This window comes from Burkholderia mycopellens, from assembly GCF_964265025.1.
Classification (GTDB): Bacteria; Pseudomonadota; Gammaproteobacteria; order Burkholderiales; family Burkholderiaceae; genus Burkholderia.
Genome location: NZ_OZ183803.1, coordinates 3,432,402 through 3,486,477, shown reverse-complemented (window position 1 = coordinate 3,486,477; position 54,076 = coordinate 3,432,402). Strand labels below are relative to the sequence as shown.

The 54,076-nt window shown below is 59.9% G+C and carries 50 protein-coding genes and 1 pseudogene (1 of these 51 running past the window's edge); 29 read left to right on the top strand and 22 right to left on the bottom strand.

Features of this window, described 5'->3' with window-relative positions:
- Window positions 1-1,821: 1,821 nt before the first annotated feature.
- Window positions 1,822-3,003: a DNA-binding protein gene (locus tag ACPTTC_RS34005; RefSeq protein ID WP_423395678.1), complete on the top strand. Its 1,182-nt coding sequence runs from the start codon at window positions 1,822-1,824 to the stop codon at window positions 3,001-3,003.
- Window positions 3,004-3,139: 136 nt separating this feature from the next.
- Here ACPTTC_RS34005 and ACPTTC_RS34000 read toward each other — a convergent pair whose 3' ends face one another.
- From ACPTTC_RS34000 to ACPTTC_RS33990, 3 genes are all read right to left on the bottom strand, one after another.
- Window positions 3,140-4,159 carry a tyrosine-type recombinase/integrase gene (locus ACPTTC_RS34000; protein WP_226197172.1) on the bottom strand — a complete coding sequence of 340 codons (1,020 nt, stop codon included), beginning with the start codon at window positions 4,157-4,159 and terminating at the stop codon, window positions 3,140-3,142.
- Between the two features lie 103 nt (window positions 4,160-4,262).
- Window positions 4,263-4,643, bottom strand: coding sequence for a DUF2471 family protein (locus tag ACPTTC_RS33995; protein WP_423395677.1), 381 nt, complete (start codon window positions 4,641-4,643; stop codon window positions 4,263-4,265).
- A gap of 140 nt (window positions 4,644-4,783) precedes the next feature.
- Window positions 4,784-5,395 (bottom strand): helix-turn-helix domain-containing protein, encoded by a 612-nt coding sequence (locus tag ACPTTC_RS33990; protein ID WP_226197170.1) that lies wholly within the window; start codon window positions 5,393-5,395, stop codon window positions 4,784-4,786.
- 161 nt (window positions 5,396-5,556) lie between these two features.
- Between ACPTTC_RS33990 and ACPTTC_RS33985 the strand changes: the two genes are divergently transcribed.
- Both ACPTTC_RS33985 and tdh read left to right on the top strand, forming a co-directional pair.
- Window positions 5,557-6,756, top strand: coding sequence for a glycine C-acetyltransferase (locus ACPTTC_RS33985; protein WP_175952790.1), 1,200 nt, complete (start codon window positions 5,557-5,559; stop codon window positions 6,754-6,756).
- A 13-nt stretch (window positions 6,757-6,769) separates the two neighbouring features.
- A complete protein-coding gene (tdh, locus tag ACPTTC_RS33980) occupies window positions 6,770-7,798 on the top strand; it encodes an L-threonine 3-dehydrogenase (protein WP_047902093.1) in 1,029 nt (342 codons plus the stop codon).
- A 395-nt stretch (window positions 7,799-8,193) separates the two neighbouring features.
- On the opposite strand, the gene ACPTTC_RS33975 is transcribed toward tdh, so the two are convergent.
- Together ACPTTC_RS33975 and ACPTTC_RS33970 are read right to left on the bottom strand one after the other, a co-directional pair.
- Window positions 8,194-8,610 (bottom strand): hypothetical protein, encoded by a 417-nt coding sequence (locus tag ACPTTC_RS33975; RefSeq protein ID WP_423395676.1) that lies wholly within the window; start codon window positions 8,608-8,610, stop codon window positions 8,194-8,196.
- Window positions 8,607-9,245, bottom strand: coding sequence for a GNAT family N-acetyltransferase (locus ACPTTC_RS33970; protein WP_175952792.1), 639 nt, complete (start codon window positions 9,243-9,245; stop codon window positions 8,607-8,609). Before ACPTTC_RS33970 ends, ACPTTC_RS33975 begins: the two co-directional genes overlap by 4 nt.
- Window positions 9,246-9,427: 182 nt before the next feature.
- On the opposite strand from ACPTTC_RS33970, the gene ACPTTC_RS33965 reads away from it, so the two are divergent.
- Both ACPTTC_RS33965 and ACPTTC_RS33960 read left to right on the top strand, forming a co-directional pair.
- A complete protein-coding gene (locus ACPTTC_RS33965; protein WP_423395675.1) occupies window positions 9,428-10,033 on the top strand; it encodes a TetR/AcrR family transcriptional regulator in 606 nt (201 codons plus the stop codon).
- Between the two features lie 63 nt (window positions 10,034-10,096).
- Entirely contained in the window at window positions 10,097-10,576 is a 480-nt protein-coding gene (locus tag ACPTTC_RS33960; protein WP_175952794.1) for a DUF1348 family protein, read from the top strand.
- A gap of 505 nt (window positions 10,577-11,081) precedes the next feature.
- Here the strand turns inward: ACPTTC_RS33960 and ACPTTC_RS33955 are convergent.
- Window positions 11,082-12,167 (bottom strand): tartrate dehydrogenase, encoded by a 1,086-nt coding sequence (locus ACPTTC_RS33955; protein ID WP_423395674.1) that lies wholly within the window; start codon window positions 12,165-12,167, stop codon window positions 11,082-11,084.
- A 117-nt stretch (window positions 12,168-12,284) separates the two neighbouring features.
- Here ACPTTC_RS33955 and ACPTTC_RS33950 point away from each other — a divergent pair, with 117 nt between their 5' ends.
- Complete coding sequence (locus ACPTTC_RS33950) at window positions 12,285-13,208, top strand: LysR substrate-binding domain-containing protein (protein ID WP_226197165.1); 924 nt, start codon at window positions 12,285-12,287, stop codon at window positions 13,206-13,208.
- 160 nt (window positions 13,209-13,368) lie between these two features.
- On the opposite strand, the gene argC is transcribed toward ACPTTC_RS33950, so the two are convergent.
- Window positions 13,369-14,316 carry an N-acetyl-gamma-glutamyl-phosphate reductase gene (gene argC / locus ACPTTC_RS33945; protein ID WP_423395673.1) on the bottom strand — a complete coding sequence of 316 codons (948 nt, stop codon included), beginning with the start codon at window positions 14,314-14,316 and terminating at the stop codon, window positions 13,369-13,371.
- 120 nt (window positions 14,317-14,436) lie between these two features.
- On the opposite strand from argC, the gene ACPTTC_RS33940 reads away from it, so the two are divergent.
- Complete coding sequence (locus ACPTTC_RS33940) at window positions 14,437-15,321, top strand: LysR family transcriptional regulator (protein ID WP_423395672.1); 885 nt, start codon at window positions 14,437-14,439, stop codon at window positions 15,319-15,321.
- A 70-nt stretch (window positions 15,322-15,391) separates the two neighbouring features.
- Here ACPTTC_RS33940 and ACPTTC_RS33935 read toward each other — a convergent pair whose 3' ends face one another.
- From ACPTTC_RS33935 to ACPTTC_RS33920, 4 genes are read right to left on the bottom strand one after another with little or no spacing between them, the layout of a single operon-like run.
- Window positions 15,392-15,856, bottom strand: a complete 465-nt coding sequence (locus tag ACPTTC_RS33935) for a hypothetical protein (RefSeq protein WP_175965283.1) — start codon at window positions 15,854-15,856, stop codon at window positions 15,392-15,394.
- Between the two features lie 60 nt (window positions 15,857-15,916).
- Window positions 15,917-17,134 carry a patatin-like phospholipase family protein gene (locus tag ACPTTC_RS33930; RefSeq protein ID WP_175952800.1) on the bottom strand — a complete coding sequence of 406 codons (1,218 nt, stop codon included), beginning with the start codon at window positions 17,132-17,134 and terminating at the stop codon, window positions 15,917-15,919.
- Complete coding sequence (locus ACPTTC_RS33925) at window positions 17,131-17,916, bottom strand: 3-hydroxybutyrate dehydrogenase (RefSeq protein ID WP_175952801.1); 786 nt, start codon at window positions 17,914-17,916, stop codon at window positions 17,131-17,133. Before ACPTTC_RS33925 ends, ACPTTC_RS33930 begins: the two co-directional genes overlap by 4 nt.
- 52 nt (window positions 17,917-17,968) lie before the next feature.
- Window positions 17,969-18,709, bottom strand: coding sequence for an acetoacetate decarboxylase (locus tag ACPTTC_RS33920; RefSeq protein WP_059238261.1), 741 nt, complete (start codon window positions 18,707-18,709; stop codon window positions 17,969-17,971).
- A gap of 458 nt (window positions 18,710-19,167) precedes the next feature.
- Between ACPTTC_RS33920 and ACPTTC_RS33915 the strand changes: the two genes are divergently transcribed.
- Window positions 19,168-19,749: an undecaprenyl-diphosphatase gene (locus ACPTTC_RS33915; RefSeq protein WP_423395671.1), complete on the top strand. Its 582-nt coding sequence runs from the start codon at window positions 19,168-19,170 to the stop codon at window positions 19,747-19,749.
- Between the two features lie 26 nt (window positions 19,750-19,775).
- On the opposite strand, the gene ACPTTC_RS33910 is transcribed toward ACPTTC_RS33915, so the two are convergent.
- The 3 genes from ACPTTC_RS33910 to ACPTTC_RS33900 form a co-directional block, all read right to left on the bottom strand.
- The gene (locus tag ACPTTC_RS33910) at window positions 19,776-20,000 is read right to left on the bottom strand and encodes a hypothetical protein (RefSeq protein ID WP_089446765.1); all 225 of its coding nucleotides are present in this window, start codon (window positions 19,998-20,000) and stop codon (window positions 19,776-19,778) included.
- Between the two features lie 173 nt (window positions 20,001-20,173).
- Window positions 20,174-20,995, bottom strand: a complete 822-nt coding sequence (locus ACPTTC_RS33905; RefSeq protein ID WP_423395670.1) for a siderophore-interacting protein — start codon at window positions 20,993-20,995, stop codon at window positions 20,174-20,176.
- Between the two features lie 38 nt (window positions 20,996-21,033).
- Window positions 21,034-21,744, bottom strand: a complete 711-nt coding sequence (locus tag ACPTTC_RS33900; RefSeq protein WP_423395669.1) for a PadR family transcriptional regulator — start codon at window positions 21,742-21,744, stop codon at window positions 21,034-21,036.
- Between the two features lie 278 nt (window positions 21,745-22,022).
- Between ACPTTC_RS33900 and ACPTTC_RS33895 the strand changes: the two genes are divergently transcribed.
- The 3 genes from ACPTTC_RS33895 (at window position 22,023) to ACPTTC_RS33885 (ending at window position 25,954) form a co-directional block, all read left to right on the top strand.
- Complete coding sequence (locus ACPTTC_RS33895; RefSeq protein ID WP_423395668.1) at window positions 22,023-24,680, top strand: AAA family ATPase; 2,658 nt, start codon at window positions 22,023-22,025, stop codon at window positions 24,678-24,680.
- 337 nt (window positions 24,681-25,017) lie between these two features.
- Window positions 25,018-25,335, top strand: coding sequence for a hypothetical protein (locus ACPTTC_RS33890; RefSeq protein ID WP_423395667.1), 318 nt, complete (start codon window positions 25,018-25,020; stop codon window positions 25,333-25,335).
- Window positions 25,313-25,954, top strand: coding sequence for an SEC-C metal-binding domain-containing protein (locus ACPTTC_RS33885; RefSeq protein ID WP_423395666.1), 642 nt, complete (start codon window positions 25,313-25,315; stop codon window positions 25,952-25,954). Before ACPTTC_RS33890 ends, ACPTTC_RS33885 begins: the two co-directional genes overlap by 23 nt.
- 45 nt (window positions 25,955-25,999) lie before the next feature.
- On the opposite strand, the gene ACPTTC_RS33880 is transcribed toward ACPTTC_RS33885, so the two are convergent.
- The 4 genes from ACPTTC_RS33880 to ACPTTC_RS33865 form a co-directional block, all read right to left on the bottom strand.
- Window positions 26,000-26,179 (bottom strand): antitoxin Xre/MbcA/ParS toxin-binding domain-containing protein, encoded by a 180-nt coding sequence (locus ACPTTC_RS33880; protein WP_423395761.1) that lies wholly within the window; start codon window positions 26,177-26,179, stop codon window positions 26,000-26,002.
- Window positions 26,180-26,324: 145 nt separating this feature from the next.
- The gene (locus tag ACPTTC_RS33875) at window positions 26,325-26,900 is read right to left on the bottom strand and encodes a hypothetical protein (RefSeq protein WP_423395665.1); all 576 of its coding nucleotides are present in this window, start codon (window positions 26,898-26,900) and stop codon (window positions 26,325-26,327) included.
- A 109-nt stretch (window positions 26,901-27,009) separates the two neighbouring features.
- Entirely contained in the window at window positions 27,010-27,774 is a 765-nt protein-coding gene (locus tag ACPTTC_RS33870) for a DUF4436 family protein (RefSeq protein WP_423395664.1), read from the bottom strand.
- Between the two features lie 911 nt (window positions 27,775-28,685).
- The gene (locus tag ACPTTC_RS33865; protein ID WP_423395663.1) at window positions 28,686-28,994 is read right to left on the bottom strand and encodes an H-NS family nucleoid-associated regulatory protein; all 309 of its coding nucleotides are present in this window, start codon (window positions 28,992-28,994) and stop codon (window positions 28,686-28,688) included.
- A 1,433-nt stretch (window positions 28,995-30,427) separates the two neighbouring features.
- Here ACPTTC_RS33865 and ACPTTC_RS33860 point away from each other — a divergent pair.
- Together ACPTTC_RS33860 and ACPTTC_RS33855 are read left to right on the top strand one after the other, a co-directional pair.
- Complete coding sequence (locus ACPTTC_RS33860) at window positions 30,428-30,805, top strand: DUF3592 domain-containing protein (protein WP_077020579.1); 378 nt, start codon at window positions 30,428-30,430, stop codon at window positions 30,803-30,805.
- 18 nt (window positions 30,806-30,823) lie between these two features.
- On the top strand, window positions 30,824-31,396 hold the full coding sequence (locus ACPTTC_RS33855; RefSeq protein ID WP_059834023.1) for a hypothetical protein: 573 nt from the start codon (window positions 30,824-30,826) through the stop codon (window positions 31,394-31,396).
- Here the strand turns inward: ACPTTC_RS33855 and tssF are convergent, their stop codons facing one another.
- Window positions 31,397-33,274 carry a type VI secretion system baseplate subunit TssF gene (gene tssF / locus ACPTTC_RS33850; protein ID WP_423395662.1) on the bottom strand — a complete coding sequence of 626 codons (1,878 nt, stop codon included), beginning with the start codon at window positions 33,272-33,274 and terminating at the stop codon, window positions 31,397-31,399.
- Window positions 33,275-33,407: 133 nt separating this feature from the next.
- On the opposite strand from tssF, the gene ACPTTC_RS33845 reads away from it, so the two are divergent.
- Genes ACPTTC_RS33845 through ACPTTC_RS33805 form a run of 9 tightly spaced genes read left to right on the top strand, consistent with a single transcriptional unit; the run spans window position 33,408 to window position 42,287 of the window.
- On the top strand, window positions 33,408-35,522 hold the full coding sequence (locus ACPTTC_RS33845; protein WP_423395661.1) for a type VI secretion system Vgr family protein: 2,115 nt from the start codon (window positions 33,408-33,410) through the stop codon (window positions 35,520-35,522).
- Window positions 35,523-35,531: 9 nt separating this feature from the next.
- Window positions 35,532-36,029 (top strand): DUF6484 domain-containing protein, encoded by a 498-nt coding sequence (locus ACPTTC_RS33840; protein ID WP_175002214.1) that lies wholly within the window; start codon window positions 35,532-35,534, stop codon window positions 36,027-36,029.
- 7 nt (window positions 36,030-36,036) lie between these two features.
- Window positions 36,037-37,062 carry a DUF2169 family type VI secretion system accessory protein gene (locus tag ACPTTC_RS33835; protein WP_175002215.1) on the top strand — a complete coding sequence of 342 codons (1,026 nt, stop codon included), beginning with the start codon at window positions 36,037-36,039 and terminating at the stop codon, window positions 37,060-37,062.
- Window positions 37,052-38,146 carry a hypothetical protein gene (locus ACPTTC_RS33830; RefSeq protein WP_423395660.1) on the top strand — a complete coding sequence of 365 codons (1,095 nt, stop codon included), beginning with the start codon at window positions 37,052-37,054 and terminating at the stop codon, window positions 38,144-38,146. Before ACPTTC_RS33835 ends, ACPTTC_RS33830 begins: the two co-directional genes overlap by 11 nt.
- The gene (locus ACPTTC_RS33825; protein ID WP_175002217.1) at window positions 38,143-38,643 is read left to right on the top strand and encodes a DUF4150 domain-containing protein; all 501 of its coding nucleotides are present in this window, start codon (window positions 38,143-38,145) and stop codon (window positions 38,641-38,643) included. Before ACPTTC_RS33830 ends, ACPTTC_RS33825 begins: the two co-directional genes overlap by 4 nt.
- A 16-nt stretch (window positions 38,644-38,659) precedes the next feature.
- Window positions 38,660-39,235 carry a hypothetical protein gene (locus tag ACPTTC_RS33820; protein ID WP_423395659.1) on the top strand — a complete coding sequence of 192 codons (576 nt, stop codon included), beginning with the start codon at window positions 38,660-38,662 and terminating at the stop codon, window positions 39,233-39,235.
- 8 nt (window positions 39,236-39,243) lie between these two features.
- Window positions 39,244-40,272: a type VI immunity family protein gene (locus tag ACPTTC_RS33815; protein ID WP_423395658.1), complete on the top strand. Its 1,029-nt coding sequence runs from the start codon at window positions 39,244-39,246 to the stop codon at window positions 40,270-40,272.
- Window positions 40,247-41,026 carry a hypothetical protein gene (locus ACPTTC_RS33810; RefSeq protein ID WP_423395657.1) on the top strand — a complete coding sequence of 260 codons (780 nt, stop codon included), beginning with the start codon at window positions 40,247-40,249 and terminating at the stop codon, window positions 41,024-41,026. The genes ACPTTC_RS33815 and ACPTTC_RS33810 overlap by 26 nt, the downstream gene beginning before the upstream one ends.
- Window positions 41,027-41,030: 4 nt before the next feature.
- Complete coding sequence (locus ACPTTC_RS33805; protein ID WP_423395656.1) at window positions 41,031-42,287, top strand: hypothetical protein; 1,257 nt, start codon at window positions 41,031-41,033, stop codon at window positions 42,285-42,287.
- 27 nt (window positions 42,288-42,314) lie between these two features.
- Here ACPTTC_RS33805 and ACPTTC_RS33800 read toward each other — a convergent pair whose 3' ends face one another.
- The gene (locus ACPTTC_RS33800) at window positions 42,315-42,626 is read right to left on the bottom strand and encodes a hypothetical protein (RefSeq protein WP_423395655.1); all 312 of its coding nucleotides are present in this window, start codon (window positions 42,624-42,626) and stop codon (window positions 42,315-42,317) included.
- Window positions 42,627-42,712: 86 nt separating this feature from the next.
- On the opposite strand from ACPTTC_RS33800, the gene ACPTTC_RS33795 reads away from it, so the two are divergent.
- The 4 genes from ACPTTC_RS33795 (at window position 42,713) to ACPTTC_RS33780 (ending at window position 49,347) form a co-directional block, all read left to right on the top strand.
- Window positions 42,713-43,255, top strand: coding sequence for an AAA family ATPase (locus ACPTTC_RS33795; protein ID WP_423395654.1), 543 nt, complete (start codon window positions 42,713-42,715; stop codon window positions 43,253-43,255).
- A 96-nt stretch (window positions 43,256-43,351) separates the two neighbouring features.
- Entirely contained in the window at window positions 43,352-45,439 is a 2,088-nt protein-coding gene (locus tag ACPTTC_RS33790) for a site-specific DNA-methyltransferase (RefSeq protein WP_423395653.1), read from the top strand.
- 19 nt (window positions 45,440-45,458) lie between these two features.
- On the top strand, window positions 45,459-48,518 hold the full coding sequence (locus ACPTTC_RS33785) for a DEAD/DEAH box helicase family protein (protein WP_423395652.1): 3,060 nt from the start codon (window positions 45,459-45,461) through the stop codon (window positions 48,516-48,518).
- A gap of 88 nt (window positions 48,519-48,606) precedes the next feature.
- Complete coding sequence (locus ACPTTC_RS33780; RefSeq protein WP_423395651.1) at window positions 48,607-49,347, top strand: hypothetical protein; 741 nt, start codon at window positions 48,607-48,609, stop codon at window positions 49,345-49,347.
- A 60-nt stretch (window positions 49,348-49,407) separates the two neighbouring features.
- Here ACPTTC_RS33780 and ACPTTC_RS33775 read toward each other — a convergent pair.
- Window positions 49,408-49,877 (bottom strand): annotated as a pseudogene (locus ACPTTC_RS33775) (integrase core domain-containing protein); the annotation flags it as partial.
- A 152-nt stretch (window positions 49,878-50,029) separates the two neighbouring features.
- Window positions 50,030-51,514 (bottom strand): gamma-glutamylcyclotransferase family protein, encoded by a 1,485-nt coding sequence (locus tag ACPTTC_RS33770; RefSeq protein WP_423395650.1) that lies wholly within the window; start codon window positions 51,512-51,514, stop codon window positions 50,030-50,032.
- Between the two features lie 193 nt (window positions 51,515-51,707).
- On the opposite strand from ACPTTC_RS33770, the gene ACPTTC_RS33765 reads away from it, so the two are divergent.
- The 3 genes from ACPTTC_RS33765 to ACPTTC_RS33755 form a co-directional block, all read left to right on the top strand.
- Window positions 51,708-51,905, top strand: coding sequence for a hypothetical protein (locus ACPTTC_RS33765; protein WP_059638346.1), 198 nt, complete (start codon window positions 51,708-51,710; stop codon window positions 51,903-51,905).
- Window positions 51,906-51,927: 22 nt separating this feature from the next.
- Complete coding sequence (locus tag ACPTTC_RS33760) at window positions 51,928-52,542, top strand: hypothetical protein (RefSeq protein WP_423395649.1); 615 nt, start codon at window positions 51,928-51,930, stop codon at window positions 52,540-52,542.
- 75 nt (window positions 52,543-52,617) lie between these two features.
- Window positions 52,618-54,076 carry the 5' portion of a tetratricopeptide repeat protein gene (locus ACPTTC_RS33755; RefSeq protein WP_423395648.1) on the top strand. 476 nt of this gene lie beyond the right edge of the window, so only the first 1,459 of its 1,935 coding nucleotides appear in the window; the start codon lies at window positions 52,618-52,620; its stop codon lies beyond the right edge, outside the window.

Genomic DNA, 54,076 nt, shown 5'->3' with positions numbered 1-54,076 from the left:
ACGTCGGGTCGGAGGAGAAGTTTTCCGGAAGGATAGCGCCTGCGGTGAAGTGCGTCCAGAACGACATGCTCACCATAGCGGGTGAAGCGCGCGTGCAAAACGGCACTCACCCCAGACGCTCCCGAAAACCCTCACCGCTGCGGATTTGCAGCGTTCCGGACTCGTCCAGACGTGCTGCGGGATGCGCCGATTCACAGAATTTCACCTGTGCGCGACACGTGCGAAATGTGCTCCCGTATCGGCTCACCTTTCGATTTGTCGTAATTTTACGACTGCGCGGCTGTGCATTCGGCACAGGGTTGCGATCCCGGGTCACCGCGCTTCTCCGAAAGCCCTCATCGGCCTGTATGCATGTACAGGCCTGACTCGCCGGGAGATCGGGATCGGGTCCGGCGTCCCGAAAGACGCCTGCGAAACCGGCCCGCGCGACCCGATCGGGCCCGCTTTGGCGGCCCGGGCGCGCATTGTACAGTGCACAAACCGTATCGGGTCCCGAAAATACTCACCTTGAGCACAGTGTGTTCATTCGTCCGGATATCGACGAATGCCCGACACGCGGGGGATTCACTACCCAGGACTCCCGAAAACGCTCACCTTACGGAAAAATCGCTGTGCTCCCACAGGCATGCGAGAGGCTCCCGAAAAACCTCACCGTAACTGCCTCGGTATCAAAAATCCCAATGCCTTCCGATACTTATGCACAGAAGGCATTAGGCTGTGCGCCCCCGACATCCCCCGAAAAACCTCACCTTTCGCTGGAAATCCTTCATACGACAACCGCATGGCAGCCCCCGAAAAATCTCACCTGTGCCAAAAAGGGGCACAGCGAAAACCAGATTTCTTCCAGTCCTGGCGGGCTTTTCGGCGAATTCAACCGCACATGGGTCCCGAAAAGCCTCACCTGTGACCATTTTTCGGGCAAACGCCGTTCCCGAAAAGGCTCACCTGTAGCCGGAATCACAGCCTGTGATCCGGGCCCCGAAAAATCTCACCTTAACGGGATCCGGCCAGGAAAACCCGGATTTCCCTCCCGAAAAACCTCACCTTTAGGGCTTCACAGGCCCCCAAGAACGCTTTTGCTGTGCAAAATGGCGTTCGTTTCCCGGAAATCCTCACACCAAACTCCCGTGGAGTCCCGTGAAACCTCACCTTTCACGAAAACTGCCTAAAAGATGGGCAGAATCGGGGCGCGAAGAAGGTCCTGCAAATTCTCACCTCTGTCTGCACAGGCAGAAAACTGTGCTGCTAGGCACCGCGAGGGTTCCGTGGCTGTGAGGCCCCGAAAAGCCTCACCTTTGGGAAATCTCGTGTTTCACTGTGATCCCGAATCCGCTCACGACCTTTCCCGCAACGGCTCACGCAGCTCCCTGAACCCAATCACGTCAGCTCCCGCAGAAGATCACCTTGGCTCCCGTAAAACTTCACCTTGTCGGCCGGAAAGCCTTGCAGCATAAGGCTGTGCCGTGGCGTTAACGTTTTTAACTAAGGGTTCAAGGGTGTTTACTTCTAATACTCTCAAGACATCGGCTGACGAGTTTTCCACAGACACCCCAACCCCTGAACACCGCCCGGCAATCGGATCCGCGTTCATGTGAAACAAATGCCAAAATTCGGGGCCTGCAGGAAAATGCTTGCAACACAAGGACTTGGCTGATTTTCTTCGCTTTGTTTCACGGAAAATTGAGCCGCAGTCGTCCAGATTGGCTCACAGACCCGATTTCTGTGCGCAGCGACGTAAATTCGCAACGTCACGCCGAAACAAGTATCAATAAATACGTATTTCGTTATGATTGCCACATTTCAATCTCTGTGAGCACAGCGATGACCCTGGACGAAATACGCCAAGCCATTCGGGACGAACTGGAATCGCTGCGCGCGAACGGTGCACGGCGACAGGAATTGTCGCTGCACGCGTGCAAGCGATTGTTTTTCGATCTCGGCATCAGGCCCTCGGCTGCCAACGTTCGCGATCTCACCCAGACCGGCAGCGCCAGCGATATTCCGAAAGACATCGACCATTTCTGGGAGCGCATCCGTTCCGCCTCGAAGATCAGGCTCGACGGTGCCGCAATCCCGAAAGCTGTCGAGGAAAAAGCGGGGGCGTTGCTCGGCGCTCTCTATGAAGAAGCGTTGAAAGCCGCGCGGGACAGCCTGGATGGCGATCGCGAGCAGGTTCGCGCCGGCATTGCCGACGCCGAACAGCGGTTGCGCGACGCAATCGTCCGCCAGGAGACGCTCGAAGGCGCGCTCGCACGTGGCGAAGCGAAAAACGAGCAGTTGCAGGCTCGCGTAACCGAACTCGAGGTCCAGCTCGCGTCGCAAACGACGCACGGTTCGGCCAGCGAAGCGACGTTGCTCACCACAGTCGCGCGACTGGAAAAGGAACTGGCTGCAGCCGCCGGCCGCATCGAAGCCGAGCAGGCGCAGAACGCGACGCTGCGTGATCGCATCGATGCGCTGCAGGCCGAACTGCAGCAGCGCACCGAACACTATGCGCAACAAATCAAGGACGCCGTGGCCGAAGCCGAGCGCCGCGTCAAGCCGATGCTGGTCGAGCTGGATTCGTTACGCAGCATGGCGTCGTCTTATCAGAGCGGTTTGCGCGACGTTCAGCGCAAGGAGTTCGACTTCCTGCAGCAACTGAGTTCGGCCAAGGCGCGTGCCGATCGGCTCGAAGAACAGCTGCGCAGCCAGGCCGATGAACTGGAACGTGCAACGCGAGATGTGAGTTCGTTGCGCGCGAGCCGCGGCGTGAATCCGGAAATCGCCGCGCTGATTCGCCGCCTGGCCGATGCCGGGCAACTGGATGCGGAGGCGTTTGCCGCGATCGGTACCTCGCTGGATCAGGAGATTTCGGTGCCGGCCCATTGTCCGCATTGCGATGGCGAGCCGGAGCTGTCACACAGCGAAGAAGGTTTCGAAGTGGCCTGTCCCGAGTGCGAGCACGCCTCGGGCGCATGGCCGTCCCGATTCGAAGCCGTCGCGCGCTTTGCGCACACGTGACGCCAGGATCGGCTGCGCCGCACAGGTGAGACGATCCTGAGAGCCTGAGGTGAGGTTTTTCGGGAGCTGTGAAACGGTGAGGCTGCACCACACAAGGCTGCTCACGGGTCGCTTCGCGTGAGCAGCCGTTTGGCGATCAGTGAGTTTCGTCGCTGTCGGACGCGTCACCATTGTTGTAGGCCAAACCGTCGCGCCAGGTTTTCCATGCGCGATGCAGGCGGTTCGACGAGATCGGCCGCATGAAGCCCAGCCATTTGCCGACCCGTTCGGGCGGCACGTCGTGCTCGAACAGTTCAGCCGCATAGGTATTGCGCAGCGTTTGCGGGCTCGCGCGCGCGGTGCGCGACGACGTGAGCCCAGCGGATTCGACGATCGCGTCGATCGCGCGCAGCATCGTCGCCTTGTGCATCGGCCGCCCGGCATGGGATGCCGGAAACACGAGTTCCCCCGGAATGTCCTGGCGCTTGCGCTCGGTGAGCCAGGCTTCCAGCAGGGCGATCGCGAACGATGCGAGGTGGGCTTCGCGGGCGAAATCCGGATGCGTCGACGCGATCTGCAGCGATGTTCCACTCGTATTGATGCAACTAATCGTGAGCGCTCGAGCTTCGCCGGTTTTAATGCCGGCACCGAGAAACGCGGCGACGAGCGCGCGGTCGCGCCGCTCTTTCCAGTAAGCGGAACCGGATACGCCGATCGGTGAAAACAGGTACGCGAGCAACGCGGCGCGCTCGGCAGGCGTGAGAAAACCGGTCGGTTCGTTGTCGCGCGCCTTGCGCCAGTTCGCTTCGCCATCCTGAGCAATGAACCGGGCCGGGTTGGTCGACGCATATTCGGTGCGCCGGATGTGATCGAGCACGCGCTCGATCAGCCGCAAGTAGCGCATCCGCTGGGTTTTCCGGATCGGCAGCTCGCCGACGAAATTCGCGATGGTTGCGGTATCGACCGTTGCCAGATTCTTCTGGTGTGCGCGCATCCATGTGAGGAACGCGCCCCATTGCGCGCGATAGACGTCGGCCGACGAGCGGCGATAGTCCTGCATGGCGAGCCATGCATCGAATGCGGCTTCCGGCGAGATGATCCAGTCGGATGCGCCACGGTCGAACAGATCTGTTTCTTCCGGGCGTGCGAGGGTGTCGGGCGAGACGGGAAGAGACATGTGACTTACTCCGTTAGTTGCGTATATGGTAGCCCTTTCCGCAACGTCTCGGGCAGCAAGAGGCTGGATGAGGCCGCCATAACGCGGCGGCCCGGGCTGGGAGTCAGTCGCCCCATGCCTTGGACGGGCGGTGAACGTGCTCGTGCGGCGCCGTGCCGTTCGACGCCGTTGACGCGGCTTCATATGCGAGAACCGCGAACGAAAAAACGGCGGGCAGCGCATTCGAGCGCCCGAAGTCGATCGGATCGTCCGTTTCGGGAAACGTCATGTCCAACTGCCGTTCGAACAATTGACGCATGCCGGCCTCGTGCCGGCTGGCAAAGCCGAGATCGGCGAGTGCCTCGGCCTCGATGGCGTGCAGCAGGCGCCACGTCAGCGGGACGCGCTGGTGGATGTAGCGCCCGGCGATATGCCGGACGATCTGCTCGAGGTCGTGCGCGGCAGCCTTGAAGCTGAGCGCGGCCAAATTTTGTTCTTCTGTCATTGCAGGCTCCTGTCGACCGGGCGGGCGCCTCGGTGCGCCGGCTCCAGCCCATGCATGGCGGAATGTCCGTATACTGTACAAACATACAGTGTTTTCCGCAACTGGCCTGCAATTGGCCGTTTGGCCAGCTATTCGCGCCGTCAGCGATGTATCACGATCAGCAGTGCCCGCGCTTCGGCCTTGCCGGGATTGCGGATTGCGTGCGGCTCATCGGCTGGATAGCGCGCGGTGTCGCCCACCTTCAGGCGCCGGCTGGCTGCGGCGGCTTCGATTTCCATCGCGCCCTGCAGCACGGTCAGGTGCTCGCGCGTGCCGGGCTCGTGTGCGTTCGATATCAATGCGCCGCCGCCCGGCAGTGTCAGCTCGTACCACTCGAACTTGCCGGCGAGGTCGATCGGGCCCCACACGCGCAACTGGTAGCGGCCGTCATGGCCGGCGAGCGTCGGGATGTCGTGCGGGCCGTCTACGCGAATGGTTTCGGGCGCCTTCGGCTGCGAGAACAGCTCGTCGAGCGTGATGCCGAGCGCGTTCGTCAGCCGCCACGCAACGGCGATCGTCGGGTTGGCCTTGTCGCGTTCGATCTCGGAGAGCATCGATTTCGATACGCCGGCCGCGCGCGACAGGTCGTCTAGCGTCAGCTTGCGTTCGTTGCGCAGCCGCTGGATCTGCTCGCCGACACGCGGCGGCGTGGCGGCCGGCGGTGGCGGTGCGGCGCTGGCAGGCGTGCGCCGCGAACCGGAGGAACTTGCCATTTGGATTCCGTTCGCTTAGAGTTGTTCGGTATTTCGAATTCTAGTTCGGAATATCGGATAAATGCGGTCAACCGAACGACCGACTATAACAGTAGCAGGCCGTTGCGCCGCCGCCACGAGTGGCGCGTTGCGGAATGCGAAACCCTGTCAGGAGCTTTGCGATGCGTGATGCCTTTCTCGCCCAGGTGCGCGGGACGCTGGACCAGATCCGCGCGGACGGTTTTTACAAGACCGAGCGCGAGATCGCGAGTCCCCAGGCGGCGGACGTGCGGCTCGCCGGTGGCGCCGGCGTGCTCAATTTCTGCGCGAACAACTATCTGGGTCTGGCGAACGATTCGCGCCTGATCGACGCGGCGAAGGCCGGCCTCGATCAGGACGGCTTCGGCATGGCATCGGTGCGCTTCATCTGCGGCACGCAAACCGTCCACAAGCAACTGGAAAGCGCGCTGGCCGCGTTTCTCGGCACCGAGGACAGTATCCTCTATTCGAGCTGCTTCGACGCGAACGGCGGCCTGTTCGAGACGCTGCTCGACGAGAACGACGCGGTGATCAGCGACGAGCTGAACCACGCGAGCATCATCGACGGCGTTCGCCTCTGCAAGGCGAAGCGCTTCCGCTACAAAAACAACGACCTGTCCGACCTCGAGGCGAAGCTCAAGGAAGCCGACGCAGCGGGCGCGCGCCACAAGCTGATCGCGACCGACGGCGTATTCTCGATGGACGGCATCATCGCCGACCTCAAAGGCATCTGCGATCTCGCCGATCGTTACGGCGCGATCGTGATGGTCGACGATTCGCACGCGGTCGGCTTCATCGGCACGCACGGCCGCGGCACGCCCGAGCACTGCGGCGTCGAAGGCCGCGTGGACATCATCACGGGCACGCTCGGCAAGGCGCTCGGCGGCGCATCGGGCGGCTATGTCGCCGCGCGTCGCGAGGTCATCGAACTGCTGCGCCAGCGCTCGCGTCCGTATCTGTTCTCGAACACGCTTACGCCGAGCATCGCCGCGGCATCGCTGAAGGTGCTCGAACTGCTCGGCAGCGACGAAGGTGCGAAGCTGCGCGAGCGCGTGCGCGAAAACGGCGCGCGGTTCCGCAAGCAGATGACCGAAGCCGGCTTCACGCTCGTGCCGGGCGCGCATCCGATCATCCCGGTGATGCTCGGCGACGCGCAACTCGCGACGAACATGGCCGACAAGCTGCTCGACGAAGGCGTCTACGTGATCGGCTTCTCGTTCCCCGTCGTACCGCGTGGTCGCGCGCGCATCCGTACGCAGATGAGCGCCGCGCATACGCCCGAGCAGATCGACCGGACGGTCGCCGCGTTCGTGCGCGTGGGCAAGTCGCTCGGCATCATCTGACGGAGGCGCGACCATGAAAGCACTGGCAAAGCTCGAACGCGGCCCCGGCCTTACGCTCACGCGCGTGAAGCGCCCCGAAGTCGGTCACAACGACGTGCTGATCAAGATCCGCCGCACGGCGATCTGCGGCACCGACATCCATATCTGGAAGTGGGACGACTGGGCGCAGAAGACGATTCCCGTGCCGATGCACGTCGGTCACGAATATGTCGGCGAGATCGTCGAGATGGGGCAGGAAGTGCGCGGCTTCGCGATCGGCGATCGCGTGTCCGGCGAAGGCCACATCACGTGCGGTTTCTGCCGCAACTGCCGCGCGGGGCGCCGCCATCTGTGCCGCAACACGGTCGGCGTCGGCGTGAACCGCGAAGGCGCGTTCGCCGAGTATCTGGCGATTCCTGCGTTCAACGCGTTCAAGATTCCGCCGGAGATCTCCGACGATCTCGCCTCGATCTTCGATCCGTTCGGCAACGCGACGCACACGGCGCTGTCGTTCAACCTCGTCGGCGAGGATGTCCTGATCACCGGTGCGGGCCCGATCGGCATCATGGCCGTCGCGATCGCGAAGCACGTCGGCGCGCGCAACGTCGTCATCACCGACATCAACGACTACCGGCTGGAACTCGCGCGCAAGATGGGCGCGACGCGTGCGGTCAACGTCGCGCGCGAGTCGCTGCGCGACGTGATGGCCGACCTGCACATGACCGAAGGCTTCGACGTCGGCCTCGAAATGTCGGGCGTGCCGAGCGCGTTCACGAGCATGCTCGAGGCGATGAACCACGGCGGCAAGGTCGCGCTGCTCGGCATTCCGCCCGCGCAGACGGCGATCGACTGGAACCAGGTGATCTTCAAGGGGCTCGAGATCAAGGGCATCTACGGTCGCGAGATGTTCGAGACCTGGTACAAGATGGTCGCGATGCTGCAGAGCGGCCTCGACCTGTCGCCGATCATCACGCATCGCTTTGCGGCCGACGATTACGAGAAAGGCTTCGCCGCGATGCTGTCCGGTGAAAGCGGCAAGGTGATTCTCGACTGGACAGCCTGAGTGCCGAAGGGGCGGCGCGGCGTGTTTGCCGCCTGCCCCGTTTTGGTTTTACGTCTGCATCCTCGAGTCGAAACACGTGAATCCGGGCTCAAGGTGAGACTATTCGGGAGCTGTGTTTGTGCGCCGAAACGCGACACGATCGCACCTCGGTGACCTGCAATCGCACGTTCACGTCACCTGTCGGCAGTCGCCCGGCTTTCCGACAGCACGCCGTTCGGCACCTGCTCCCTCTCTTCAGGACACTTCCTCCCTGGCTTGCCGCGTGACCGTCCGCGACGCGCGCCATGCGATGCCGTGCCGAGCCGCGCCATCAAGCGTGAGCCTTCACGCCTCGTTGCGACTCACTCATGCGAGAAGCGATCGACATCGATAGACATCGATCGGTGCGCAGGCCGCTACTTGATCCGTTCACCATTCAACCCTCGCGGGTCGAGTTGAAGACTCAACACGACGAGCCAGCGCTTCGGGCACTGCGGCGCGATGTCGGCCGGATCGCCCTGCGCGCCGGGAGCGGTGACGAACCCGTGCTGCGCCGCGTATTGATACGCGCGCAACGCATCCGCTTGCAGCCAGAAGCTGACGAGCGCGCACGTTACGAAGCGGAACAGCAATACCGTCGCGGCATCCGGCGCGAAGCCGGCCATGACCAGCAGGCTTTCGAACGCGAACGCCAGCGCCTGGGCGACCGCGATCGTGAGAATCGTCAGCTTCAAGACACCGCGCAGCCGCCGCGCCGCGCGCAAGCGTGCTTGCCGCACGTCAAGCCGGGTTTGATCGTCGCCGCCATCGCGCTTCGGCACCTCTTGTTTCATGATGCCGCACCCACATGCCGCGCAACGTCGAACTGTGTCGTATCGCCGGCAACGATGCGCTCGTTCGCGACGCTGACGGATTTGCACAGGATCGCGCTGTCGTAGTTATGTCCCGGAAAGCGCATCACGTCGAGTGGCTGAAATCCCTCGCGACGATAGAAGTCGATGAGCCGGACTGCCGCGTACGGCGCGTCGAGTGCGAGATGCGTCGCGCCGCGCGCGGCGGCCCGACGTTGCGCGAACGCGAGCAGCGAACGGCCGATGCCGCGATCCTGCCAGACGGGATCGACGGCCAGTTGGCCGAGTGTCGCGACGTGCCGGCTGCGGTACGGATCGCAGCGGGAATCCGGATCGTGCGAACGCATCGTCATCGTCGCGACCAGGTGTGCATTGCCGAGCGCGACGAAGCACTCGCCGGTGAGCACGTGTTCGCGTGTCACCGAGGCCGGCTGATCGACGCACGGGCAGTTGAAGCCCAATGCGCCGAGCGGCGCAAACGCGCGATGCAGCAGCGCGGTCAACGTGTCGTACGAATCGTTGCGCGGGTCAAAGCGCCGCACGACGACGCGGCCGTCGAGCCGCTTCGCATAAGCCGCATAGGCGCGCGCGGGGCGCGCGGATTCCGGTCGCTGCATGATGTCCTTTCGCCCAGACAGGGTGACCGAAGTGTAGTGAGCGTCGCGCGTCCGCTTCAAGAAAAAATGTCGTAAACGCGGCGGGCCGCGGCGCGCGGCCAGCGCGCGATTCATCCCTCTCGCCGACAGGGCTTTTCCATGCGGGTGTTGACGATGGAGAACGATCGTTCTACCGTAAACCCATGAACACACCTCACGACTTCTCCGGCGAACCGGGCGTTCGCGACCGGCTGCTCGATGCAGCCGAAGCGCTGATCTATTCGGGCGGCATCCATGCAACCGGCGTCGATGCGATCGTCAAGCGATCCGGCGCGGCACGAAAGAGCTTTTATTCGCATTTCGAATCGAAAGAGGCGCTGGTGGTCGCCGCGCTCGAACGCCGCGACGAGCGCTGGATGCGCTGGTTCGTCGATGCAACGCTGGCGCTCGGCAAGGCGCCGCGCGCGCAGTTGCTCGGCATGTTCGACGTGCTGCGCGACTGGTTCCGGCAGCCCGACTTTCACGGCTGCGCATTCCTGAATGCATCGGGCGAGATTCCCGACGCCGACGATCCCGTGCGCGTCGTCGCGCGTATGCACAAGGCGCGTCTGCTGGCATTCGTGCGCGAGCGGTTCGATGCGTATGCCGACGAAACGGGCATCGAGCGCCGCGGGCTCGCGCGCATTGCGCGTCAATGGCTCGTGCTGATCGACGGCGCGATCGGCGTGGCGCTCGTCAGCGGCGATGCAAACGCCGCGCGCGATGCGCGCGCGACAGCCGAACTGCTGCTCGACACCGTTTCGCGGTAGTCGAAGCAGCGAATCCGAACCGGCCGCGGTTGTCCACGGCCACAACCTGAACAGGAGCCACTCATGTCCGCTTCCCCCGAAGTCCGTCCGCCCGTTCCGCCCTTCACGCTCGAAACGGCACGCCAGAAGGTGCGCGCTGCCGAGGACGGGTGGAATACGCGCGACCCGCAGCGCGTGTCGCTCGCCTATACGCCGCAAAGCCGATGGCGCAACCGTGCGGAATTCGTGACCGGCCGCGACGAAATCGTCGGGCTGCTGCAGCGCAAGTGGACGCGCGAGCTCGACTACCGGCTGATCAAGGAGCTGTGGGCGTTCGACGGCAATCGCATCGCGGTGCGCTTCGCATACGAGTGGCGCGACGACGCCGGCAACTGGTTCCGCTCGTACGGCAACGAAAACTGGGAGTTCGACGAAAACGGCCTGATGGCGCATCGTCACGCGAGCATCAACGACCTGCCGATTCGCGAACAGGATCGTCTCTTTCACTGGCCGCTCGGCCGTCGTCCGGACGATCATCCGGGGTTGTCCGATCTCGGGCTGTGACGCGCGCGTCGACTCGACGCATCGGTGAACGCATCACCGGGATTCAACGGTGAGGAAATTCGGGAGTCGGTGCGCTGAAGGTGAGATTTTTCGGGATGAGGTGAAACGTCGCGTCGGACTGTGTGCTTCGAGCCGTTCGATGCGGCTTCGCATCGGGCCACGCGGACAGGCCGCACACGTCGACGTCGTGCGATGCACGTATCGGCGTGCAACGGTGTGCTTCACCGCGTGATGCATGTCACCTGTCGCACAGGGCCGGCAGTAGATTGACGATCGGTGTGCGTGCGCGCGATGTGCAACTCACCGATCGTATCGACGTCAACAACGGATAGCGCGAGTCGTGCGCGTGGCGGTGCGACGTTGCTCACCGCTCGACTTCACCGTGCGGGCGTCGGAATTCGCGCGGGTGCGCCAACGCATGACATGTTGCTCACCGCTGACCGTTCACTCGTCACGGATTCGTGCGGTCGCTACCCGGCGCGCGCAATCGCGCCGGGCGTGATCGTCAGCCCGCGATCCGCGCGGCGATCGCCTCACCCACTTCCTGCGTCCCCGCGTTGCCGCCGAGGTCGCGCGTATGTGGCCCGGCGCGCAGCACGTCCTCGATTGCGGCGACGATTGCATCGTGCGCTTCGCGCTCGCGGCCCGCGCCGTTGCCGAGGAAGTCGAGCATCAAGGCCGCCGACCAGATCATCGCGACCGGGTTCGCGATGTGCTGCCCCGCGATGTCGGGCGCGGAGCCGTGCACGGGTTCGAACAGCGACGGAAATTTGCGATCGGGGTTCAGGTTCGCCGATGGCGCGATGCCGATCGTGCCCGTACAGGCCGGCCCGAGATCCGACAGGATGTCGCCGAACAGGTTCGACGCGACGACGACGTCGAAGCGGTCAGGCTGCAGCACGAAGCGCGCGCACAGGATGTCGATGTGCTGCTTGTCGACGGCGATGTCGCGATAGCGCTCGGCCATCTCGGCCGTGCGTGCGTCCCACCACGGCATGCTGATCGCGATGCCGTTGCTCTTCGTCGCGACGGTGAGGCGCTTCGCGCGCCGCTGTGCGAGGTCGAACGCGAATTTCAGCACGCGCTCGGTGCCGTGGCGCGTGAAGATCGACTGCTGCATCACGATCTCGCGCTCGGTGCCTTCGAACATCGTGCCGCCGACCGACGAATATTCGCCCTCGGTGTTCTCGCGCACGATCATGAAGTCGATGTCGCCCGCGCGGCGGCCGGCGAGCGGCGACGGTACGCCGTCGAACAGGCGTGCGGGCCGCAGGTTGATGTACTGGTCGAATTCGCGGCGGAATTTCAGCAGCGAGCCCCACAGCGAAATGTGATCGGGCACCGTTGCCGGCCAGCCGACCGCGCCGAACAGGATTGCGTCCATGCCCGACAACTGCGCCTTCCAGTCGTCCGGCATCATCTTGCCGTGCTGCGCGTAGTAGTCGCAGCTCGCCCAGTCGACCTGGACGAAGTCGAAGCGGACGCCGAAGCGCGCGGTCACGGCATCGAGTGCGCGCAGGCCCTCGGGCATCACTTCACGGCCGATCCCGTCGCCGGGGATCACGGCAATTCTGTAGGTTTTGTCGGTCATGCAAAGCTCCTTGGCTGGTGGGCCGGCCGCGGGGAGAGGCAGCGGCGCGTCACGTCATTTTATTTATTTCCATTCGGATTAAAATCGCGCTAAAGGTTAATCGACTTTCCACGAATCGTGAACAAATCGCCGAATCTCGACGACCTGCGCGTGTTCAGCCTGGTCGTCCGCCTGACCAGCTTCAGCGCGGCCGCCGAGCAGCTCGCGGTATCGCCCGCCTACGTCAGCAAGCGCATCGCGTTGCTCGAGGCGCAGCTCGGCACGCGCCTGCTGCATCGTTCGACGCGCCGCGTGACGGTCACGGAAGCCGGCGAACGCGTGTACGCGCGCGCCGAGAAGATCCTCGACGACGTCGATCATCTCGTCGAGGACGTATCGACCACGCGCACGGTGCCGCGCGGCACGCTGCGCATATCGAGCAGTTTCGGCTTCGGCCGGCACGTCGTCGCGCCGGCGTTGCTCGACTTCACCTCGCGCTATCCGCAGTTGAACGTGCGGCTCGATCTGTTCGACCGGCTCGTCGATGTTGCGGGCGAAGGCTACGACCTCGACGTGCGCATCGGCGACGAGATCGCCGATCACCTGATCGCGCGCCGCCTCGCCGCGAACTACCGCGTGCTGTGTGCATCGCCCGACTATCTGGCACGGCGCGGCACGCCGCGCTCGCTCGCGGATCTCGCGTCGCACGACTGTCTTGCGATCAAGGAGCGCGATCACCCGCTCGGCGTGTGGCGGCTGAACGTGCGCGGCGAAACGGCCACCGTGAAGGTGGGCGGCGCGCTGTCGACGAACCATGGCGAGGTGGCTGTGCAGTGGGCGCTGGCCGGCCGCGGAATCGTGTTGCGCTCGATCTGGGAAGCCGCGCCGCTGATCGAACGCGGCGCATTGTGTCGCGTGCTGCCGGATGCAATCCAGCCCGCGAACATCTGGGCCGTGTATCCGGAGCGCGTTGCGGCGTCGGCGAAAGTGCGCGTCTGCGTGGATTTTCTGGTGGAGACGCTGGCCGGCTTGAATGCCGCCGCGGGTGACGAGACGGCCTGAAACCGGCTAAAGGTGAGCTTTTACGGGAGCATGCGCGGAACGTCGGCAGGCACCCGTTTCCGGCTCGCAATCGCGTCGCGCGCCGGTAGCCACCACCTTGCGCCGACGCCTCGTCGGCCGCACTGTGCCGGTCCGGCCGACGAGGGTGCTCGCACGTGGCTTATGCCGCTTTCGCCGCGTCTGCCGCGCCGAGCATCAGGTCGAGATTCTGCACGGCAGCCCCGGATGCCCCTTTGCCCAGATTGTCGAACACGGCGGACAGCAGCACCTGGCCGTGCTCGGCATTGACGAACACGCCGAGCCGCAGGTCATTGGTGCCGTTCAGCGCTTGCGGATCGAGATGCGTGATCGCTTGCGTGTTCGCGAGCGGCGTGACGTCGACATGACGCGCGTCGGCGTAATGGTGCGCAAGACACGCATGCAGCTGCTCACCGGTCACGCCGGCAGGGAGCAGCCGCAATTCGATCGGCACGGTGAGCACGATGCCTTGCCGATAGGCACCGTAGGCCGGCACGAATATCGGGCGATGCGTCAGGCCGGCATGCAGCTGGATCTCGGGCACATGCTTGTGTGCGAGTGCGAGGCCGTAGACCTGCAGCGGTTTCGTGTGCGTGGCGTCGCCTGATTCGAACGCGTCGACGGCAGCCCGCCCGCCGCCCGAGTACCCGGAGACGGCATGGATGCTCACCGGGTAGTCGCGCGGCAGCAGGCCGGCCTGCTGCAGGGGCCGCAGCAACCCGATCGCACCGGTCGGGTAGCAGCCCGGATTGGTGACACGCCGCGCGTGCGCAATCGTCTGCGCGTGCCCGTTCGCCATCTCGGGAAAGCCGTAGACCCAATCCGGCTGCGTGCGGTGGGCCGAACTCGCGTCGATCACGCGTACCGCCGGATTCCGGATGAAGCCGACCGCTTCGCGCGCGGCCGCGTCGGGCAGGCACAGGATCGCGATGTCGGCTGCGTTGATCGCTTCGGCGCGCCGCGCGGGATCCTTGCGCTCGGCATCGGGCAGCGTAACGAGCTGCAGGTCGTCGCGCCCGCGCAGGCGTTCGTGGATCAGCAATCCGGTCGTGCCTTGATCGCCGTCGATGTAGACATTGGGCTGGCTCATGGTGGTCGCGTTCCTTCGGTTCGGTCGTCGGGAAAGCCGTATCGTCCGCCGAACGCCTAGAATAGGAAAAGTTGAATTTACTGACTGCCAGATTCAGTTTTCTTGAACGAGAGGTGGGGAATGCGCGAGATCAGCCTGGACCGCCTGCGCACGCTGGTCGCCATCGCCGACCAAGGGTCCTTTGTCGCAGCGGCGCAATGGCTTCATCTCGCGCCGCCGACCGTCAGTCTTCACATTGCCGAACTGGAAAGCCGCATCGGTGCGCCGTTGCTGTCCCGCGCGCGTGGAAACGTGCGGCCGTCGGCCATCGGCGAAGTGCTGGTGGAGCGGGCGCGTCGCCTGCTGGCCGAGGTCGAATCCACGCTGGACGATGTGCAGCGGCAGGTGCAGGGGTTGACCGGGCGCGTACGCCTCGGCGCATCGACCGGCGCGATCGCGCACCTGCTGCCGCAGGCGGTGGCCCGGTTGCGCGAGCAGCATCCGGACATCGATGTCCAGATCGCGGTGCTGACGTCGCACGACACGCTCGCGCGCATTGCGCAGGGCACGCTCGATATCGGACTGGTGGCGCTGCCGCAGACGGCGGTCGCCGGGTTGTCGATCCGCGCGTGGCGGCGCGATCCGGTGATGGCGTTTCTGCCGGCGGACTGGCCGCTCCCGGCGCGCGTCACGCCCGGCTATCTGGCCGCCCGCCCGTTGATACTCAACGATGCGACCACCCGCCTGTCGCGGCTCACGACCGAATGGTTCGCGCTCGGCGGCCATCGGCCGGAGCCGCGGATCGAACTCAACTACAACGATGCGATCAAGAGCCTGGTCGCGGCGGGTTACGGCGCGACGCTGCTTCCGCACGAGGCGGGCGCCCCGCTACCCGACGCACGCATCGTCATGCGGGCGTTGCGCCCGGCGTTGTGGCGGGAATTGGGTATTGCGCATCGGGCGGGGCCGGTCGAACGGGCGACGCAGCACGTGCTCGATGCGTTGTGGGCGCTGAAGGCGCGATAGCGCGTGGAATGCGGGACAGCCGGCGCGGCGGCTCGTGCCGCGCGCCGATACGTATCCACCGCGCGCCGTTTCAGAGCCGGTTGTCCTTCGCGAGCGTCAGCACGCGTGCCCAACGCTGCGCATCGCGCTTGTCCATCATCGGCAGCTTCCATTCGCCGCGCACGGCATCGCGCACGCGCACGACGAGATGCCAGCGGCCGCCGATCGGTGCGGCCTGACAGCCGTCGAGTTGCGACAGCGTATAGCGGCCGTCCGCGCCGTCGTGCGACAGCCACAGCAGCCCCTGCGTCGCGGATACACGAAGCTCGCCCCACGCGCGATGCACGACGTGGGTCCAGCCTTCTTCCTTCGTATTCGGTGCGATGTCGCGGCGGCGCTTGATCCACCACGCGACCAGCGCGATCAGGATCGCGGCGGCGAGCACGGCGGCCGCGATCGCGACCGGCTGGCCGAACTGCGCGGCGATGACGTGAAACAGGTGAACCGCGCCCCATCCGGCAGCGATGAGCGCGAACAGTGCAATGAAAATCGGCATGGCTGATCGGAGAAGAGGACGGACCGGCGCATGCATCGCGCCGATCCGTCGCACACGGCATTACCGTTTGCGGTGAATGTCGTGCGTCACGAAGCCCGAGTCGTTGTTGGGCAGCGCGAGGCCGTCCTTGACCGCGAGCGTCTTGCGGATGTCGTCGAGACCCGCGGACCAGTGGTCACGCATCGTCGACAGGCCGAACTGATAGTCCTTGTAGTGATGCTCGTACGCCTTCTGCTGGTAGATCAGGTGCTGGATGTTGTACTTCTTGCTGCACGACATCGCATCGGCCTCGATGCACCACGGATCCGCCTTGCGCTGCTCTTCCGGCACCTGGTCGAGCACGTGGCGCAGCACGTTGCGGTAGCGTTGCTCCCGCTGCAGCGTGTCGGTGACGAAACGCGTGCGGCTCGAATACTGCACGTCCTTCGTGCGTTCGGCGACGTCGGCCATCGTGCGCGGCAGCGGCCCGCGCGCACTCCACAGATCGACCTGGAACGCGAGCGTGTCGCGACGCGGCCGAGCGCGGAGCACTTCCATCAGCGGCGTGTTCGACACGACACCGCCGTCCCAGTAGTACTCGCCGTCGATCTCGACCGGCGGGAACGCGGGCGGCAGCGCGCCGGACGCCATGAAATGCTCGGGCGCGAGACGGATGCGCGAGTTGTCGAAGTACACGAAGTTGCCGGTTCCGACGTTGACCGCGCCGACCGACACGCGCGTTTCGCCCGAATTGATCCGGTCGAAATCGCACAGCTTCAGCAGCGTCGCGCGCAGTTGCGACGTGTCGTACCAGCTGATCTTCTCCGGATGATCCGACACGCCCGGCAGCGGCGGCGGGAAGCGCGGCACGAAGAAGCCCTGCTGGCCCTGCATCATCGCGCTCGCGGCCTGCGACGCGGTGAAGAACGTGCGGATCTGGTCGATGCTGTTGAACAGCGCGAACTCGAATGCGGCCGGAATCGTCGGGAAGAACGCCGGCTTGCAGATCGTCTCCCAGAACTCGCGCAGCCGCTCGACACGGTGCTCGGGCGCATTGCCCGCGATCAGCGCGGTGTTGAGCGCGCCGATCGAGATGCCCGCGATCCAGTCGAGCGGAATGCCCGCCTCGTGCAGCCCTTCGAACACGCCGGCCTGGTACGCGCCGAGCGCGCCGCCGCCTTGCAGCACGAGCGCGATCGTCTCGTACGGCAGCGTGCGCGCGGCGGCCGGTGCGCCAGCCTCGTGATGCAGGTCCGCCGCATCGACGGCCTGCTTTTCGGTGCGGGCGTGCGGCTTCATTGCATGAACCAGCCGTGGCTGACGATGAACGACTGGCCCGTGAGCGCGGCGCTCGGGAAGGCCGACAGGAACAGCACCGTCTGCGCGACGTCCTGAACGGTCGTGAACACGCCGTCGACCGTGTTGCCGAGCATCACCTTCTTCACCACTTCCTCCTCGCTGATCCCGAGCTCCTTCGCCTGCTCCGGAATCTGCTTGTCGACCAGCGGTGTGCGCACGAAGCCCGGGCACACGACGTGCGAGCGCACGTTGTGCTTCGCGCCTTCCTTCGCCAGCACGCGCGCCAGGCCGAGCAGGCCGTGCTTGGCCGTCACGTACGCCGACTTCAGCGGCGACGCTTCGTGCGAGTGCACCGAACCCATGTAGATTACGACACCGCCGCGATCGTCCTTGTACATGTGCTTGAGCGCGGCCTTGGTCGTCAGGAACGCGCCGTCGACGTGGATCGCCTGCATCTTCTTCCAGTCGGAGAACGAGTAGTTCTCGATCGGGTTGACGATCTGGATGCCCGCGTTCGACACGAGGATGTCGACCGAGCCGAACGTTTCGGCCACCTTGTCGATACCGCTGTTCACGGCGTCCTCGTTCGTCACGTCCATCGCGACGCCGATCGCCTTGCCACCCGCCTTGACGATCTCGTCGGCAACGGCGTTCGCGCCGTCCTGGTTCAGGTCGGCGATCGCGACGGCCGCGCCCGCCTTCGCGAGCTCGAGTGCGATTTCCTTGCCGATGCCGCTTGCCGCGCCCGTGACGACTGCGGTCTTGCCATTCAGGTTGCTCATGTTCGAATTCCCGTGGTGAAAGGATTGTCAGGGAGAAAGGACTGCGGACGTGTTACTGAGCCAGGTAATCGTAGACGACTTCGCCGAGGCCAAGTGTCAAATCTGCGACCAGGTGGCGGGCTTCGACGATTTCGAGCACGGGCAGGTCGGCCACGGGCGCGAGCGCGTGCGGCGCCAGTTCGAGCGATGCGGGGCCCGTCCACGCGCCCTTCATCTTGATGTCCTGCATGTAGTAGCGCACGAGTTCGCAGACGCGCGCGGTGCCGTCGACGTGCGGGATGATCTTCAGCAGGAAATTGGGGCCGGCGAGACGCTTGGTCTGCTCGTCGATGTCGAGTTCCTTGTGCTTGTAGCCCATCGTGCCGGTGGCGACGCGCACCTTGCCGTAATCGAGCGTGCCGAGGAGGTGGTCGGTGTTCACGTGCAGCGTGGGTGACGCGAGCTTCTTCGGGAAGCCCCACAGTTCGCGGCCGCCGGCGATCGGCGGGTGATCGTCGAGATACATCGCGAGCGTATAGCCGCCCGGCTGGCCGTTGTATTCGACGGGAATCACCTGGCCGCTTTCGGTGTAGTCGCCGAAGCCGGTCGAATCGGCCATGCGGATGAATTCGTAGTGGACGAGCGGCTCGGTGACCTGCAGCGGCTCGGGGACGATTTCGCGGAGGCGATCCGGATCGGTGCGATACGTGATGATCAGAAACTCACGATCGACGAAACGGTAAGGGCCCATCGGGAAGGCAGGGCTGGTCAACGGCATCGCAAACGCTTTCGATCGGACATCGCTGGGTTTCATGCGGACTCCTTGTTGTTGATCGCTTCGTGGGTGAGTGCTCGTAAGCTCGTAATCCTATGCCTGTGCGTTGCCGTTGTGCGATGCCGCATTTGGAATTAATTGTTGCCGATTTCGAAGCATTCGCAGCGTAAATATTGAGATGAATGACGCAAACGGCCTGGACGGCGGCGGGCGTCCCGATGTTTCCATACGTCGATGACGCCACGATGTGAAAAAGGTGAGTCTTTACGGGATGCCGGGTGAGCCTTTACGGGAGGCGGTTGCGCGGGAATATGACAATTATGTGAACTTGTGTTGCAGTGCAGGCTCTAAGTGCGTTCGCCGCGGCGGGCTTCGTCGCGTGCGGCCACCCCCGCGCGGCCACCCCCATTAAGCATCGCTTAAGCGCGGGCGCCTTAGCATCGTTCGTATCAGGCCGGGCAACCGGCCGATTTTTTACGCCCCACGCAACCGGATTCATGCAGACCCTCAATCTCACCCTCTTTTCCGCCATCAACGCCGGGGTTGCGCCGCAGCCGGGCGTTGCCCGCCTCGCCATCTTCGCCGCCGACTGGCTCGTGTACGCGTTGCCCGCGATGCTGCTGCTGACCTGGCTCTTCGGCGCACGCCCGACGCGGCGCCAGGCGATCGAAGCCGGTGTCGGCGTGTGCGTGGCGCTCGCGCTCGCGCAGGTCATCGGACATTTCTGGTTCTCGCCGCGCCCGTTCATGGCCGGCGTCGGCACGCAACTGATTCCGCACGTGCCGGACAGCTCGTTTCCGAGCGATCACATGACGTTCGCGTGGAGCATGGCGGTCGGGCTGATGCTCGCCGGCACGACCCGGCTCACCGGGTTCGTGATGGCCGCGATGGCCGTGGCGATTGCATGGGGACGCATCTATGCGGGCGTGCACTGGCCGTTCGACATGGCGGGCGGCGTGCTGGTCGGCACGGCCGGCGCGCTGGCCGCGCACCTGTACGGGCACCGCGTGACCGCGCTGCTCGAACGGCTCGGCGATTCGGTACATGCAGTCGTGATGGGCCGCCGGCACGCGCCGTAAGCGGCAGGAGATCGGGCAGGACGCCGTCACCCGGGTGTCTTGGCCGATTCGGCCGATGCGGACGGGCCGCCGCCCGCATCGTGCAGTTCAGGCGTGTCGGCCGGGTGTTGCGCGGCGTCGCGGTCGAGTGCGCTTTCCTTCAGGATCGCGCACATCGCGACGAACAGCGCGAGTACCACCGCGGCAAGGCCGCAATAGCCGGCGATCTTCAGGTTGCGAAGGAACGGCGACGCGTGGCTTTCTTTTGTCATGACCGGGCGCTCCTGGGCGGGCTGCGGCGGCTGTCGCCCGACAGCGGCGTCGCACACACAGATATATACCAGTCGCGATAGCGGTGCCAAGCCCGCTGGTGCGCCGGCGCCACGATTGTGTCATCGGCCGGTCAACTTCAATCGGGTACCCCTTTCCCGGGTACCCGCGTCCATCAGTCTTCCAGCGTTTCGTGCACGGCCGCCGCGCCGCGCTTCCAGTAGGCCGCCGCGCGGATGCGCGACTTGTCGACGCCGCGCTCGCCGGTCAGGTGCTGGCGTACCGCGCGCATCGACAGCGCTTCACCCGCCGCCCACACGTAGCCGTCGCCGGACGGCGGCAGCGGCAGGTCGCGCACGGCATTCAACAGCACGTCGCCGTCCGCCGCGTCGGCTTCGGCGCGGAAGCGCCAGATTTCATGCACGTCGGCGCGCGTGTCGAAGCCGATCTGCGCGGTGCGATCCGCGACTTCCAGCACGACGGCCACGCGCGCACCGGCCGGCAGCTCCTCGAGACGCCGCGCGACCGCCGGCAGCGCCGTATCGTCGCCGATCAGCAGGTGCCAGTCGAAACCGGTCGGGATGACGAACGAACCGCGCGGACCGCCGATGCCGAGCCATTGGCCGACGCGTGCCTGTGCGGCCCACTGCGACGCGGGGCCCGGGTGGTTCAGCACGAATTCCAGATCGAGTTCGCAGGCGGCGCGGTCGAAGCGGCGCGGCGTGAAGTCGCGCGCGACCGGCTTCGGTTCGCCTTCCGGAAACTCGGGACCGTTCGCGCCGAGCGTCGGCAGCACGGGCCGTTCGGCGCCGGGCGGCGGGAAAAATACCTTCACGTGATCGTCGAACGACGCGGATTCGAAATCCGCGAGATCGGGGCCGCCGAGCGTGACGCGCAGCAGGTGCGGCGTCACGGCGTGCACGCGCAGGACCTGCAGCAAGCGGAACTTGAGGGGGTGGCGCACGCGGGTCACGGTGCGCTCGGATGGGTTCTGCATCAATCCGTTCTCCTGATGGTTTGACGGGGCGGCGCGGCTTACGCGCCGGTGTCGCCTTCGATTTCGGCCGTCGCGCGGCGCATGATGGCCGCGATGCGGCGCTGTTCGTCGGCGTCGGCGGCGCTCTTGTGCAGCAGCGCGCGCTTGAGCGCGAGGCGCGCCTCGACGAACTCCGGCAGCCAGCCTGCTTGCGCGTCGTCCTGTGTTTCGTTGCCCGCCGATTCCCCGGCGAACGCACGGCGCATGAACTCCATCTTGCGCGCGAGGTGCGTGAGGCGGGCGAACAGCGTGTCGACGCGTTCGCGCTGGGCGTCGAGATGGGTGCGGCCGGCGTCGGTCAGCGCATAGCGCTTGCGGTTGCCTTCCGCCTGCGACGCGACGAAGCCGACTTCTTCGAGATACGTGAGCGCCGGATACACCATGCCGGGGCTCGGGCTGTAGAAACCGTTCGAACGCGTGTCGAGCGCCTTGATCAGCTCGTAGCCGTGGCTCGGTTGCTCGGCGACCAGCGCAAGCAACAGCAGCTGGAGATCGTCGGAGCTGAACTGGCGGCCGCGCGGCATGCCGTCGTCGCCGAAATCGCCAAAGCCGCCGCGCCCGCCACGGCCACCGAACGGGCCGCCACCGAATGGATCGTGGCCGCGACGGTGGCGGCCGATCGCATGCCAGAGACCGGCGAACCAGTCAGGGCGAGCATGCGCACCATGACCGTCGCATCGGGCATGGCCGCGGGAGGGGTTGTGTCGCATGATCGAATCCTATGTGTCGTAAAACATATCTAAAGATATATATCGAAAGATAGGTCGTCAAGGGGATTTATTGGGGTGGGATGGTGGGGTGGGGGGCTGTAGGTTGGCAAAAAAGGTGGCCTTTTTTGCAGAATTTGAACAAAACTATTGTTTTTTTTATTCAATAGTTGTCAGTGCGCTTCCCAACGTTTTTGTCTGGTCGGGCCGACTAGTCAGGCTTAAAGTAAGAGCCAAAATGCCGCAGGGGGCTTGCGCGGCGACTTCGGGGGAATAAGAAGATGGGCTCTGCCAAGCAGGACTATGTTCTTTTTTTGCGCTGGCTCCACGATCCGCAGCAAGGTGTCAACGAGGCGGCGAAGCGCTTTGCCAATATGGTGTTGGCCAATTTCGACGAGATCGCGGCCACTGCCCGGCAACGGAATGCGCGATCGGCAGCTTTGGCCGGTTTGGCTCGCCGGTACCTTGCGGCGAGCCCCGCTGAACTTCCCGAGATTGATATGCCTGCAGCAGCCGAAGAATGGCCATGGCGGCGACTCAAGGAACTGACCGTCGGCCCCTTTAGAGGCTTCCGGCGCGAAGAGCAGTTCGATCTTCGCAGACGAGTGATCCTGTTCTATGGGCCAAACGGCAGCGGGAAGACCAGCCTTTGCGAGGCACTGGAACGTGGGCTATTGGGCTCGGTTGAAGAGGCGGAACTCAAGCGTATCGACGAGCGGCGATATCTCGCGAATATCCATACGCGCAGCTTTATTGAGCCGCGCCTCGTCGCGACGACCGCGAATGGCAATGACATTCCGGTGATTGCCGACGCCGACCGCTATCGATTCAGTTTTATCGAAAAAAACCGGATTGATGCCTTCTCCCGGATGGCCGCCCGCCCCCCGGCGCAGCGTACTGAACTCATCGCGGCGTTGTTTGGCATGGACAAGTTCAACGACTTTGTCGGCCATTTCAACGAGCAGATGGATGCTGAACTCGTCCTTCGAAGCGACAAACAGACGGCGTTGCGACTCAGACGTGAAGGCATCGCCCGTGACCAGGCGACGGCACGTGATGAAGCCCAGACGTTAGCCCGACATGATGAGGACGATGCAAGCTACGCGCAGGGCTATTTGGTGGGGACGACCTATGCGCGGTTAAAGGAAATCATCGGTACACCGCAGGCACCTGGGCGCTTGCAAGAACTCAATCACCTTCTGAATGCTGTTCCTGCAAGTATCATCGGGCTGACTCGCGAGACGTTGATGCTTGCCTATGAGGCGATCGATGCAATCGCCGCGGAGTTGCGTCAAACAAGCCAAGACTTGGCGCGAAGAAGCAGTCAAGTATCCTTCAAAGACCTGTATACAGCGGTCACTGCGCTGCAGGCTGGCGAAGGTGACCATTGTCCCGCATGTGATACGCCGCTTGATCGCGTCGTTCGCGACCCGTATGAAAAGGCGCGCATTGGTCTGGACGAACTTCGGGATCTGGCTGATTTGCAGGAGCGCCAAAGGACGAAGAGGGAAGCGCTGGTTGAGTCGTCACGGGAACTTCGAGAGCATTTGAATCAGATCTATCGCTACCTCGAGGGGCAGGATCGAACGCAGTCCGAGGTGGGGCAGTATCTTGGTCGCCTCCCAAGGCAACCAAACGGTGATACTTGGTGGACGGAGATCTATGGATCGAATGCGGCCGGCGAAGGCGTCGTTCCATCGCTGGAGCAGATCGCAGCCATCGTGGACGAGATGGAGCAGCGCGACGTGGCGGCGAGAGTGCAGATCGACGAGCGGGCCGCTCGTGTGCGGGAACGGGATGCGCTCCTTGAATGCCAACGCCATGTCGAAGCGCGCGAATTGCAGCGAAAGATCATCGTGGACGCCGCCTTAGAAGCGCGTACACGGGTCGAACAGTTTGAGCTGGCAAACTCTGCGCTGATCGCGGAGGCCGAGCAGGAGAGGCAGGACATCGATCGAGACCAGCCTATCAAGGCCGCCTACGACGATTTTATCCGCCAGCTACGCCACTTCCGTGACCAGTTGCCGGGCCTGTTGATTGCCGGCCTCAACGATCTGACGATGGAACTGTATAACGAGTTCAATCACCTCGATCACGACGATGACAAGCTCGCGGCCTTGTATCTCCCATTGACCAGTGAGCAACGAATCGAGATTGCCTTTCGAGGCGCGCCAGAACAGCGGGTTGATGCGCTGGTGGTCCTGAGCGAAGGGCATGTGCGCTGCCTAGGGCTGGCAATCCTACTGGCGAAAAGCATCAACATTGGCAGTCCGGTTGTGATCTTTGACGATGCGATCAACGCGATCGATCACGATCACCGCAATGGGATACGGCAGACCATCTTCGACGGAGATCGTTTCCTTGAGTCGCAGATTCTGGTCACGTGCCACAGTCATGAGTTCATCAAGGATATCCAGAACAGCATGCCGCGCGAACGGCGTACGGACTGCCAGGAATATCTGCTGATGTATCACGATGGAGATCATCATCCGCGTGTTCATCCGGACGTCGGTAGCGCCAACTACCTCCTGCGTGCGCAACAGGCGCTGGCTCGCTTCGACTCACGTGAGGCGCTTTCATACGCGCGCAAGGGGCTCGAAATGCTTGCGAAGAAGAGCTGGAAGTGGCTGAAATCCCATGACATGGGTGAGCTGACGCTATTGGTTGATGGACCAGGTAATGAGCCTACGTTGAGAGCCCTATGCGAAAGCCTGCGGAGGAAGCTGCGAGATACTCCGGTCTTCGTGCACCCGAGCAAGGAGCCGCTGCTCGGTGCGTTGGACGCGATCCTCGGTATCCCCTCGAATTTGATCTGGACGTACCTGAACAAGGGGACCCACGAGGAGGCCGATCGAGATGATTTTGATCGGGAGCAGGTGGCGTTGGTGATACGTAGTCTTGAGCAGATAGACGAACTGGAGCTGCGACCAAACCGCTGAACTGGCGGCGTCGGAATAAGGAAGCTTAGTTCAATCATTGTCGACCGATGTGTTGATGGGCACCCAAAACTGACCCAGTAGGTTCGACTCAGGGATCGGCAGGGTCGATGACGCGCTGGCACCCACGGCGATTGAGTGATCGCGCCGCCATCGTTTAGAGACGTCTGATCGACAGAGTATCGAGTGTCGGAAGCGGTCTTTTAATGTGTCGTGCCGGCGCGTCGAAAATCAATGTTAGTCACTCCGTTGGTCCTCGAAATTGATCTTTAGAAGCGAAGCGGAAAATCGGCGTGAAATAAGCTTTGCAAACGAGACTTGCGAACTGAAAAGGGAAGCTATGGAGCAACCGCGGGAAGAATCCAAAATTCTTGAGGACCTGACCATGCTAGCTACATCGCCGGGATACGTTCATGCGGTCGCACATATCTGCCATCGCGACAACGTCATTCACTTCCAAGGCAAGCTGAAGTCGTCCGACATGGAACGGCTCTTCAGTAGAGAGCGGTTGATTCGGACGGAATTGACGACGCTGATAGGCTTGATGGTCAAGAGTCCGTTGGATTTGTCTCTGCCGCCGCGCGAAGTGATCGAGGGGTACGTCAAGCGCACTGATTCCCTAATGCGGGAATTACATGATGCGATGTCGTTTAGTTGATGACAACGGGAATGAAGTCCAGCTTCCGCCGAGCATCAAAGAAGTCTTCCTATTCAGTCTTGTATCGGAGCACTATCCGGCGCTGGCCTTTCAGGCAAGCCAGTCGTTGAAATTCCAGACTACCGATATCATCCGACCTCCGTTTGTGATGGACGTGTTCCACTTGCTTTCGATGGACGAAGATTCGTGTAAGAACGTCCATCGCATACTAGAGACTGTCACGAGGGAATCGCAGCTCGACGGTAAGCGGCACGACGTCACGCTCGCATCGAGTGCGCCGCCTTGCGGGATTAGCTTCCATTGCAATCCGAAGCCATCTCCCGAAGCGATCGCAGTGCTGGAGACACACTGTGCCAAACGCAAGTACCAGCAACGTGCGGCGCAGTGGTTTGGTGTTTCTGTCAGCCCAGATGGGCAAGTCCAGTTCGGAGTCACATTGGACTTCCCATGGGAAGCCTCAGATGAAATGGAAAGACTTACAGCTGATATGAAGTCGGCATCTAATGTGCGCGATGCTCTGGCACAATATTCACGTGAAGTCAGCCGTCGGAAACTCGGTCGGAACGATCCGTGCCACTGCGGCAGTGGGCGCAAATACAAGAAGTGTTGCTTGAGCTAGTCAGCCATGCGCATCACCACGGACTGGCAGGGAGGATATGAAAATTTACCAATAGGATCCTGTTTGAGCACTCGCCAATAGTCGTGAGATTAAATCGATGCCGTCGCTGGTGTGTAAATAGTCAATTGGCCGATTCCCGCCGAGTGCTGGAACTGTGGAGTGTAACCAGTCGAGTAACCATGACCGCGCGTCAAAGCGCTTGGGATCCCCTGACTCTTGAACCATCTTTTCCACTTGCGCAACAAGCATCTCGACTAATGTCCCTTGTTCCTTTCAGTCTAAGCGGGGCTGCGATCTACGGGCGGGTATCAACTCGAGTGTGGACGGCCGGTCCGAGCACACTTGGTGACCAACTGACAAGGGTCTGAGTTTAGGCAAAAACTCGATGCGATTCAACGCTTTGTCGCAATCGGCTTTTTGCGAAAGCCGCCCTTTTTTCGATTTCCATCGCCGCGTCATGCGCCTTTTGAAAGCATCGAGTATTGTGATCCACTTTTTCGCCCATCTCGGTGAGGTGCAGGACTTGGCGAAAATTTCCCCAAAAAATATTCATCTGACCGTACATTTCGCTGCAAGCTTCAGAGGCTTCGGACGCATGAAAATCAACGATCATTCTGATTTCGTCGGCTTTCTCGCATAATGAAAAATATTTTACATTGAATTCGTCAACAGACATTGATGCGCTCCACATGATGTTGAGTCCAGTTATGGAGAATTCTCGAGCTATATGACTCAGGAGTTTATGTGCAGTGGCTAGTTGAATGGCTGCAGTTTCATTGGATTTCGTCAGCAGATCGATTCTGGATTTTTCCTTGGCAAGTGCGAGTTGAAATTGATTATTGATATCTAGGTTGATTGTTTGGGTTCGGCTCGTGATGAAAACGCCGACAAGGGCCAAAATGGCCCCGGCTACGCCGGCGAATGCAGTCAGATAAATAGGTTCCATTGTTTCTCAAAAAAAATCAAAATGTAGTTGCAGGGCACGAAAATCGTGATCGATGCGAAAGGACGTGTGCTATCCGCTTCGGTGCTTGCGCGCTGACGTTGAGAGGCGGTCATTTCGGTCCATGGGGGCTGCGCTTCCAGAGCGGAATAAAAGCGACCGCGATAATAACTAACGCCAAGATAAAATCGAAGGGCAATAGAGTTCCAACAGACGGTGGTGGGCCAATCAGATAGGATCGCAGGGTCGCCATACCAAGAATCGCCGCGATGAGTTCCAGTCCAGCTGGTTCCTGCGGTCGACGCCAGACGTATAAGACAGGCGTGGCCGAGATGGCAAGCAACGAAAAAACGAACCCGATATACCAGAAGCTTCGCTTGATGGTAAATCCACAGGAACGCATCCCAGAGGATTGATTGCTCTGACTTGTGAAGGTATCGAAGCGTGCTGGTGTCGCATCATCCACGCCGATGTCGCGTCGTGCGTCCCATCCAGACTCGCCATCGAAGCGAACACTTAGCTCCAACGGGACACTTGCGACTGGTTGTCCAGACTGCGTTTGCAGATTCAGTTGTGCCGATTTTATGCCGACCCAATATTGGTCGAAAGGGTAATTTCGAAGGGATCCGATGCCGACAGATCGTTCTTCGATATCCATCTGATAAACCGCGATCGAACCAAGCCTGGTTTCGACTGGAGGGGAAATGGATACCGGTAGCCCGGCAAAATGTATATTTCCGTCTTCTGACATCGCGGGAAGGCTGGCCCATCCTCTCAGCGACTCGGGGGCGGCTTTCGGCCACAGCCAGACCGGAACATACACCGAACCTTTCATACGGAATTTTCCACCCGATCCCCCCTCGATATGCAGATACACTTGTCCGATGCCTTCTGGAGATGAGCTCGCGCGACACTTGTCTCGTCCGTGTGTATCGAATACGTCGGTCGGGGCCCACAGTAGATATCCCGCGGCGGAAAAAATAAAGGATACTAGTGTGAAAATGGAAAAAATCTTCCCAAAATTTACTTTCATGTGGTCGGGATAATTGTGGAATTCGATGTTCCAAAATTTCTGCTGGGCGCTTCAATGTTATCTTCCCTGCCCCAAAATGCGATGTGGAGTCAGGGGCGAGCCGGCAATTCATCGCTTACTTTCTCCAGCGTTTCCTCCTCGCGATAGTGGAGCCTACAAGGATGGATGTGAAAAAATTCGCTTAAGCATTCGTCGAAATTATCGTACATCTGAGATCGATTTTAATCAATGCAATGTACGCTAATTTTTTCGGTGCGCCGTTGATTGTCGGTCGATCTAAATCGGCCTGGAGATTTGTGGTGGCGAATTTGAGCGGGAATTCTGGGTGCGGCGCGCTATAGATCTTCGTTTGTTGTGAATTAATATCGATATAAATGGAAGGTCCGTTGGCGACGTGACTATGTGTCCTGGTAAGCGCTGTCGACCGAGCGCGAGTTGCGCAGAAATATCAACGTATTCGGCGGCGGTTGCCAGAATCGATTGCTTGGTTTCGTGAGTGCGGACTTGAGGTGATTGGGACGACTCAAGCTGAATCGGGTGGTCCGCTATGAGAGGCTGCTTGGCTACCGTACCTTCGAGGTAGCCGTGCTTGGGGGAATCTTGAACGGCGCGCATGTTTGTTCGACGGTCGAAGGCTGCGCCATTGCTCGTAGTGCGGAGCTAGGGTCCACACATCGGATATGCACTCTCGCGCTATGTTGAGCGCAGCATCGTCGACCGATCGATCGACGATGAGGATCGAAAAAATTACCGCCTTATTCGACGTCAGCGGCGACAATCAGAAAGCGATCGCGGTTCTTCGCCTTGGTGATCCATTGAGGCGGCTTGCCGCGGCCGCTCCACGTAGCACCGGTCTTCGGATCTTGATACTTCGGAGCCGCAGGCGCACGCTTGCCAGCGACGCTCCCACGCTTTCGCCCGAAGATCTGCTCAGGCGTAATACCATATTCCGCCACTTGTTCCCGAATCGCCGCAACAATCGTTTCAAGTTCCGCGAGACGTGCAGCCTCTGCCTGTTTTGCCAACGCATCCGCCTGTGCTTTCAGTTCAAGGTAAGTTGCCATAGGCTTGGGGAGTTCGTTTAGTTAAAAAGCGAAGACTAGCCCCCAAACTTCATCGGGTCAATCCGATACGAAATCTCCCCAACGTTGAAGTGTGTCCACGGGTAAGCTAGCAGGCATCGTCGAAGGAATGCTACCGATGTGAGGAGTTGCATTGTCCGCCGATCAGTTGAAGCGCTTGCGCAAGGCGCTCTTGCCATACGGATTGAAGCTGCTCGATACGGAGTGGCTCGGCTGGCATGCGCGATATCGATTCCGCTGCCCAAAGGGCCATGAAGTGAGTCGATCGGGCTCTCATCTTTTCTATCACCTCGTGAACTGCCCTGCCTGTAGAGATGACGAAGCTTTGCAGCACCTTAAACACCTCGCGTGTCAGGCAGGTGGCCGATGTCTGTCGGACCGATATGTGGGGCGATCGGCACGCTATAGATTTGCTTGCCGTGAGGGGCATACCTTTGAAAAGTCTGTCGGTAGTTTGGAGAAAGGGGCATGGTGCGTACTGTGCGCGCATGCCAAACATTCGAAACGCATGGCCGCCCCCGACGGGATGCACCGAATGCGCAATGTCGCGCGTTCGCACGGCGGCAAATGCCTGACGAAAATCTACACAAAACTTTCAGACCGCTATCGTTTCCGGTGCGCGGAAGGTCATGAATGGGAGACAGTTGGTCTCGAGGTCACGCGCGGTGCATGGTGTCGCATCTGTTCGAACCAGCAGAAGGTCCACGCGTATCGCCTCAAGGATGGGATGACTCGCTTACGCGCGTGCGCCGCGAACCACGGCGGAAGCTGCCTTTCCCAAGTTTATGAAGGAAGTAAGGCAAACTATCAGTTTCGATGTAAGGCCGGTCACGAATGGGAAATGTTAGGTGCGCGGATCTTTCGTGGAGCATGGTGCACGGAGTGCCAGCATGAGGCGAAGCGATTTGGTATCGACCTCATGCGTCGGTTGGCGGCCGGTCACGGAGGGCGTTGCCTAACCAATTCCTACAGGAATACAACTACCCAACTGGAATGGGAGTGCGCACTAGGGCATCGCTGGTGGGCTTATCCAGGAGCAGTCGTTCGAGGTCATTGGTGCGCCACCTGCAGTCACAATGCGGCCAAACTCGGTATCGACCTGATGCGTACGATTGCGGCCGAGCGTGGAGGAATGTGTGTCTCCACAAGCTACGTGAATAGTTCGACAAAGCTGGAGTGGGAGTGCGCGCGGGGCCATCGCTGGCTAGCTACGCCCAATTCTATCCGGTGTGGCCACTGGTGCGCTCGCTGCTATTTCATCAGCATCACAACTACAGACAAGACGCGTCGAAAGCGGCGTCATGAGGTTGCCTAAACCGCCTGCGCCGATTTGATAGCCGGCGATGCGCTAAAATCCAGCGCAGACAGGCTGCGGTCAAACTCCGCGTGTCGAATGAAAGAAATCGAGAGGGCTCATGGTCAAGGCTATCCTAGGCATTGTGATGGGGATCGGTTTTCTCATAATCGCGGCCTTCGTCGCGTGGTCGACTCACGAATTTCTCCAGACGGCGATTGCCGTACCCGGGGAAGTTGTCAGCCTGAATGCAGGCGGGAGCCATCCCCAGGTCGAATTTGTCACCAAAGCAGGCCAGCGCGTCTCCTATCCGCAGGGAGGGATGATCTACGGTATGAAAGTCGGCGATAAGGTGACCGTGCTGTATCAGGAGGACGCGCCTCTGCGATCCGCCACGATCGATCGATTCGGCGCAGTTTGGAATTGGACGTTGATGGCACTGATCTTCGGCGTCGGCTTCATTCTCTTCTCGCTGATGAACCTGCCATCCAGAAAATAAACGACTTGAGAGGGCCACGTGTCAATTTTCAGGCATAGCGACTGGACATACAAAACTGGCGCAACTGGTGGTGTCAGTCTCGAACTTGCCGTTGCTTCGGGCGGCACGATCGTCCTGGCGGATCCTGGCGGTCAACTGTTCGACTTCTATTACGGCGGTCTTGGGATCGGATATGGCCTTGGACTCCGAATCCCGAAGATCAAGTTGCCTAGATTTTCGATACCTGAGATCAAGATTCCGAAGATCGCCGGGCACGAGGTCGGGGGCGCAGGTTCGCTCAAGTCCTTTGATAGCGCTGGCTTGATCTACATGTTGCCGGCGTTTGACGGCAAAGAGCTCTCCAAGTCGGATTTTCAAGGGGCTACCGTCTATCTCGACGGAGGCGTCGGCGTCGGGTACGGCAAGGCAGGCACGGCCATGCTTCTCGGTATCAATCCCGCACAACTTGCGCTCGGATTATCGAGCCCCGCAATGATGTGGCTGGCAGAGAACGCAATTGCTCATGCGCGGGCTGCCCTGGTGATGGGCGGGACGACTGTGGGCCTCATAGCTGGAGGCGGCGCAGGCATTTTGGTCGGTTACCTGCATTAACTAGATCAGCGGCCGTGTTCCGATTCGCGCCGGACAGCGTTGAAGTTCGCGCCCCGTCTGCGAGGAGCAAATAACCAGCTCGATGTAGCTGTTCATCACAGCATACGGGGCAAACAACCTGTCCAACATTCGTGCGAACAAGTGCAACGTGACGTCGCGCAACGCTGCTTCATCGAGAGAGACGACAATCTCAATACCGCGGACGAACGACGGGAACTCGCCATCGGGTGACATCCATCTGATCGCGGGGCGATGGTCCAGGTCGGTGATCGCATCAATGCTCCGTTGCGCGATGATGCTCGCACGCGGCGCGTGCAGTCTTAGAAAGTCTTTAAACGCCTTCAGCCCCGTTTGCGTCAGATCGAACGGGTGCAACGACATGCCCGCAAGGATCCGCCACAATGCGTCGTGGCCGCGCGGCAGAGTGCTCGGCAAGGTCGGGCGCGTAAGCAATCTAATGGGGCAGGCTAACGCCGCGCCCTCGTGCAGCAGGTCGCTGTCGCGCGCACCGATCGGCAACCGGGCGGGCAAATCACCATTGGTAGCCGTGACGTCGACGTCGACTTGCGGATGTTTCAGTTGGGCAGCACGGCCCTCCAGTTCGACGAGTGATAGCAGCAGTGGCGCGCGTGTTGTTCCAGTTGCCGCATACGGATCGCGAAACGCAGTCCAGTATGCAATCGCGGGATCAGGGGCGCGAGCATGGCTGAACGCCCGGTAAGGCAATACGTTCGTCCGTACGTGGCTACCGGTCGATGGCGAGCTCTTTTCTTGTTCAGCCTGCAAGCGATCGCCTAAATGAACGGCATCGATCGAGTACACGTCGAGCGGGGAGCCGGTTTCCAGCGGCTCCGGTGTGACGGGGTACGCCCTATCAGCGCTTGTCAACTGGATCGGAATCGCATCTCGCTTGAACAGATTGACCACCGGTGTGCAGTACAGGCGAAAGGATGAGGCATCGAGTTCAGTCAGTACCTGTGCTGCGGCGGATTCGGCTGATGTGTCGAGGATCGCGAGATGCAACGTCAGTCGCTTTGCCGCTGGCGTGCGTGCGGCCCGCCGCATTCGTCCTAGATCGATGTCAACAAAGTCGAATTTTTCGGGGAACGCAAACGACTCGATGAGCGTTTGGTATGCATCGGATGTAGTGGTCAATTCTTTCGGCAATAGGCATTCATTCTCGTCAAAACCCACCGATTCGATCGGTATCATAGATAATGCCGTCCACCGACCGCTCTGATCGACCTCAACAAATGCGGCGCCGGCACGTAGCAGCAAAGCATCGGTGAGCGCAGCGATGCGTGGCCGATCGCCAGACAGGTGAACGCGAACTGTACCGGACGGGATTGCCTCATCGAATATCCCAGTCGGTGTCGCACTGGCGAATTCGATCGAAAGTATGCCAGTGACATTCGACGGGAGTCGGACGGCCGCTGGGACGAGCGTAGCCGGAGCATAGCGCACCGAGTGAACTCGCAACGGGGACAACGTGACGTCATAGATAGTTTGAAACCGGTACGGCGCCGCGTTAGCATCGAGCAGCGTGCCACGTGGCATCGTGAACGGCGTTGTCAACTGACCGAAGAGATCCGACGGATCAAACTGCGCGATCGCGCACGAAGGCACGGTGCGAAGATACTGTGGATACAGCACCTCCAACAGCGATTCAGTGAATTCCGGATAGGCGTCCTCGAGCTTTGCATCGACGCGCGCGGCCAGCAATGCAAACGTCTGGATCATCCGGTCGACATGCAGATCGCCCTGCCCGTTTGCAATCCCGAGTCGGGCGCCGATCTTCGGATAGCGTCGTGCAAATTCCGTAACGCCACGGAGCAGTAAACCGACCTCGTATTCGTAGTGGGGCAACAGGTTATCCATTCACCTTCCCTACAACTCCGTCCCCATATATGAGGTACAAGAAACGCAAAACTTGATCTTTTCGGCGGCTAGCAGTTTAAAATCCACCGACGAATAATATCCTGCCATTCCGATGCGGGGTTCTGAGGGCGCCATGCAACTGTCAGATATTCCAAGTTTTTTTGGGCTACAGAGCAATCGGCTGTTCACCATCCAGACGCCTATGAAGGGTCGATCTGACTTGGTGCTTGTCGATTTCCACGGTACCGAAGGCTTATCTCAAAACTTCGAGTTCCACGTTCGGCTCGCCTCTCAAGACTCGAACATTGAACTGAAGAAGTTGATCGGTCAGCCTGTGACGATTACGTTACAGCTTACCGATGCGCTGGCGAGCTCGGAAGAACGGTATTTCAACGGCTACGTTGCCAACTTCACCCACCTCGACCACGACGGTAGCTTCACCGTCTACAGCGCGACCCTCGTGCCATGGCTTTGGATGCTCTCGCGCAGTCGCGACATCCGGATTTTTCAGGAAGAGAATACCGAAGCAATTCTTTCAAAAGTCTTTCGAGACTATGGAAAGATTGCGTCGTTCGAGTTCCGGTTGTCTAAGGCGACGAAGAATCGCAGCTACTGCACGCAGTACCGTGAAACCGACTTGGAATTTGTCGAGCGCCTCATGCAAGAAGATGGCCTGTTCTTCTTCTTCGAGCACGCGAAAGACGGTCACAAACTAGTCATCTCGGACAACTCGATTAGCGCGAAGCCGATTAGCGGCCGCAGTCCGATGCTGCAATACACAAAAGGCGAGGCGCTCGACAATCTGGCCGTCGTTACGTCGTTCCAGGCGAGCCGGCAACTGGAATCCAACAGTGTCGGGCTGAAGACGTTTGATTACAAAGCACCGCACGCCCGTCGGTTTGTTTCGGGCGGAACCGAAGTCAACCAAGGTGAAGTGCCGTCGTACGAAGTCTACGACTACCTGGGCGAACATGGGTTTGCGGACAGCGATCGCGGAGAAGCGTTGACGCGCTTCAGAACGCAGGCGCTTGCGGCACACAGCAAAGTCTTCATCGGAACGAGCACGAGCCGGCGGCTGACGCCATGCCAATACTTCGAACTCGACGATCACTACGACCACAGCAATGCCAAACAGGAGGATCGACAGTTTCTGCTGACGACGATCACCCACAGCGGAACGAACAACTATCAGGCCGGAGATGGCGCAGCGAACTACCAGTGCAGTTTCACCTGCATCCGCAAGAAGATTCCGTATCGGCCGGCGTTCACGATCGAGCGCCCATCGATCATCGGTCCGCAAACGGCCGTCGTAGTCGGTCCCGAAGGGGAAGAAATTTACACGGACAACCTGGGCCGCGTGAAGGTGCAATTCCATTGGGATCGGCTGGGCAAGCGCGATCAAGGCAGTTCATGCTGGGTACGCGTCGGGCAACCGTGGGCCGGTCGCGGATTTGGGATGATCCAGATCCCGCGGATAGGTGACGAGGTAGTCATAATTTTCCTCGACGGTAATCCGGATAGACCCCTGATCATCTCGAGCGTCTATAACTCCGCCAACCTGCCTCCATGGGGATTGCCTGCGAATGCTACACAGAGCGGGATTCTCACGCGCTCGACCAAAACAGGCAACGTCAACACGGCCAACGCCATTCGCTTCGAGGACAAGAAGGGTTCGGAGGAAGTCTGGTTGCACGCTGAGAAAGATCAGCGCCTCGAGGTCGAACACGACGAGTCGCATTGGGTTGGAAACGATCGAAAGAAGAACATCGATCACGATGAGACGGTGCATGTCGGCCATGACCGAACCGAGACGGTCGACAACAATGAGACCATCACGATCGGCGTGGATCGTACCGAACGCGTTGGCAGCAACGAGACACTGACGGTCGGCGGCAACCGGAACGAAACGATCGAGGGTTGGCAAAATCTCCTGATCGCACTTGCTTCGGCCGAGACGATCGGATTGGCCAAGGCGCTGACAATCGGCGCCGGTTATACCGTCACGGTTGCCGGAGCGATGAACACGGCAGTAGGTCTCGCTCAGGCAGAAGAAGTCGGTCTGTCGAAAAATACGGTTGTCGGCAAGACCTGGTCGATCAGCGCCGGGGATCGGCTCGAAATCAAGGTTGGCAAGGCGCGCATCACGCTCGAGAGCAACGGGAACATCTCGATCAGCGGGGCCACACTTTCCATCGATGGTTCGGGCCCGGTGAGAATCAGCGGAAATAACGTCGATATCAATTCATAGGGGGCCGAGATGGGAGTCGCAGAACATATTGCCGCACTGAGTGTTGCACCGCCGACCCAACGGACGGCTGAGCTGGTTCTCGGAACCATAGCCAAGGTCGATTCGAATCATGGTGTCTGGGTCGACTACCCCGATAACCCGTACCAAGCGCCGCTTGCCGCGATTTGCGCCACGAGTGTCGTTGCGGCAGACGTCGGGCGCGAAGTGGTATTGGCATTCGTGCAGGGTGACCCGGCGCAACCTATCCTCATGGGCCTTCTGCGCCGGCACGGAACAAGAAATCAAGCCGAGGCTGGGGCCCCCGTTCACGCCATCACGCCGGCTATTTCTGCGACCACGGAAGCATCGCACGTATGCGTTGAAGCGGCCGAAGCGATGACGCTGAAGTGCGGCCAGGCAAGTCTCACGTTGAACAAGGACGGACGCGTCATCGTTCGCGGGACGAATGTAGCGACCTATGCTGAAGGTACGCTCCGGTTGCGTGGATCGGTTGTCGAGCTGAACTGAAATCGACATGTTGCAACTGCAAAATGTGACGCCGTTCGCTGCTGAACGAGCAGTGCAGTTCGACCGACATGGTGGGCACCTGTGGGTCGTGGTTGTCAAGGCAACGTATGATCTGCACGCTGACGGTACGCTGTCGCTATCGAAGCAGCAAGAGCCAGTGAAAACGCATCCGGAGTATTTCGGAGAGCCGGGGCACTCGACCCTGAGGCGAGACGCCGAAATCGTGTTCGCGCATCCGGGGAGCGCCATCATGGTCAACGGTTCGGCATACGCACCCGAAGATGAACCGTTGCGTGAGCTCGATGTCGGCATTTCGATCGGATCGATACATCGAGTCATCAGGGTGTTCGGCTCGCGTCGTTGGGATTCTGGGTTATTCGGACTGCGTATGACGGATCCCGAATTGTTTTCACGCTGGCCGTTACGGTACGAATTCGCCTACGGCGGAACGAGTTCGCGGCAAAAGGACGGATTCTCCGACAATCCGCTGGGCATGGGATTCTTTGTGGACCGGGACGACGCGCGCGACGGCAAGCTGCCCCATATCGAGGATCCGCGCCATCTGATCAAATCGTGGAAAGATCGACCTGCGCCGGCCGGGATGAATGCGATACCGCCGCTGTGGCCGGCGCGTGCACGCTTCAGCGGTACAACTGATGAACAGTGGATCACGACGCGCGCACCGCTGGTTCCGGACGATTTCGATGTCGCATTCTTCAACTCGGCCTCGCCGGGCATGGCGACCGCAGTTCCGTTGAGAGGCGGCGAACGTGTCGTGCTTGCCCACCTGACGCCGTCGGCGAAAATGACATTTCGGCTGCCTCGCGTGCATTTCAACCTGTTGACGACAATAGGCGGCCGGACGATTCGTCAACACGCACAACTGGATCGCGTGATAGTCGAGCCGGACGACAGTCGATTGGTGATGGTATGGCGCAGCGTCCTGGCATGCGGGCGTGATGCTCGTCGTGTACAGGTCACGTATGTCGATACCAAGCGGGATCTGCATACCGGGAGGTTCTATGGGGTTTGATAGCCCGATCGTGGTGAGCGGATTCGGTGCGTGTACGTCGGTGGGCTTGTCCGCTGCCGAATCTTGCAACGCCGTACTGTCGAGCGTGTCGCGCATCGCGCGACACAAACGCCACCCGTATGCCCGCAGGGGCGGCGCCATTGCGCTCGCGAAGCTCGATTGTCTGAGTGAGGATGCGGCCTGTGTTTCGCGAATGACGGAGCTGGCTCGCCGGGCGCTGGACGATTTATTGGCCCGTCATGGGCACATTCTGGACGCATCGGCCGGGATGCCGGCAAGGCCCATTCCGGTGCTGCTTTCGCTCCCGCCCGAGCGTCCCGGTTTGCCGCACGCGGATATCGCGTCCGTCGCTGGGGAAATCTGCAAATCGATACCGCAATTTTCACGTAGCGGGAGTCGATTTTTTTGCAGCGGTCATACAGGTTTTATCGCGGGTCTGGCCAGGTCGGTCGACATCTTGAAGGCTGGAGAGGCGGATTTTTGCATCGTTGGCGGGGTCGACTCGCCGCTCGATATGAATTATCTGCACTGGCTCGACGATACCGACCGACTCAAGCACCAGGACAATCCGTTCGGCATGGTTCCAGGTGAGGGGGCGGCTTTTGCTCTTCTGCGCGCGGACGTGGGGCGAGCGTCAGTGGAGAACACGACGCGTGTCGTATTGCGCGCCGTTGGTCTCGCTACGGAAACCATGCCGTGGTATGCCGATCAGGCGTCGCGCGGCGACGGACTGACGGCCGCAATCTCGCAGTGCTTGTCAACCGACATCCAGGTGGACAATTGCTATGGCGATTTGACTGGCGAGACCTGGCGCAGTGCCGAATGGGATTTCGCGTTTCTGCGTAACGGCCGCCAGTTTGCGCACCCGCTCGATATCAGCCACCCGGCGGAGATTTGGGGCGATACGGGGGCGGCGTCTGCTGCAATGCTGTGTATGTTGGCGCACGATGAGCTCACGGATATCGTGATGCCGCGACGGCGTTCGCTGGTTTTTTCCGCATCGGATACCAGGCTGTCTCGCGCAGCCTGCCTGCTTGAGCGTATGGGTTCTCATGAGGGGGAGGCACCGTGGCATCTACAGTGATCGTCAACAAGCTGACCAATGTTCATTCGAAAAGCGGGGGAATCGCTACCTGCGCGGCGCCGGACTTTTGCAAGACGCCGGGCGCCGGTGTAGTGCCTTATACGAATGTTGCGTTTTCGCGCGATCTGGTGAATGGATCGAAGACCGTTCGTACGAATGGCGTTCCCGCTGCGCTGAAGGAGTCGGAGTTCAAGCCCAGTTTTGGCGACGAGCCTGGTGTGGGAGGCGGCGTCGTGTCGGGCGTCAATCGCGGATGGGCAAAATTTACGAACTATAGCTACGACGTCAAGATCGAAGGGCGCAACGTCGCGAGGCTTTCCGATCCCATGATGATGAATGGCAATAACCCGAATACCAATACGCCGGCCGAGGTCCAGTCGAATCTGCTCGACCAGGGCGGAATTCTATGCCGCATTTTTTGCTGGTGCGATGCGGGGAATGATGGTGGCGACTTCGTCAAGATCAAGCAAGTGCCGACGGGCGGGATAACCGCCTGATGCAGGAGAATTTCATATGCCAAAGATGTCGGATAAGGAAAAATGCTTCCAGGAAGCATGGGACAAGTACAAGGACGCAACCGGCAACAAGGACATGGATATCGAGTCCCAGAAGCCTTGGGGGCAACGCCCCGATGGCAGCTGGAACAGCAAGTATTCCAGCTGGCAGCACCTGCTCAACAGTTTCATGAAAGGGGCGACCGAACAGATGCGCTTCCCGGACCTCACGGTAACCAACGGCGGAAAAACGAGTGTGCTCGATCTGAAGTTCACGCGCTCCGATGGAACCGTGGATACCTGGCGAACGAACCCAGGTGCAGGCAATGGTAATTTGCAGCGTCAGGACTACAACACGATCAACGAGCAGCAGAACGGCGGGCGTAATCCATACTCCAATGAGGACCCGAGCCTGGACCCGGAGAAATGCGGGTGTGGGAAGGGTACGAAGGTCCAACAAGAAGAGGTCGTGAAAGAGGTTCCGGCGATGGGGATGTATGGCATGCCTCTTTTGGAATCTCCCAATGGGTTGCCATCTTTTGGCTTGGGCGGAGCTGGGGCTGGGGGTATGGTTCCCGAATTCGTCATTCCGTGAGGAGCGTGATGCAAGACGCAATGAATCTTGGCTTCGAAAGCGCCGATGTCGCTTTGATCAGTCCGTGCCTGTTGTTCGAGTGGGCGATGGAGTTCGACGAAGGTACTGAAATCTTCGATTTCTACAGGCGCGCGCGGGAAGCATTGGGCGATCGCCTGACGCACTACAACACCGGCGACGGACGCTGGAAACCCATTAACAAGCGGGCGGAAAGTCTCGTCAAGACCTGGTGCGAAAACCCCGTCCCTTTTCCGAAGAAATTCTATTGCTTGATGGAAAATGGCGCCGATGCGGGGGCGACGGCCAGTAGCCTGCGAATCGACTTCGCCCATCGTCCGTATGTCGAACCGTCGGCTGACGAACTCAAGCAATGGCGTGCGACCGAGCGGCGGTCGCTCCCGATGCACACGATCCTCAATTTGACGTTGCCGCTCGACCATCCGCTGGTGACCGGCAATCGTGTCGCAGACTGGCTGTGCGAATTCGATATCGTTGCGAACAGACGCTTTATTTCGGGATCCTGTGGATTTGGACTCAACTTTCCCATCAATTTTCCATCTCCCGATCTGGATACGGAAACCCGCAATCGGGTAGCCGCGTTGATGCAGCGATATCCTGGGTTCGATGTCGCGAGCGTCATGGTCGGCGTTGGCAACAAGTTGCGGCAGCGCGACCCCGAGTTCACGGAGCGGCATCAGGCAGCCATTGCGCGTCCCTATCTGAAACGGGCGAACTGGTTGACCTTCCTGAGCGAGAATCAGGTCGACTGGATCGGCGGCATTTCCGGGATCGAGGAACACATTGCCGGAACAGCGGTGCGTTTGCGCCGGCTCAAACATGGTGTGTGCCTGCAGGCCACGCCGGAGCCGCAGCTCGGAGACGCCTCTCGCGACGATTACGTTGCTGTATACGGTCCTGTGGCAAAACTGGTGCGGCCGGTCAGGCTCGATTCGGTGGATGGCGGCCTGCTGCCGTGGGAGTTTCGGCAGCACGGGGTGCAGGAATGGCTCGATGTCTTCGATCGATCGAATCATTGACGAGGTATGCGTGATGCGAGTCGATATCACGGGACGCGGCATGGGCGTCGCCTATCTCGAAAAAAATGCAGAAGGGACCTCGCTCGAGACTTCCGATCTGGTCATGTCCGATCCGTTGCCGTTATTTGCCGGGTACATCGATCTTGGCTTTTATGTGAGCGACGCTCGCGAGCATCGCCGAGCATCGGCGAAGGTCGTGTCGTCGACGTGGGATCCAGCGAGCGAAACGCAACGTTGGCGCGTTGCCACGGATCATCTGCCGGCATGGCAGTGGCGGGTCGCGACCAATCTACTGTCGGCGATGGGCATTCGCTCCAGCATCGTGCACATTGAAGAACCTGACGCGAATGAGGTCGAGCGGGAGCTTGTCGTGGATCAGGGGGAATGGCCTCGCCCCCCGGTTGATGCGCCATTTGCGTTCGTGCAGAAGCTCGACGGGCGTGATTCGATTCGCGGGTGTGAAGTACAAATCGAGTTCGATCAGCCCCTCACCAAAGAGGCCGCAACCCCGATATGTGCCGCGATCGAGACATGGGCGAACGTTGTCGCCCGGAGCGGCTTCGCTCCGCCGGGCGTCGATCCCGCGAACGCGGGAACGTTCGCGAGCGGCACCTATCAGTATGATTCGCATACGATTGCTTCGAGTTTCGACTACGTATTCAGAGTCGATCCGGCGTGTTTCGATGCACTCGTCGGCTATTTGTCGAGAATTCATCGCGACGGGCGAAAAATCCGTCGACTGACGGTAACCTGATGCCATGTCGGATAGCAACGAACTGTTTTCCGAGCGTTTCTGTACGGAACACCTCGAGGAAATCGTGCATCTGGACCGCGTCCGTGAGCGGGCTTCGCTCTTGTCCGATTTTACGCTCGACGATTTCGTTCGAATGGACAGGCGCCTGCTCGGTCACTTGAGAGGTCTGACATTGCGCGAAGCGACCGCGTGGCGATGCATCAGAAATTGCATCGACACTCAAGGGGCCACGCCGGGGATATTGTTTGCAGCGGGTATCGTTGCGTTCGCAGGAGGCGATCGGGGGCGGCTCGAAGAATATCGGACATGGTTGGACGATCAGGTGCCGCGCTATCCATTGATGGAAAAAATCGCAAAATGGATCGGGCCTGCCTGGTATCGGATCGGTGAATTCAGGCTCGCCGGGCTCGATAACGATTTCGACGTCATATGCCGACTGAACGCCGCAGCAACGCCCGAAGAGGCTGATGCCGTCATTGCTGCCACGCCGCGGGATTCGGCATCGGCGGTCGTGACCGCGATTGCCAATACGGTTCGCCAGTTCGGATTGAAGCGCTTTGCGGGCGACATGACGATTCTGCTTGAGCATCAAGACCGTGCAGTCAGGTCCGCGGCGTTCATGGCGCTGCTCCGGCTCGAGGGCGCGGCCGCACTCGACCGGCTTTGGCGGGCTCAGTGGACGGATCTGGATTGCCCCGAACTCTTTTATCGCGCCATGACCGTTTTGCCTCCGTCCGTCGTTCCGGAATGGATCGAACGACTGGAAAATCAGGGGCAGCGCCGCGAGGCGCTTGTCTGTGCTGCATTTTCCGGATTGTCGGCTCAGATTCCTTACCTGTCCGGCAAAATCGACGCTCCTCAATTGTCGACGTTGGCAAAACTGTGCCACGTTGCCGTTGTGGGATATCTACCTGCGGAGCGCGTGTCCGGTTCGGGGCGGATCGGAAAAGACGATTCGAGCGTTGAATTTGCCCCCCTCGATCAACCGGAAATGTTCTTTTTCCACGAGGGGAACCATCGAAACGCGCAGGATGGCGCGGAATTACAAATTGAGAATGCGCCATCGGGTAGTCGCGTCATCGCTGGTCAAGCGATAACGATACAGCATGCTATTTCGATATTTCAAAAAGGGGTGCAGCTTCAGCGCGTCATCGCTGGATATTGGCTTGAGAGTCTGGAGGGAGGGGGCCGTCTTGACCCCACAGCTCCGGGCTTTTTTCAGGTCCAAGAACTTTCGGCGACGACCCTCAGATTTGCATAAGCGGCCACTTCGCCCTTCTATCGGAGACTAGCTCCTTGCTGCTTCATCGCTCAGGTCAACATAAAATCGCCCTTCCTCAAGTTCGAGGACATAAAGATAGATATCCCTCGGTGTGGCAGCCCCGCACCAGTTAATTGGTGCGGCTCCGAATTTCCCCTTCTTGCTACCAGAACCGGCGAGATCCCTGAACTCCCGTGCAGTCTCATCGGAAATTTCGGTACCTATGACCGCCTTCTTCCATCCCGCCACCGGCTTCACCCCGAGCAACTCCAACTGTCGGCGCGTATAGCCCCTACCCGCACTCGCCCCGGCTACTAGCAATTCTTCCGTGATCAGCATATGGTTTCAGTCGTTCGTGTTGAATTTCTGCGGCAAAAGCACGTCCTATGCACAATACAATATGAAGAAAAAGATCGGGGAAAGTGATGCACATTGAGACCGTTTGGATCCGAAACTTCCGGCGCATTAAAGACGTCCGCACAGATCTGGCACCAGATAATTCTATCTTGGACGGGTCCAACAATAGTGCCAAATCTTCAGCCGGACATGCGATCCGGCTTTTCACTGCAGCGTCGAAAGACAGATTTTCGCTGCATGACTTCAGTTCTGATTGTTGGGACGACATAAATGCCTTTGTTGACATGACTCCGCATCCCCTTAGCGTGCAGAACAGCGAGGCCATCTCGGCCGCTATTTTCGACAGCGAACGAATTATTGAAAAGCCAATAAAGGATGGCGAGGCACGTTCGTACCCGGCCCGAGGTCTGATGGGCCGGTTCCATGATTTCGGAATGGAAACGATCAAGGGCAGCGCAGATGCCATGGCGAACCGGCTGGTCGGCAACGTTGCTCTAAAGCGGCTGAGCATCGAAAGTCTTACGGCAAGCGATTTTGCGATTCTCTCTGGCGCATTTGGTCCGTCCAAAGAACTGGACCGGATCGGAGACGGGATCCATAAAGACAGTTAGAAGTGCACTGGCTCGGCGAAGCCCCGGTGAATCACGAGGCAACACTAATACTTCAAAACGGAAATCACAGCAGAGCGGACTTGGACGAAAACGGACATGAATGGCGCATCGATGAACGTTGTGGCAAAAAATCGGGAACTCCTAAGAAACTTGTTTCCTTCAGTGTTTACCGAAACTCTCGACCCTGAAGGGAACGCCGTAGAGAGTATAAATTTCGAACGTCTCAAGGCGGAGATCGGCGTGTTCTCCGATTTATTTGAGGCGCGCAGGGAGCGCTATGGCTTGGACTGGCCCGGAAAAAAGGAAGCGCTCAGACTCATCCAGCAGCCGACTTACGCCGCGTTGCGCCCCAAAGTTGCAGAATCCGTCAGCTGGGAGACGACGAAAAATCTCTTCGTCGAAGGCGACAACCTCGAGGTCCTCAAGCTGCTCCAGAAGGCGTACTACGGGAAGGTCCGGCTAGTCCATATCGATCCTCCCTACAACACCGATGGAGACTTCATCTACCCGGACAACTTCACTGAAAACCTCCAGACCTATCTCGAATACACGGGTCAAGTCGACGGAAGCGGGAAAAAATTCAGCACCGTCACGGAAGAAGACGGGCGGTACCACAGCCGCTGGCTCAACATGATGTGGCCTCGCCTCTACCTAGCCAGAAACCTCCTAGCCGACGATGGCGTAATACTTATCCATATCGATGAACACGAGTCTGAAAACCTTCGGCTCGTGATGAGCGAAATATTCGGGGCGGAAAACGACCTCGGGGAAATTATCTGGGACAAGAAGAATCCGAAAGGTGATTCCACAAAGGTCGCCAGCCAGCACGAAACGATCGTGGCCTTCGCCAAGAACGCTGCATATCTCAAGGAGGCCCGCGAGATAAAGCGCCCGAAGGTCAACGCCGAAAAGATGATCTCCAAGGCAGCACAGCTCGTTCGCAAGATAGGACGCGTCAGTATCCCTACCGACCTCGAGGAAGCCGCCGAAAAGTACAGGCTCGAGATCGACACAAAGAAATTCGCTAAGACCTACACACTCGATGACGCGCGCACAGACTACCGAGAATGGCTATCCACGCAGGACGTTTCTGGAGGGGAGGCGGCATACAAGTATATCGACGACGATGGCGAAATCTACCGGACAGTGTCCATGGCATGGCCGAACAAGAAAATGGCCCCAGACGAGTACTTTCAACCGCTCATTCACCCGTTCACAAAAAAACCTTGCCCGGTCCCTGACCGCGGATGGAGGAACCCTCCCGCCACCATGAAAGAACTCCTCAAGGCGGGGCGAATCATTTTCGGCGAAGATGAAGCGAAACAACCTGAACGGAAGTACCTGCTAAAGGAGAACATGGATGAGAACGTGCCGTCTGTGCTCCCCTTTGGTGGAAGCGACGACGCGCTCCTCAAGAAACTGGGAATCCCGTTTGACAACCCCAAGCCCGTCGACTTCGTGAAATCGATAATCTCTCAATTTTCCGGCGGATCCGGGATCGTGTTGGACTTTTTCGCCGGTTCGGCTACCGTAGGGCACGCCTGCATGCAACTTCAGGCGGATGGGGCGGACATCGAGTTCGTGCTCGTCCAACTTCCCGAAAAACTCGACCCGAAAAGGAGTGAGCATAAACTTGGTGTCCAGTTCTGCAAGAGACTTGGCGTTCCTGAAAACATCGCTGAAATCGCGAAGGAGCGCCTGCGCCGCGCATCGAACGCGATCTCGAAGGAAAAAGATTGCGAGGCCCCGGGTTTCCGTTCGTTCTCGCTAGGCCCGTCTGCATTCCGACGCTGGCAGAGGCTTTCTGTAGAGTCAACCGAGCAGCAAATCACCGAGCAACTCGAGCTCCACGTCGAGCACGTCGCCCCCTCTGCTTCTGACGAAGACCTCTTATTCGAAGTCCTCATCAAAGCCGGATTCTCACCTATAGAGAAAGTCGACACATCCGAAATGGCCGGACTCCCCGTATACTCCGTCGCAGAGGGTACCCTCCTCATCTGCCTCGCTCAAAGGATTACGCGAGAACTCGTCAATGCCGTCGCCAAGGCGGAGCCCTTGCAGTTCGTCTGTCTGGACACAGCTTTCTCTGGCAACGACCAGCTCAAGGCCAACGCTATGCACACCTTCGCCGCTCGCAAGCAGGGTCACGAGAAAACCTCCCGGACGGTGTTCAGAACAGTCTGATAACAACCAAGACCGTCAGATGAAACTCAAATTTGATTCACAACTGGAATATCAGCACGAAGCCGTAAGCGCAGTCACCGACCTGTTCGAAGGGCTGCCAGACAGCCGCGAAGCCTACTCCGTCGACTTGGGTGCAGAAAAGGTGCTTGGGGTAGAACACACCGAACTTGGGATCGGAAACCTCCTCATGCTTTCGGAAGAACGGCTTCTAGGCAATCTCCATTCCATCCAGGGCCGGAACAACGTCACGAAATCCAGGACTCTCGTGGAGGAAGACGGGTCGTATGCCTTTCCGAATTTTTCCGTCGAAATGGAAACCGGTACGGGGAAGACCTACGTCTACCTTAGAACGATCTTCGAACTGAACCGTCTCTACGGGCTCCGAAAATTCATTGTCATAGTGCCGTCGGTGGCCATCCGCGAAGGAGTGACGAGCTCGATCAAACTAATGCGCGACCATTTCCGCGGACTTTACGACAACATCGCGTTCGACAGCTTCGTGTACAACTCGAGAGATCTTAGCCGCGTCCGCCAGTTCGCGACGAACAATGAAATCCAGATCATGGTCATCAACATTCAGGCATTCCAAAAGGATGTTGGCGACGATACCGACTATTCAAAGCTTTCCGACAAACAGCGGAAAAAACTCAATGTCATCCATCAGGAGCGCGATCAGATGTCCGGTCGCAGGCCGATTGACTTCATCCGCGCCACGAACCCGGTGATCATAATCGACGAACCGCAGAGCGTGGACACCACCGAGAAGTCGCAGCGCGCCATCCGCAGCCTGAACCCGCTGCTCTGCTTCCGGTACTCGGCAACGCACACGAATCCGTACAACCTTCTTTATAAGCTCGACCCCATTCGCGCTTATGATCTACGGCTCGTGAAGCAGATCGAAGTTGTCGACGCGAGCTCCGTGCAGGACTTCAACCGGACGATGGTCCGCATCGATTGGATCGGCTGGTCTGGCAAATCTAAGCACCCCCAGGCCAAGGCTACGATCTTCGAGGATACTCCAAATGGTCCGAGGGAGAAGCAGGTTACGCTAAAGCACGGTGCCGACCTCGCCCAGTTCACGAACCGTCCTGATTACGAGGGTTACCAGGTAACGCGGATCGAAGCCGAGCCTGACGACACAGCGTATGTCGAGTTCGGAAACGGAGAGATCGTCGAAGTGACCGAGGAAACCGGCGGTATGGCCGACGAACGGATGAGGAACCAGATCCGGCAGACGGTGGAGGAGCATTTCGCCAAAGAGAAGAAGTTCAGGACGCGAGGAATAAAAGTTCTCTCTCTCTTTTTCGTCGATCATGTATCGAGCTACCGCCAATATGGCGAAGACGGATCCAGAAGTAACGGCAAGGTCGCAGCATGGTTCGAGGAAATTTTCACCGAGGTGTCCCAGAAACCGATTTACCGCGGGGTGCTCCCCTACTCCGCAAAACAGGTCCACGATGGCTACTTTTCGGCCGATCGGAAAAAGGGGAAGATTATCGAGCTCGTCGACACCAGCGGAAGCACCGCAAAGGACGACGAAACCTACGAGCTGATCATGAAGGACAAGGAACGGCTCCTCGATCCTGAGGAACCCCTCCGTTTCATTTTCAGCCACTCGGCCCTCAAGGAAGGTTGGGACAATCCGAACGTCTTCCAGATTTGCACACTCCGTGAAATGGGCACTGAAAACGAGCGCAGACAGACCCTCGGTCGCGGGCTTCGCCTGCCAGTGGACAAAGATGGAGACCGAATCTTCGACGAACAGGTCAACCGCTTAACCGTTATAGCGAACGAAACGTTTCAGGACTATGCGCGCGGACTCCAATCCGACATCGAGAAAGCGATTGACCCGAGCGGTGGTTTCAAGTTCGGGCGGCTAACCCATCTGGCCTTCACCTGCTTACTCAACCGGGACAAGTCCGCCTACCTGACACCGGAAGAATCCGAAGCACTCTGGAACCATCTCGCAGCCAAAGGACTCATCGACCAACGCGGCGACTTCACCTCGGCTTTCAGGCCTAGTGCGGAAGGATTCACTCTCGAGCTCCCAGAGGCCTTCGAGGGGATGGATCAGGAGGTGACGGAGCACATGAAACGGCTCATACCGCGTGAATTCGTAAAGGACGCTAGGAACCGAGCACAGATGCGGTACAACAAGCGGGTCGAGCTCAACCCGGAATTTTGCGCAATCTGGGATCGCATCTCCCAGAAGACCCAGTTCTCCCTCGAATTCCGGACAGAAGACCTCATCGCCCGCGCTACAGATAAACTTTCAAAGATGCCGCCTGTTGAGGCCGTGAGGATTGAAGTGACTAAGAGGACAGTAGAAGTCACGAACGCAGGCGTCGTAGAGGGCCGCATCGTTGGGACCCGATCATATGTCGTGAGCAATGGGCAGCCGCTTCCCGACATCTTAGCGTTTCTCCAGCGGGAAACCGAGCTGACGCGTGCCACATTGGCCAAGATCCTGAAAGGTTCGGAAAGGCTCAAAGACTTCGGGAAGAATCCCCAGGCGTTCATGACCGAATGCGCGAAACTCATTAACCGGTCGCTCCACGAGCTCATCATCGAGGGCATCAAGTACGAACCGATCGCTGGACAGTTCTACGAAATGCGGTTGTTCGAAGACTCCGAAGTCGAAGAATACCTCGACCGGCTCTACGCGGTGAAGGAAAAGACTGCGGCGTTAGACGACGGGACCACGGTCGCGCGAACGCCGTACGACTGGGTTCAGTGCGACTCCGACGTCGAGCGCGACGTCGCCGAACGGCTCGACTGCGACCCGAACGTAAAATTCTTCTGCAAGCTCCCAAAGGGATTCAAGGTCCCAACACCTCTAGGGAACTACACACCCGACTGGGCTATCGTGCTACAGGATGACGGGGCCCTCTACTTAGTACGCGAAACCAAGAGCACGCTCGACCGCGACGAGCGGAGGAGTGCAGAAAACCATAAGGTCGATTGCGGTAAGGCCCACTTCAAGTCCCTCGGCGTCGACTTCAGGGATGCGACCAACATTCACGAGGTCCTCGAACACAGCACTTACCCCGTCCAACGGCCAACAACCTCTCTGCTCTAATCAAGCCGTTCCAGAAATCCGGTTTAAGTCTTGAAAAGGCGCACCGTCTTGTCCTTTGCGCCGTGTTCATTCCACGGGAGCTCCAGCCATGACGTACTACCAATCAAATGCGGTCTACAAAGCTCTCGAACAATCCACTAACCATCCGTTCGCATGGGTTTCCGGAAATGCGTGGATGCTTGTGTATGGTGACGATTCGGCGGAACCGCGGTTAATGGTCCTAGCCCATGGAAGGTCGTGGAAGCCAGAACCGACGGCAATGCGGACATTCGAAATGATAGCTGCAGCGGCAGGACTGCCGGTGGTTCGGATCGCGTTCGACGACGCAGCCGATTCGGTTAACGACGTGCACTACGCAAACGGCCTCGCCGACTTAGGAACTACGATCTCCCTCGCCGACCTGAAAGCAAAATTCCAGGGGTTCGGCCTCCCGGTAATAGGCGGAGCATGCGGGAAGAGCGTTAACGATGCCACGAGCAGCGCGTACCACAATTGGCAACGCGACAATCTTGGCGCGATCAAGGTCACCGACGTCGATCTCGTAAGGATCGATATCGCCGGGATGCCATGCGAAATAGTGGAGCTCAAGCGCTCGTACTACGCGTTGGACAAATGGCAGCCGTTCCCCAACGACTTCGTAAACTTCAACGTCCTTCGTGCTGTCGCCGGAAGGGCGGGGCTGCGGTTCACTATCGCATACAACGTTCGACAGAAAACTCCGTTTCGGGACGACGCGTCGCTGCTGTCGCTCTTCGACTACCCGATGCCGAACAGCCCCAAATTCCTCGGGCATTTCCCATTTTGGGATTTCGCGGCGGGGAAATACTGACGAGTCAGGTAATGCAAGGGGCTGCGGGTGAGCTGACCTGCCTGACTTCTTCGGGCCATTTCAATCTTGGAGAACGGCCTCGATTGCTTCAGTTGAACAATATCGCTGCTTGAACTCGTTGGGCGTCAGGTAGGCCAGACTCGAATGTGGCCGAACAGCATTGCATTGTAGTGACGCCGCCATTGGTCGATCACAACTTTCGCTTCCGTGCGGGTGCGAAACCATTCGAGGCTCAGGCATTCGTCACGGAACTTGCCGTTGAAGCTCTCATCCGCGCCGTTCTGCCAAGGTTTGCCGGGATCGCTGAGCGCCATGTCCATGCCATTCTGTGCCGCCCACTTCAGGATGGCGCGTGACACGAATTCCGGCCCGTTGTCCGAGCGCAGATAGCGCGGTGCGCCGTGCAGGCTAATCAGCTGTGACAGAACCTCGATGACTCGCCCCGAGCGTATTGAACCGGCCACATCGATGGCCAGGCATTCACGCGTGTACTCATCGATCACCGTCAGACACTTTAACTGCTGGCCGTTGAACCCAATGATGGACCCATCGTCCTTACGCTCTTGATCGCGGTTCGCGAAAGGCCGCGCAAGCCCGTTTCCTCCTCGCGGTTGCTGGCTCGGAGGACCGGGAGAGAGACGGGATGCAACGTCGAGCCGCACAGTGTGTGACGCAATTCGGGCTACGCGGAGTACGTCGCGCGCTCCTTTGAGGCCCTTGCGACGTCGGGGTCCTCAACCGTTTCAACCATCGCGATGTGTTCATCGAGGTAGTCCTGCGGGAGGCCATGTTCCCGGGCGCCAGCCAAGACATGATTCTTATACCAACTGTAAGGCCGGAGGCTTTCGTCGATGGCGTCGTTCGAGGCGATATATGTCAGGACCTTCCGCCTGCGGCCCTTGTCATTGACGACCGTCACTATGGCGGCGTCATAACCCTTACCGATACCCTCAGCAGCGTCGAGCTTTCTACGTTCTGATGGATCAAAACAGAAAAGAACACCGACCACAGCGCTCTCATTGTCATCCGTCGCGAACGCGTTGCACTTCCCCGAACCGTCCTTGCTACGCTTGTGAAACCGCAGTTCATGCCCAGGGAGGGTGGCGACCCCCAGCGGCTTGGCGCTCGGAATTCGTTGCCGCAGCCGCGCAGTGGCCATGTTCGATCCATAAGCGAAATATTCGGTGGGCTCCGGCGGCCCGGTCTCTGCGTCTTGTAACGCTTCGACCGCGGGATCGCCTGGCTTCTGGATGGCACGCAACGGCACGGTCATGGTGCTGTGGTCATGGGTCTCTTTGCCTTCGCGGGTTATGAGTGGTCGCACGTTCTCGGCATCAAAGATTGGAACAGGTCTGCCGGCCCATCCGCAGCCGGCGCATCGCGGTCGTTCCCAGACCACGCCCGGCGCCGCAGTGTTTTCGCCCTTTTCGGGCACAAGATCGGGCGATCCGCAATTCGGACAAGCCTCTGGCACGCCGCGTAGCTCACGAAGGATCAGGGAGGTGGCCATACCGATGGCATGCTGAATCAACGTGTGCGCCAAGTCGGCATCGAGCCAGGTAGCTGATTTTGCATGCGTCAGCCAATTGGAGAACGTCCAAGCGCTATCGAGCGCACCTTTCAATGCACCGCGTCGCTCCCGATTGCTGTTGCCGGGCACGAGAGCGTTGCAGATGATTTCCGACCACTCGCGGAAATTGGCGCGCTGAGGTGGCGTTTCCGTCCAGACCGCGGCGTCTTGGGCGACGCCGATCAACTCAAGCAAAGTCTCTCGGCAACGAACACCAACCGCCTGGTAGTCCGCGAGATTGTGGGCATGGCTGACTGCATCGCCGGCCTCTTCCATCATTTCGAAGACTGGCCCGAACGGAAGGAGGCGCATGTCGTCGCGTTGGTCCTGCTCGGTGCGGGGGATACGCAGAATCAAACCGATGTGGAAGGTCAGCGCCAGGTCCATATTAGGGAACTGTTGCTGGGAATAGAGGTTGGTGCCGCCAGTGATGACCCACCATCGGTCTTTGTTGGTGTGTATGTCCCACACGTCGTGGCACATGTTCAGCACCGATTCGGAGTAGACCTTTTGCATGAAGGTTACTTCTAGGTCGGGGGCTTGCCATTCGAAGTATTCCCGAATGGATTCGATCTCCTCTTCGCTGGCCTTCAGCATGCTGGCTCCCATTTGAGGCGGGCGGCCTCAAGCAACAATTTCGTTCGTGGCCACTATAACTCTGCGCAAACAACAGCAGGAGATGCAAACGGGCGAACCAGGCGTCGCTCTCGGCGTCCTTCGGAGTCGTGTATCCCTTTTGTTCATGCCCCATGCTATCGTCCATCGCTGTGGTTGAAGGTAGGTTCGCAAGATGATCCGCGATGATATGAACGCTCTCTATGCTCCGGTCGAGCAACGGGATAACCCAACACTGCAGGGTAAGCCGGTGGCTGTCGGCCACGGGGCGAGCCTCGCGCTGATCAGTTCGGTCTACCCGCTGCCGAAAGGCATTCGGCTGGTCGGCGTCACGCTGTCGAACTTCGCGGCCATGACGGAGCCCCCGCGTTGAACAACGCGAAGGGCGCACTCCTATGATCCCGGGCGACAATCTTCCAAGAGTGTTTCAAGCCAACACCGACCGTCTCTTTCAGCGGTTGATATGGCCTGGCTTAAACGCGCTGCCGATCCACGCCGAGCTTCGATTCGGCGAAGCCGTATCGATGAACGAATTCCTCAATCGTGCGGCGGCGCAGGTCGATAACCATACCGCGAACGAAGCTGCTAAGGCATTTACCCTCACTCTAGCCGGTCTCTTTGAACGTCAGCTGCGCATATGGGGTCGCAGCCTCGGCGTGGCCGGCAAGAAGCCCGGTCGGGAGCTGTTTCGCGAGCACCTTCCCGAATGCGCCGCAAAAGGCGGCGTCGATCTCAGCGGCATCTGCGACAGTCTTGTAGAGATGTTCCTCGTCGCGAACGTCTATCGCCATGGCGATGGGACCTCGGTGAACGATCTACGCGCCCACGCACCAGAACGTTGGACCTACGATCCCTCGCGATACATCGACATTCTTCCGCCGAACCCCGAGGAGAGTGAGCAGCTCCTTATCCGACCCGAGGACGTCGTCCGCTATGCCGGTGCCTGCGCGAGATTTTGGGGTCGGGCCGACAAGCTGCCCGGCGCGGTATCCGAGCCGGGCTACGGCTGATGCGATCATGCCTTTGACAATGACGATCGATGAGACTGGAACGCATCGCCGACCGCCTACGATAGACAGACACTTATGAATCCGTTCGACGAACTACCGCGCCGTGATCAGAACCACGAAATAGAGGACCAAGCTCTTGCAGCCTTCCAAAAGCGGCTGGCCGACAGCGGTTGTTTTATCCTTCAGGCGTCGGACCGCAAGGACTACGGCACAGACTGCCAGATTGAGGTCGTCGCGGGCGGTCTGGCGACAAACGTCCGCGTGCATGTTCAGGTGAAAGGTACAGCCCGGAACCTGAATGCCGACGGGTCGCTCAGTGTCTCCGTCGAGCGCGCGAACCTGAACTACCTGCTGATGCAGCCGTACAGCTTCTACGCCTGCTACCACGTCCCGACGGGTACGTTGCGCATCTGCCTAGCCGACGCTGTCCTGCAGCAATACGAGCACGGCGGGCGTTCATGGACGGACCAAAGCTCGGTCACCGTCACCTTCACGCGCGAGATGACGATCGATCAATTGTGTAAGGTGGCCGCGCTCGCGCGGTCCGGCGCCAAGTCTTCGCGGGACCGTCGGGTCGCTCAAACCTCCGCCGGTCCTAAAGACTTACCCAACGCCGTCCTGGACGCCGTACCGGTGGTCCATGTCCCGGAGGATCAGCTCCAAGCGGCGACGCTGCTGCAGCAGCTTTATGACCAGAATGCAGACGACGTGATCAGCGCAAGCTTCGAGCGGTTCGCCGCAGCGCTCGGTGCTGATCACGACTTCATTGGCATCCTCTATATGTCGGAGATCAATCTCGGCATGGCGCGCCGAACTCTTCATCCAGAGCGGATCGTCGAGGGCATCGCGTTTTTCCAGCGGCAACTCGCAAGTGGCCGCTTTCAGGCTGCCAGCCTGCATTACACCATTGGAAACGCATACTCGGCGATTCCTGACGATGAGCAGGCCAAGTTGGCCTATCAAACCGCCCTTACAGATCCAGGACTTATAGGCGCCTCCGAGTTGGCGGCCCAGATCCACAAGAATCTAGGCACGAGCTTCGAGCAACTCGGCGATCAAGATTCAGCCGTTGAGCACTATTGTGAGGCGCTGCGGCTGGATTCGAATCTGGCCGAGGCCCACAATGCTATGGGCAACCATCTCGTTCGGATCGGCCGTTACAAGGACGCTCTGAATCACTTCGACCAAGTCGCATTCGTAGATCGCAACCAGGGAAAGATGACGGCGGTGTCCGGGTGGCGCGTCAACGTCTTGTTCAACCTCGACCAGGGCTCAGCTGCATTCCGCGAGATCAATGCTCTAATCAGTCATGCCGACCGCTACGAATGGATTTGGCCGTGGTGCCTACGGCTAGCGGCGAGTTTCGGCCGCACCACGATCGACAACGCAGTGCACGCGCGCGCCTTCTGGCAGCGCTACGTCCAAGCCCATCCTGACGACTCGCAAGGGCGATGGGAGTTGCTAATGAGTAGTTTCTACTTGCGAGGACAGGGTTATGACCTCAAGAAAACCTACGCCGAATTCAGGGGTGAAT

What these genes read in the sequence shown, in the direction of transcription:
- ACPTTC_RS34005 (WP_423395678.1), top strand. Translation starts at nt 1,822, where the DNA reads ATGACCCTGGACGAAATACGCCAAGCCATTCGGGACGAACTGGAATCG.
- ACPTTC_RS34000 (WP_226197172.1), bottom strand. Translation starts at nt 4,159, where the DNA reads ATGTCTCTTCCCGTCTCGCCCGACACCCTCGCACGCCCGGAAGAAACA.
- ACPTTC_RS33995 (WP_423395677.1), bottom strand. Translation starts at nt 4,643, where the DNA reads ATGACAGAAGAACAAAATTTGGCCGCGCTCAGCTTCAAGGCTGCCGCG.
- ACPTTC_RS33990 (WP_226197170.1), bottom strand. Translation starts at nt 5,395, where the DNA reads ATGGCAAGTTCCTCCGGTTCGCGGCGCACGCCTGCCAGCGCCGCACCG.
- ACPTTC_RS33985 (WP_175952790.1), top strand. Translation starts at nt 5,557, where the DNA reads ATGCGTGATGCCTTTCTCGCCCAGGTGCGCGGGACGCTGGACCAGATC.
- tdh (WP_047902093.1), top strand. Translation starts at nt 6,770, where the DNA reads ATGAAAGCACTGGCAAAGCTCGAACGCGGCCCCGGCCTTACGCTCACG.
- ACPTTC_RS33975 (WP_423395676.1), bottom strand. Translation starts at nt 8,610, where the DNA reads ATGAAACAAGAGGTGCCGAAGCGCGATGGCGGCGACGATCAAACCCGG.
- ACPTTC_RS33970 (WP_175952792.1), bottom strand. Translation starts at nt 9,245, where the DNA reads ATGCAGCGACCGGAATCCGCGCGCCCCGCGCGCGCCTATGCGGCTTAT.
- ACPTTC_RS33965 (WP_423395675.1), top strand. Translation starts at nt 9,428, where the DNA reads ATGAACACACCTCACGACTTCTCCGGCGAACCGGGCGTTCGCGACCGG.
- ACPTTC_RS33960 (WP_175952794.1), top strand. Translation starts at nt 10,097, where the DNA reads ATGTCCGCTTCCCCCGAAGTCCGTCCGCCCGTTCCGCCCTTCACGCTC.
- ACPTTC_RS33955 (WP_423395674.1), bottom strand. Translation starts at nt 12,167, where the DNA reads ATGACCGACAAAACCTACAGAATTGCCGTGATCCCCGGCGACGGGATC.
- argC (WP_423395673.1), bottom strand. Translation starts at nt 14,316, where the DNA reads ATGAGCCAGCCCAATGTCTACATCGACGGCGATCAAGGCACGACCGGA.
- ACPTTC_RS33940 (WP_423395672.1), top strand. Translation starts at nt 14,437, where the DNA reads ATGCGCGAGATCAGCCTGGACCGCCTGCGCACGCTGGTCGCCATCGCC.
- ACPTTC_RS33935 (WP_175965283.1), bottom strand. Translation starts at nt 15,856, where the DNA reads ATGCCGATTTTCATTGCACTGTTCGCGCTCATCGCTGCCGGATGGGGC.
- ACPTTC_RS33930 (WP_175952800.1), bottom strand. Translation starts at nt 17,134, where the DNA reads ATGAAGCCGCACGCCCGCACCGAAAAGCAGGCCGTCGATGCGGCGGAC.
- ACPTTC_RS33925 (WP_175952801.1), bottom strand. Translation starts at nt 17,916, where the DNA reads ATGAGCAACCTGAATGGCAAGACCGCAGTCGTCACGGGCGCGGCAAGC.
- ACPTTC_RS33920 (WP_059238261.1), bottom strand. Translation starts at nt 18,709, where the DNA reads ATGAAACCCAGCGATGTCCGATCGAAAGCGTTTGCGATGCCGTTGACC.
- ACPTTC_RS33915 (WP_423395671.1), top strand. Translation starts at nt 19,168, where the DNA reads ATGCAGACCCTCAATCTCACCCTCTTTTCCGCCATCAACGCCGGGGTT.
- ACPTTC_RS33910 (WP_089446765.1), bottom strand. Translation starts at nt 20,000, where the DNA reads ATGACAAAAGAAAGCCACGCGTCGCCGTTCCTTCGCAACCTGAAGATC.
- ACPTTC_RS33905 (WP_423395670.1), bottom strand. Translation starts at nt 20,995, where the DNA reads ATGCAGAACCCATCCGAGCGCACCGTGACCCGCGTGCGCCACCCCCTC.
- ACPTTC_RS33900 (WP_423395669.1), bottom strand. Translation starts at nt 21,744, where the DNA reads ATGCGACACAACCCCTCCCGCGGCCATGCCCGATGCGACGGTCATGGT.
- ACPTTC_RS33895 (WP_423395668.1), top strand. Translation starts at nt 22,023, where the DNA reads ATGGGCTCTGCCAAGCAGGACTATGTTCTTTTTTTGCGCTGGCTCCAC.
- ACPTTC_RS33890 (WP_423395667.1), top strand. Translation starts at nt 25,018, where the DNA reads ATGGAGCAACCGCGGGAAGAATCCAAAATTCTTGAGGACCTGACCATG.
- ACPTTC_RS33885 (WP_423395666.1), top strand. Translation starts at nt 25,313, where the DNA reads ATGATGCGATGTCGTTTAGTTGATGACAACGGGAATGAAGTCCAGCTT.
- ACPTTC_RS33880 (WP_423395761.1), bottom strand. Translation starts at nt 26,179, where the DNA reads ATGGTTCAAGAGTCAGGGGATCCCAAGCGCTTTGACGCGCGGTCATGG.
- ACPTTC_RS33875 (WP_423395665.1), bottom strand. Translation starts at nt 26,900, where the DNA reads ATGGAACCTATTTATCTGACTGCATTCGCCGGCGTAGCCGGGGCCATT.
- ACPTTC_RS33865 (WP_423395663.1), bottom strand. Translation starts at nt 28,994, where the DNA reads ATGGCAACTTACCTTGAACTGAAAGCACAGGCGGATGCGTTGGCAAAA.
- ACPTTC_RS33860 (WP_077020579.1), top strand. Translation starts at nt 30,428, where the DNA reads ATGGTCAAGGCTATCCTAGGCATTGTGATGGGGATCGGTTTTCTCATA.
- tssF (WP_423395662.1), bottom strand. Translation starts at nt 33,274, where the DNA reads ATGGATAACCTGTTGCCCCACTACGAATACGAGGTCGGTTTACTGCTC.
- ACPTTC_RS33845 (WP_423395661.1), top strand. Translation starts at nt 33,408, where the DNA reads ATGCAACTGTCAGATATTCCAAGTTTTTTTGGGCTACAGAGCAATCGG.
- ACPTTC_RS33840 (WP_175002214.1), top strand. Translation starts at nt 35,532, where the DNA reads ATGGGAGTCGCAGAACATATTGCCGCACTGAGTGTTGCACCGCCGACC.
- ACPTTC_RS33835 (WP_175002215.1), top strand. Translation starts at nt 36,037, where the DNA reads ATGTTGCAACTGCAAAATGTGACGCCGTTCGCTGCTGAACGAGCAGTG.
- ACPTTC_RS33830 (WP_423395660.1), top strand. Translation starts at nt 37,052, where the DNA reads ATGGGGTTTGATAGCCCGATCGTGGTGAGCGGATTCGGTGCGTGTACG.
- ACPTTC_RS33820 (WP_423395659.1), top strand. Translation starts at nt 38,660, where the DNA reads ATGCCAAAGATGTCGGATAAGGAAAAATGCTTCCAGGAAGCATGGGAC.
- ACPTTC_RS33815 (WP_423395658.1), top strand. Translation starts at nt 39,244, where the DNA reads ATGCAAGACGCAATGAATCTTGGCTTCGAAAGCGCCGATGTCGCTTTG.
- ACPTTC_RS33810 (WP_423395657.1), top strand. Translation starts at nt 40,247, where the DNA reads ATGTCTTCGATCGATCGAATCATTGACGAGGTATGCGTGATGCGAGTC.
- ACPTTC_RS33805 (WP_423395656.1), top strand. Translation starts at nt 41,031, where the DNA reads ATGTCGGATAGCAACGAACTGTTTTCCGAGCGTTTCTGTACGGAACAC.
- ACPTTC_RS33800 (WP_423395655.1), bottom strand. Translation starts at nt 42,626, where the DNA reads ATGCTGATCACGGAAGAATTGCTAGTAGCCGGGGCGAGTGCGGGTAGG.
- ACPTTC_RS33795 (WP_423395654.1), top strand. Translation starts at nt 42,713, where the DNA reads ATGCACATTGAGACCGTTTGGATCCGAAACTTCCGGCGCATTAAAGAC.
- ACPTTC_RS33790 (WP_423395653.1), top strand. Translation starts at nt 43,352, where the DNA reads ATGAATGGCGCATCGATGAACGTTGTGGCAAAAAATCGGGAACTCCTA.
- ACPTTC_RS33785 (WP_423395652.1), top strand. Translation starts at nt 45,459, where the DNA reads ATGAAACTCAAATTTGATTCACAACTGGAATATCAGCACGAAGCCGTA.
- ACPTTC_RS33780 (WP_423395651.1), top strand. Translation starts at nt 48,607, where the DNA reads ATGACGTACTACCAATCAAATGCGGTCTACAAAGCTCTCGAACAATCC.
- ACPTTC_RS33770 (WP_423395650.1), bottom strand. Translation starts at nt 51,514, where the DNA reads ATGCTGAAGGCCAGCGAAGAGGAGATCGAATCCATTCGGGAATACTTC.
- ACPTTC_RS33765 (WP_059638346.1), top strand. Translation starts at nt 51,708, where the DNA reads ATGATCCGCGATGATATGAACGCTCTCTATGCTCCGGTCGAGCAACGG.
- ACPTTC_RS33760 (WP_423395649.1), top strand. Translation starts at nt 51,928, where the DNA reads ATGATCCCGGGCGACAATCTTCCAAGAGTGTTTCAAGCCAACACCGAC.